The organism is Reichenbachiella sp., from assembly GCF_039941815.1.
Classification (GTDB): domain Bacteria; phylum Bacteroidota; class Bacteroidia; order Cytophagales; family Cyclobacteriaceae; genus Reichenbachiella.
Window position 1 is genome coordinate 230,687 of record NZ_JBDVDW010000061.1, and the last position, 57,671, is coordinate 288,357.

The window sequence follows — 57,671 nt, forward strand, 5'->3', positions numbered from 1 at the left end:
AGGTGATTTTGCAAGTATTACTTTAAACCAAGGCCAAATCCAACAGGCGTTAAGCGAAATGACTCGCGCAGTAAAATTTCAGGACAACGCTTCCAAATCATTGTTGAAAAATGCTCGCCCTACGCTGGAAGAAATTAGCTTAAAAGCACTCTACGTTGTGGGTGACTCATTACTTGAATTTAATGAAAATCAACCCAATGAATCTTCTTCTTACTTGGCGGATATTGCTGTCAAGCTTTTTAGCGACCTCGACCAGTTGATATCGGATAATTGGAAATTTTATGACACAATGGGCTTAGCCTACTATCACTTAGGAGACAAAGAAAACGCCATGGGATCATTCCAAAAGGCCAGAGAAGCATTTGCCAAATTAGAAGAGCAGCCTGTCAGTCAGCTGCACTTACGCAACTATATTTTAAGTGGCAATTACTTCTTTAAGGAAAAAAACAATATGAAGGTGGCTTACCAAATATCTAATGAAGGAAGCTCATACACTTCTGCTTTGATCAATCAACTTGACGACAGTCAAATGAGTGATATATTGAAGCTTAATAAAATTGAAAATCGATTTCGTCAATACATGACACGTATAGAAGAGGCCGAATAACAAGGCACGTCCTACCTCCGGATAGCAATAGTAGTATAGTTCAGCACTTGATTATTATGATGTTTAGAGATCATAATAATCGACCATGACCGTCCTTACCGCTATTTTTTCACTTAAATCCGGAATGACATGTTCACAACTATCAAACTCTACACATTTTTAGCACTAATGCTCTGTTCAATCACAGCTTTCTGTCAGGCAACTAATTACAGCCAGGGGCTAAACGCATATCAAGACAAGCGATACAACGACGCTATAGAATTTTTGACCGATGCGGTCAATAATGACAAATATGAAATCTCAGGGAAAGAACTATCGACAGCTTACACCTACCTGGCCGTTTTACAGGTCGCTCAACTAAGAGAAAATCTTGACAGATATAGTATCGAACAAATTCGAGAAAATTCAGGAAAGTTCAAGACTGCCATTGCCATGATGCGAAAAGGTATTGAATTTGAAAATAAAAAGCTCGGTTTGAAAACAGCCCAACGAATACTAATATTTGCTTCCATGAAGTCTGCCTCTATCTTATTGGACAGTATTGTCAAAATCGACCCCCAAACTGACGGTGAGCACTTAGTAGAAATGGTGCAATTCATGACTCAAGAGTTTGCCGATCTAGAGAAGATTTCCAGCAACAATTGGGAGCTACTTGATATGTTTGGCAAAGCATACTATTATATGGGTGACAAAGAAAAAGCGCTGAGTAAGTTCAAGACATCAAGGGAGATTTTTTCTACTTTAAAGATAAAACCTTTGAGTAAGTTGCATTTGGAGAACTACGAATTGAGCTGCAGGTATCTTTATGAACAAAAAAATAATCCTGAATCGCTTTCATTGATGCTCACAGAGGGCATAATTTACGCAAGAAAACTGGTCGCTGATCAAAATGATGAACAAATGAGTGAATTTTTGGCACTATCCAGAAGGGAAAACCGGCTTAATCAGCTCAAAGCCAAACTATCCAATGGAAAGTAAACCGAAATGTACTTTTTCCGTTTTTCATGATAACCTTTGAAAAATAAAAATACAATCGTCTCAACTAATAATGAAAATTGCAAATAAAATAGGCCTAATCGCCTCCCTACTAACTCTATCCCTGCCTTCCCTGACTTTAGCACAGGACAATCACTTCGAAAACGGAATGGCTGCTTATGAAAAGAAGGACTACGAGACGGCGTTGGTTAGTTTTTCTGCTGCTCTCGAGGATAAGTATCTCATGAAAGGTAGAGATGTCCCTCGTGCCTACAATTTCAGGGCAAAATCTGTCGCCGAATATTTCGACCTTATGCTGAAAGATAACAATTCAGATTTTATCTCCGAAAATCCAAATATTCTGGTCAACGCATTTGAAGATCTGGACCAGGCGATCCGATTTGATGACGGCAGGTGCAACGCAATCATAGCAGACACTAAAAGTCAGCTGCTGGACGTTACATTTCAATTTGGCAAAACCATCGCTGATTCGCTTCGAGTAGACCGCGGATCTAATGACCCAAGAACGGATAGCTTAATTGTACTTGTCATTGACGAGCTACAAATACTCAAAAAACTCAGTGGGGAGTCCTATGAAATCAATGACCTATTGGGCTTGCTACAGTACAAAGAGGGCAACATTGAAGAAGCCATCAATTCATTTACCGAATCGGAACGCATCTATCAGGCTACACCTCCCCTCACTGCTGATTACAATCACGTATACAACTATTATTATAGTGCCTTGATTAATTATTTGGAATTGCATGAATTTGACAATGCACTGGAAGATGTAAAAAAGGCTAGAAAATTTATCTCTCAGTATTTTGATGGGAATGAAGAGGCAAAGGCTTTTGATGCTAAATTAGAGGCCTTAGAATTTCAGGTGAAGCTGTTGAAAAATTGATTGTTTTAAATCAATTCCTTTTCCTTTTCATCTGCGGTTTTAAACTTGACAACAAAGCTGGTTCCCTTACCTAGCTCGCTCTCGCAGCTGATTTCGGCATCCATGGCATCAATGAACTTCTTGACAATGGATAGGCCGAGTCCAGTAGATTGCTCGTTGTCTGTAGGTTTGGCGCTGAGCTTCTGAAACTTGGTGAATAGACGTTTTTGATCTTCTTCACTTATCCCAGGTCCTTCGTCTCTGATGATCATGGTTTCATTACCTTCTTCCTGAAAAATACTGAGGAAGATATTCTTACCTGATTCAGAAAATTTGATTGCATTAGATAGAAGGTTTTCTATGACCTGTAAAAGGTAATTATAGTCTGCAAAAATGAAATGCTCCTTAGTGGTCAGATTACTATGAATATTAATAGACTTTTTGCTGGCAAGCAACTCGAAATTACCGGCAACAAAATTCATGGTCTCGCCCAAATCGACTTTTTTCAGGTTTAGGTTTACCTTCATATCTTCAACCACACTGACATCCAATACACGATCAATCATGTCTCTCATACGCTCCATAGTATCATCTACCAGGTGGAAATAGTGACTTTGCTCTGGAGACAAGTCTGCATTTTCCATTTTTACCAGCGCCATCAACCCTTTAATATTGTTCAGAGGACTACGTAGATCATGAGCTACCACTCCCATCAAGGTATTCTTTTCTTCATTAAGTGCGGTTAATTTTTTGTTGTGATTTTGCACCAGATAATAGGATCTACCAAGTGTAGCTGCTAATAGGGTCGTCAGCACTAAAACGACCAATATACTATTCTGATTGGCTTCTTTCTGCCTTAACTCCTCGTTCAGCTTCATTTCATCTGCCATTTTCTTGTATTCAAGTGACTCGATTTCTCTTTTGAAATCATATTCAGCAGTCATTCTGGCTATCCTTTCGGTAGATTCTGCATCAAACAGTGAATCTTTCAAATTGCTATAAAGCAACTGATACTTAAGTGCGTTCTTAAAATCTCTGATCCTGTTATAGTATTTGAATAATTCTTTGGCTGTTTCTTTTTTCTCTAAGCTGTAATTGCCTTTATCAGCAATTTCAAGCGATCTAATCAAGTATTTTTTTGCTAAACTATTCCTCCCTTGCCTCGCAGCCAGTAGTGCCATATTTCTATAAATACTAGTCTGGTTACCACGCATTTCGCATTTATCTGACCATCTGAGTGCCTCAGAAAGATAATAGTTGGCGGAGTCAAATGCCCCTTGCCAAGTCATGATTTCACCGAGTCCTTCACAAGAATAGGCGAGATCACAATTTTCCTTTTCGGACTGCTGAAGTGAATGTGCCCTTCTCAGGGATTGGAGTGCCTTGAGTGTGTCTCCCTCTTCGATATGTAGAATAGACAGATTGTTTAAAAGTAAGGCTTCATCCTGCAGATTGCCACTAATTTTGACCGTCTCCAAACCTCTTGCGTAATACTCTCTGGCTTCATCCATCTTACCAAGCTCGTTGTAAATCGTACCGAGATTATTGGCTAAAATTAGTTTACCTTCCTGATCATCGATTTGATCTACAATGCCATAGGCCTTCAAATAATAGGTAAGTGCCTGAGCATATAGGCCTATTTCATCATATGCGACAGCAAGGCTATTCAAGCTAATCCATGCACTATCTATCGAAGAATATTTGTCAAAATAATTGTTAGCAATTTCCAGATGGTTGATAGCTGCTGGGTTATTGCCTCGATTACTCTCTAAGTCTCCGAGATAAAGATTGTAAAGGGCCACTCCTGATAAATCGTCTATAGCCTTAGAAATGCGTATTGCATTGTTGTATTGCACAGCGGACGAATCAAATTGACGCTGATTCTCATACCAAAAAGCCAAGTATGAAAAGCTTTTTGCCAATGCCTTCTGAAGATCAAGTGATTCAAATAATTCTATAGATTTGTCAAGGTTATAACGGGATGAATCATATTTTTCTAAATATGCCTGCCATCGTCCCATTAGTTGATGTGCACATGCTTTTTTTAGTTCGTCATCAAGTTGTACTGCGATTTTATGGGAATTCGAGGCATATTCAAGTCCTTTTGCAGCATCGCTTTCCTCAATTATTGACAGCCTTATCCATATAGAATATCTATCCTCGGCGACATCAGTAGTCTCAAGAATAGACAGTAGGCTATCTGTCTCAGGCTGTCCATAAGCCTGGGCGCTATTCAGCATCCACATCAATGCGAGTACACAAATTAACCTTATCCCGTTTATCATTTACACAAATTGTTTTGGCAAGCGAAAAGTTCTTTTTACTACTTGTCTTTCTTCTTGCCTCTACTTTTTGTCCAATCCATCACTTCCTCATCAAAATCTTCAGCGACGTTTCGATCTAGCCCACCTATTTTTGTAGGGTCTACATTCGTTATTTCATTGTCATCCAGATTTTCCAATGGATTTTCGAGTTTTTCTACTTTTTTGCTCATAATATTTGATTTGTTCAAAAAACGCTCATTTTATGTAGTAAGTATCTTATATACCAAGATACTCCTTTTTCATATTTTCAATGATGGGAAGTAAAATAACAAATTTAGTCCCTTTATTGGGTTCGCTTACCAGACTAACTTCTCCTTCTAATTTTTCAACAGCTGATTTCAAAATAAACATGCCCAGACCAGAACCTTGTACGTCATCATTCGCACGGTAAAACATTTCGAACACCTTGCTATGATATTTTTCATCGATTCCAATGCCATTATCTTCTACAATCACACACATGTAGTCCTCGGCCGTTTGCTTAATATGTACTTTGACAAAAGGGTCATCGATGTCTTGGCGAGAATACTTGATACTATTCTCAATCAAATTCTGAATAATGGTATTCATCAAACTGCGATCCGACAAGATTTTCATATCCCTATCCAGTTCAATCTCAAAATTTATCTTATCAAATCCAGGCAAATAGCTAAATGACTCAATACAGTCTCTAACCATCTCATCGAAGTCAATGATGGTCTTTGACATCTGCCAATCTTTCACTTTGGATAACTCCAGCAGGTCGATTATGGTTTGATTTATTCTGGTAATTCTGTGATGATAAAGATCGAAATATTGAAGTGCATTCGGATCAGAGATTTCAGATTTAACCACATCATATAATCCCATCAGAGAAGAAATAGGTCCGCGAAGGTCATGAGAAACTCTAGATGAAAATTTATCTAGTTCTTCGTTCTTTTTTTCAATGATCAAGTTATTCTCTCTTTGGTTTCTGGCTTCTGACTCAAGAGATTCCATTTTCCACATCGATTCGAGGCTCTTGATTTTACTGGTTGTCTCAGAGTTGATCACACGCTCTTTATAGTCGTGATATTTGATATGATATACCAATGCCTGAGATTCTTCACCTTCGAGCATTGCCATGTTGAATAATTGATAGTAGGCTTTAAATATGATTTGATGATTATCAATGGCCTCAGCTACTTTGATGGCAAGGTTAAAATATTTCTTAGCCTCCTTCCGCTCATTTTTTTCCAGGCATATTTGGCCAAGTTTGGTCAAACTCATGCCACATCCCATCTTCTCGCCTACTTCCTGATGCACTTTAAGGCTCTTTTCGAAGTATTTCTTGGATTCATCTAGCTCCTTGAGATGTAAATGTATTTTACCTTTTCCATACCAAGCAAAAGCAAGCCCTCTTTTGTCGCCAGTCTCCTTTTTGAGGCTGATACTTGTATTTATGGATTCAAGAGCGTTTTTATAGTCCCCTCTTTTTAAGTACAACCCTGAAAGCGGATTACAAGCATTTGATTCTCCGTTCTTGTCATTGTTTAGGTGGCTTAATTCCCGACATTTTTCATAAGTCTCTAGCGCCTTATCAAGTTCATTAAATGCTTCATAGATGAAACCAATTGCCTTGAGTGATTTAGACTGCCCTACAAAGTCTTTTATTTCTTCCTGGATACGCAAGCACTCATATAAGCGCTCAAGTCCTTCATGATATTTTGTGGATTTGTATTCGGTACTCCCGATAGTATACAAAGCCTCTGCGACACCTTTTTTGTTACCTTGCGCCCTAAAAGCAGTCAAGGCCTGTTCTGAATATTCGATAGCCGATTCGTGATCTCCCATGATCATGTAGAATAGGCCCAATTGAGATGAGCATTTGGCAAGCCCCTCTTCATATCCAAGTGCCTCACATTTTGCCTGTGCTTGCATTGTTAAATCGAGAGCATCTTTCACACTGCTTACACGCGAATCCATCGCATATTGCAGCATAGAATCTATGCTTTGAATCTGAGCCTCATTGATGAGGGACGGCTCTTTTTGAATTTTGGGTTGCATTATTTTAGTTTTTCGAAGGCAGTCTTCGCCAAGTTCTAATAAAATAATACAGACGGAGTCTAAATATACGCGTTTATCCCCATCCTTTCAAGTAGAATTCAAATTATATATTGAAATACTTCAAATCAATACTCCAATTATTCAATTCAATTTGAATTAAACCGTTGTATGCAACAAGATAATGCAATTTTCGGGAATAAATTATCGTCTTCGGCGACCGCCGCCTCCACCAGAGCCACCGCCTGGTCTCGAGCCTTTTGAATTTCTGCGTTTTCTATCCTGGTATCCACGCTGTTTTGTATACGCCGTTTTAGGAGGAGAATCATCCTTATTAACTCTGATCTCTCTTCCCTCGAACTCGTAGCCTTTAAACTTGCTAATCACCTTGGTCGAGGCTTCCTTCTCGACTTCGATATAAGTTCTTTTCTGCTGGATTTCAATCTTTCCGATCTGAGATTTATTGGCTCCTGAGATATCGCAAATCATGTGAAGCATTTCGGCATTAGAAATATCATCGATCTTACCAAGATTGATATAAAGTCGGTCATGTTTGCTTGATGATCCGGATCCACTTCTACCTTCCCTTGATGACTTGCTATTTTCAGTTTGATTAAGGTCTCCTGAGTTTGAAATGCTTACTTTTGAAAGTTCCAGTGCCAATAGTTTATCGACTAAATCTTCCTTGGATAAATCAGCAAACATGCTTTGTGCTTGTTCTTGAAGATCCTGAGGTAAGTCCGTTTTGATTTCGTAGTCTGCAATTAGCTTAAGCGAATTGTCCATGCGAGAGGATCTAACTTCATCTGCAGTTGGAATTAATTCTTTCTCAAACTTAATTTTAAGTCGTTTTTCAATTTCCCCAACTCTACGCACCTCTCCTTTGCTCACCAGTGCAATCGATATTCCTTTTTTACCCGCTCTGGCTGTTCTACCACTTCTATGAGTATAGAATTCCAGTTCGTCTGGGAGTCGATGATGGATTACATGCGTGACGTCATTGACGTCTATTCCTCTGGCAGCTACGTCTGTGGCAACCAACATAGTCAAGGTTCGATCTTTGAATTTCTTCATCACCGAATCTCTCTGTTTCTGAGTAAGATCACCGTGCAAAGCTTCTGCTCGGTACCCTGCACGTCCAATATCATCTGCCAAGTTTTGTGTATCGATCTTGGTTCTGCAAAACACAATACCATAAAAACTCGGATTTACATCAAGTACTCTTTTAATGGCTTCCAGTTTATCACTAACTCGAACTACCAGGTATTGATGAGAAATATTTTTATTCACTTCTACACCACTTTTCACTGACACCTCTTTCGGGTTATTCATGTAAGTGTTGACGATGTTTTTGATGGCCGAGGGCATGGTGGCCGAAAACAACCAAGTGGTCTTGTCTTCCGGAGATTTTTCAAGAATTTTGTTTAATTCTTCCTTGAAGCCCATATTAAGCATTTCATCGGCTTCGTCAAGTACCACATAGTCCAACTCACTCATGCTGATCACTTTTCGCTGGATCAGGTCTACCAGTCTCCCAGGAGTAGCCACCACTATTTGTGGTTTGGCCTTAAGTGCTTTTATTTGATTGATTATTGCAGCTCCACCGAAAACGACTTCTACTTTCAGTTTAGGCTTGTTTTTAGCGAAGCTCTTCAATCCTTCAGCGATCTGCTGAGCTAGTTCTCTGGTAGGTGCTAAAACAATCGCCTGGCACTTGCTTGAATTCTCGTCTACAACTTGTAGCAATGGCAGACCAAAGGCTGCAGTTTTTCCAGTTCCTGTTTGAGCCAATCCAATAAAATCCTGCATGGTGTCAAGTAGTATTGGAATGGCCTCTTGCTGAATCTGAGTGGGAGTAACAATGCCTAAATCGCTAAGAGCATCGACCAAACGTGGTTCAAGCCCGAGTTCTGAAAAAGTATTCAATCTTAAAATGGTATGATAAGCTGCAAAGTTAGGCAATTAATAGCCCCACCCTATTAATTGCCTATAAGATTCTTTTTGAGAATTTAAATTAACCCAGAATAGTCTCTTTACGGTAAGCTACTCCACGTGCCGCCAAGTAATGTAGAATATAATCAAAACAGCCTTCGTGGTTGCTCACATGTTCTGGTGGAAAGACACCATTGGCTTTGAACATGCCTTCTAAAATGAGATTTGCAGTGCCTGTGGCTGTATATCCAGTAGTGCGTGCCATAGATGAGGTCTGTGTGGTCTCATCATAGGCGTCGTGAAGGTGGTAAATGATTGTTTCCTTATCTCCAGAGTCATTTTTACCTGAGACTGTGATGCGCATCACAGTGATCTCCTCCTCTGTTTCACCTAACTTCCACTCATTGAATAGCACTTTGCAGGTGAAATCAAGCGGGCTTATAGCCGCACCGTTTATCTCAAGTTTTTCTGTTTCAAAAAAGCCACTTGATTTTAGAACCTGAATGTATTCAACATGTCCTGGATATCTTAAGGTCTTTTCTATCATATTTGGAATATGACCCATGGTAAATAATAACGAACGAAGCCCATCGGAATTAAATGATTCCAAGGTTCCTACTCCTTCAAATTCTTCTTGAGCGACATCAGATAATGCTGGCTTAATTAGGATATGTCCATTTTCAACATATCGCGCGGGCCTGGTATACTCTTCTATCACATCAATAGGTGAAAAAGGTGCTTTATAAGCGAATGGCCATTTCTTTACTTTTGGGAGACCTCCTACTAAACATTCGAATTGCTCGATTTCCATGCTTTCGTTATGATATCCAAGCACCAGATTGCTCATACCGGGCGCTACGCCACAATCTACGATGGCTGTCACCTTCATGGCTTGGGCTAGCTCTCTGAGATCCAGCGCATCTTCCGGGAAAAAAGAGATGTCAACTACATCTTTTCTGGATTCTATTATCCACTTCAAAGTTTGATAACCTAAAAAACCTGGGACAGCGCACACCACTAAATCAAAAGGACTTAGTATGTTTTTTAGTTCTGATTCGATGGTAACATCGAGCTGAACAACTTCAATTTTGGGGACTTTTATTTTAAGATTGTCTAGTGCTGTTTTGCTAAAATCCGCAACGGTGACTTGATGTTTTTTGGCAAGATCGATGGCCATGGCACTTCCGACCATGCCACCACCGAGAACGATAATTTTTTTCATTTTAGAATGATTTTGTTGATAAAAGAGTTGACATGTACCTATTCTATTTGGAACACGTAATTGATCAATTGCTTTAGTATTGATCTACAGATTCTCCGAGTAAGTGAGTATCGAGTAAATCGATAAACATTAGATATGAATAGCTACAATCCTGGTATGAGGACCCAGGGCATTTGATTCGAAGACGGTATGGATATGTGAATTCTCAAGCTATTTATCTTTCAGCTAAACTAATTATAATTCTGCAAACTGTAGCCAGTCATTGTGGACCTGCCCAAGCTCTGAGATTTGGCAACTCACGCACCTTTAGCGCCTTAAATTGTGATTGAATTGTATGAAACAAAAAAAGCCATGCTAATTGCATGGCCGCTACCTTTAATAAAAATGAGATATAATTTAAGCTTGCTTTACGTCAACCGCATTTAAACCTTTTTTACCTTCTTTTAAATCAAAAGTCACCGCATCGCCTTCTTTCACTTGATCTATAAGACCAGATATGTGAACGAAATACTCTTTTGAATCTTCATCATCTACTACGAACCCATAACCTTTAGACTCGTTGAAGAACTTTACTTTACCTTGTTTCATTGTACTATATTAGAATAAAATTATAATGTAAAGTATGTAGGTTAGATGATAATACAAAAGAATGACAAAATATTTTATATACATTTCCAGTAACTAAACAATGACTCTTATCATGAAAACAATAACTGCAATCACGCTTATACTAGGTGTCAGTACTGCTTCATTGGGACAAACCCTTTCTAATGAAGATCAAATATCAGCAGCTGTACAGGCAGGACCCGAAGAACAAAGGGACAATGCTACAGTGCTTGGCTACGACTCATCTGGCGCACTGGTCGAGCTAAGAAAAGGTACGAATGAATTAATTTGTCTGGCGGACAATCCTGAGAAAGCCGGATTTAGTGCTGCATGCTATCACGTAAGTCTTGCCCCATTTATGGCTAGAGGTCGCGCATTGAAGGCTGAAGGCAAATCTCGAAAAGAGATCTCGGAGATCAGAGAAGCCGAGGCCAAGTCGGGGGCTTTAAAAATGCCTGATCGACCTGCTACCCTGCATGTATTGTATGGCAAGGAAGCCAAATACAACTCGACAACAGGATTGGTTGAAAATGCCAATCTAAGGTATGTTGTCTATACCCCTTGGGCCACTCAGGAGACGAGTGGGTTACCATTGAAACCGATGGTCCCGGGAGGTCCCTGGTTAATGTTTCCTGGTACACATGCCGCGCATATCATGATCACACCTCCAGCGAAATAATTCGTTAATTCAGTTTAATGCACTCCATTTAGAAAGACCTCGATGGCATCTATCACTTGTCGAGGTTCTTCTATGGTGGAAGAATGACCAGCTTTTTTGATGACCGCCAAATGTGCCTGAGGGATTTTTAGTTTAATATTTTTAGCTTTTTCTAACGTGGTCGCTACATCCTCTTCACCTGCTATCACCAATGTTGGTACTGTGATATTGACCAGTTCATTACTCACTCCATTTCGGGCGATTACTCCAGTCACGGCCTTAGTAATGGTTTTTTCATTGTTTAGAATTTCTCCACGCCAATATTCGACTTCATCCTGACGATTAGGATCTGTCAGAAACGTTTGACCAAACATGATGGGCATTACGCGATTTACCACAGATTTTACGCCAAAGAGGCTTACTACAGTCTTTAGAATATTATACTTGAGTTTGTTAGGCTCGACCTCAGCTGAGGTTTCTATCAAAATGAGAGATTTCAAAAATTCACGATGTCGAGCGGCAAGCCTCATGGCAACAAACCCTCCCATTGACAATCCTACCATATGACATGGGCCAAGGTTCAATTCTTTGATTAGGGATTTGGCATCTTCTGTGAGCATATCCATATCGTACCCGTTTTCGGTCACCTCACTTCTACCCTGACCCCGATGATCATAAATCACACATCGATATCTTGCTTTGAAATAATCTACCTGAGCCTTAAACATTTTTCCACTCATGAGAAGTCCATGACTAAATAATATAGTTTCTGGCCCGACACCATGGATTTCGTAATATATTTCCGCACCGTTGACGTTTATAGCTGGCATAGTTAGTAAGTATGATATGTATTGACCTCCTGTCCAATAAATTAAAACAGAATTCAAAGTTATGCAAAATTCTCATTGAGCTGTGGGCAAAGATGCAACCAATTATCCATTCAATTCTCCATCTAAACTGTGAATCGACATATTAAGATGATATGTAAAACAGGATACATTTTTCTAGCTAATTTTAACTCTAAAAAGAAAGATCTTCAATGAAAAGAGCAGCCATCATTTTGTTCACCACTTTTTCTTCATTCGTCATCCTCGATTCTTCCAAGGTAGCTAATCATGACACGAACTACAGTCGTCTGGATAGCCTTAGGGGAATGATCACACCAGAGAGAGCTTGGTGGGACTTGACTTACTATCATCTTGCCATCACAGTGGACCCTAATACTAAATCTCTAATGGGTACCAACAGAGTCGATTACAAAGTACTCAGCGAAAATCAAGTAATTCAGATCGACTTGCAGGCGCCTTTAGTAATGGAAAGCGCTGAGCAAAATGGAGTTGATTTAGAACTAAAAAAAGAGGGGCCGGCGCATTTCATAACTCTAAAAGAAAAACAAGAGATAGGAAATGTTAACAGTTTGATTATCAAATATTCAGGTCAACCTGTAGTGGCAGAAAATGCACCTTGGGATGGAGGTATTACCTGGACCAAAGATAATAATGGCAATGACTTTGTTGCCTCCTCATGTCAGGGATTGGGTGCCAGTGTCTGGTGGCCATGCAAGGATCATATGTATGATGAAGTCGATAGCATGCTGATGAGCATTACTGTGCCTAAGCACCTTATGGATGTCTCCAACGGTCGGCTACGTGGAGTGGATAAAAATAAGAATGGAACTAACACCTATCACTGGTTTGTCAATAATCCTATCAACAACTATGGCGTAAACATCAATGTGGGTGACTATGTTCATTTCAATGAAATCTATGACGGCGAAAAGGGACCACTGACTATGGACTATTATGTACTTCGTGACAATTTGAAAAAAGCTAAACAACAGTTCAAAGATGGCCCAAGGACAATGGAGGCTCTGGAGCATTGGTTTGGCCCATATCCATTCTATGAGGACGGCTACAAATTGGTAGAAGCCCCGTATCTGGGTATGGAGCATCAGAGTTCTGTAACGTACGGCAATGGGTACCAAAATGGATACAGAGGAACGGACTTATCTGGTACAGGATGGGGCTTGAAATGGGACTATATTATCATTCATGAAACCGGGCACGAGTGGTTCGCCAACAACATAACCTATAAGGACATGGCGGATATGTGGGTGCATGAAGGTTTTACATCCTACTCTGAGGGGCTATTTACCGAGTACTTCTATGGCAAAGAGGCCGGTGCTGAATATATCAGAGGTCTGAGGGCTGGAATCAGCAATACCGAACCCATCATAGCGGATTACGGCGTGAATGCTCACGGCTCAGGGGACATGTATCCTAAGGGAGCAAATCTGCTACACACCCTCCGACAAGTGGTGAATGATGATCAAAAATGGAGAGAAATCTTACGTGGTCTCAACGAGACCTTTTACCATCAGACCGTGACTACTCAGCAAATCGAAGGATACATCAGCCAAAATTGTGGTCGTGACTTACAATATGTATTTGATCAGTATCTCCGAGGAAGCAGTCTTCCGGTACTTGAATATGTCTTGAAGGAAAATAATGTACTATATCGGTGGTCTGGCGTGGTCGAGGGTTTCAATCTGCCTATACGAGCATATGTAAATAGCACTGAAGTTTGGATCGAACCTACTACTTCCTGGCAGGGCACCAGCTTTGCCAGCCCCGACTCTTTCAAAGTGGACCCCAACTTCTATGTGACGGTATTGGATGTGATGGGCAGTTAAGATTTAAACTTATCCCAGATCATGCCTCCTTTGAGTTTTAACTTTTGAAATGTGGTCATTTGAGATAATTGTTCAAACATTTTCTCTTTGATTTTGTCAATCGCCTTTAGCGGTCTGATCATCACTTTGAACGCGATGATTTTGCCAGTGTTATTCCATGTGATCATGTCAATACCATCGATGAGTATACCATCCACTTCGGCATTAAACTCCAGCACGGCTTCGTGCCCTTGCACTATCTCTTTGACGTACCTAAAATCATTGGCTTCGCTGAACATTTTATAAGCAGCGGTTAAATACATCACGGTCAATCGTTTCCCTTCTTGCGGTTTAAAAACTATTGGTGAATAAAAAATACAGTGTTCATCTATGAGGTCTTCAATACGGCTGGCATCCAAGTCAGAAACCATCTGATGCCATTTTTCTAAAGGCGAACTGTTCATTGGACTAAGGTAAACGGTTTTTGGGTTAGTCAAAATTACCATTCATGTAAAACTAATAACGGGTGGTAATCATCATCGTAAGAGATGTTAATCAAAAAACTCAAAACTCATGCTAAGCGAATACATAAAAGTAACTTTAAGAAGCCTCGCCAAGAACAAACTGATTTCGTCTATCAATGTTCTGGGATTGGCCATCAGCTTATCGGCCTTTATATTCATTACGTTATATATCAAAAAAGAATTAAGCTATGATACCGGCCACAAAGATTCTGACAGAATCTATAGGGTAGCGGAGGTCATAAAAAGTGACAATTTCACAGAAAACTCTTCTAGTTGCCCTCCCAACACGGGCAAGTTTCTCCTGAAGGATTTTCCAGATGATATTGATTATATGGTGCGGTTTTTTGATTTTCAAAATCCCATTGTCACTATCCAATTGGAAAACCAAGAGCTGTACAATGAAAAGCACGTCTACTTCACAGATTCATCTGTTTTTGACATGCTGGATTTTACTTTGATCCAAGGCAATAAAGAAACAGCTTTATCAGCACCTAGAATGACAGTCATTTCAGAAGAATTGGCTAAAAAGTACTGGGGTGATGAAAATCCACTTGGCAAGAAAATCACCAGAGTAGGTTTCCAGAATGAATTTGAGATCACTGGCGTGTACAGGCAAAACTCTGTTTCGCACATTAAAACCAAAATGCTGCACTCTATGGCTACAGTAGATGCCTTTCCTTTTTTGCAGCGCAACTGGGTCTGGAATCCGGCATGGACTTACATCAAGTTGGCAGAAAATGTAACCGCGGAGCAATTTGAAGCCAAGCTTCCTGACTTCGTCCAAAAATACTACGATCCGAGATCTAAGGATCAAACCTCGCATTATTTGATTCCAATCGAGGACGTACATCTCAAATCACATTTAGAATTTGAAATGGCACCCAACAGCGACATCAAGTATGTCTATATCTTTGCTTCTTGTGCGCTGTTCTTGCTGATCATCGCCATGGTCAATTTTGTCAACCTGTCTACTTCGTATTCTTTGCTAAGGGGAAAAGAAATTGGTGTTAGAAAAGTTACCGGAGCTACTAAAAGTCAACTGATTATTCAGTTTCTGGCGGAGTCCATCATCATTGCTTTTATTGCTTACTTTATTGCCCTCGGGATTTCCTTCCTATCCATCTCCTATCTGGAACCTACTCTGGAGATTGGCATCAAAGAGTTGTTTAACCTCCCGATGTTGGCAAGTCTAACTGGAATAGTCTTTATGATCGGATTTTTGTCCGGGGTCTACCCTGCTTTCTTTATTTCTTCTTTTGATCCTTTGGTAGTATTTAAGGGAAAGATGATCTCACAGGGAAGTGGAAAAGTACTGAGAAAAGTACTGGTGATTGCTCAATTTACGATTGCCATCGTCTTGATTATTTTCACTTATGTGACTTATAATCAGCTTTCGCTGCTCAACAATAAAAATTACGGATTCGACGCGGATAAGATCATGGTACTCGATGTGGCCAACGCAAGGATAGGTCAATCCTATGATGCGTTTCGTACACAGCTGATGAGCAACTCGGCCGTAGAAAACGTGACGGTAATGAGTGATATCCTGGCGGTGAACAACAATAATCATGAGTTTAATCATGAGGGCATGACAGCAGGCGAATGGAACTACTATCCTGCATTAATCGTCGATGAGGAATTTGTGCAATCACTTGGAATGAAAATAATCGCTGGTCGGGATTATTCTGTAAAATATGCTCGAGAGGATTCGCTTTCAATGATTGTAAACAAAACTATGGCTAAGACCCTCGGGTATTCTAATCCAGAAGACGCAATTGGCCAAAGAATGGTGACCAGAAATGGGAATGAGAAAATCATAGGTGTGGTAGAGGATTTCAATTATAAATCCTTGCATTCCCCTATTGGGCCATTTGCACTGGATGTCCGAAGGAATAGACAAAGCAACACGGGCAACTTCTTTACTCGTCATGTGGCCATTCGCCTAAATAATTTGGATCAGGCGACGCTCGTCCATTTGGAAGAGGTCTGGAAGAAACATGTCAACAATGTCCCCTTTACCTATAAAATGTTGGATGTTGAGCTGAAAAAGCTTTATCAGGAGGAAAACAATATGGGTTCTATCTTGGGCACTTTTGCTATTTTGACAGTGATCATTGCCTGCCTTGGGTTATTCGCTTTGGCCTCATTTATCGCTCAACAAAAAATGAAAGAAATCGGAATTCGTAAGGTGCTTGGTGCTACTTTCTTGAGACTATTCTTTGTAGGATATAAGGAGCAGTTCTTTCTGATTGTCATTGCTTTCGCCTCAGCCATTCCGATCAGTTACTATTTTGTAGAAGGGTGGCTAGATGATTTTGCTTATCGGATCAACATAGGGTTCCTGCCCTATCTCATAGCAGGACTGTTGGCTATAGTCATCTCATCACTGACGGTCCTGAGCAATTTTTATAAAGTGATAATATCCAATCCATCTGAAGTACTTAGAGATGAATAGGTAAAAAAATCAGTAAAATCTTGGTGATGGCGAAGTTCATTTGATCATTTACAAATCTCCCTAATGATCGGATGGCTTCGCTTTTTTGATATCCTGTGCTGTATGATAATTGCTAATGAGCTCAAAATTGAGTATATTATTAGTAAATCAAACCTTATAAGATATGGTCAAAAACTACAAAGGAGTACAAATAGAAAAGGAAACGACGGTAGCTCTTCAACCAGTATCTGTTGGAGACTACATGTCTACTCAACTAATCACTTTTCATCCCAATCAATGTATGATGGAAGTGGTGGATCAATTACTCAAGCATCGTATATCCGGTGCACCTGTGATCAACGATCAGAAGGAACTCTGCGGCGTAATATCAGAAGGCGATTGCCTAAAAGAGGTAGTAAAAGGTAAATATCACAATCATCCGATTATGGATGGAAAAGTGAGCGAACACATGGCCAAAAATGTAATCACAATACATCCAGGCATGAATATATTCGAGGCAGCAAATATGTTTTTGGATAAAAAGATTCGTCGATTTCCAGTATTGGATGAATCTGGAAAGCTAGTAGGTCAGATCAGCCAGAAAGACATCATGAGGGCGGTCAAAAACATAAAAAGCGAGAACTGGCACTAATCCAACTCTCGCTTTGCGAAACCTGCCTTGATAAAGTTACAACTCTGATCTACCTATAAATATCTTATCTATCAGATTTTCGTCTGTGAAATACCCTTCTTCGTTGTCTGTAGAATGCACTACCCATTGGCCTTCATATTGATAGGCATCGAAAAGAATTGTCTGCCCATCATTCATATCAATAGCTGCAGACATCACTGGTGAAGCAAGTTCTGAAGCTTGATCCATAAACGATTTACCTGAGATATAATTCAGCCCGTTTAAGTATTTTACTACAGACGCTGAGTCCAATGGCGATCCATTGGATTGCCATTGTGCCCCTACTCTTTCTATTCGGAATGAAGAATCGGCTGGGTAATTGAAGGTAATATTTGATATAGAATCTTTTTTGATCCTAGCCAATACCTGATCTCTATAGGCAGATGGGTCTGATGAAACTGAGAATCCCATAAAATCCTTGGCTACATACACTTCATCATCTTCGAATAGCCTTACGAAAGTATGATAAGCCCTCTGTCCTTCCATTCCAAAACGGCCAATAATGAGGTCTAAAGTGGTCGATGCCCCTTCGAAGACTCTCACTCGAGTACCAGTAGAATCTACCTGATAGTCTTTCCACTTGTCTTTGGATCTCGTCGCCATTCTGGCTGGCTTGATACTCAAAAGCGCATAAAGCGCATTATCCACCGCGCTACTGCTGGCGACTACTCTCTTGCCATCGTTAAGTGCAAGCTCCCATTCCCCTCCTATTTTTTCCAGCTCTACTTTACTTCCTGTATTTGACTCAACCAGGATCTTTGACACTTTAGCTGTATCAATTTCAACCAGCTCGGACTTAAGTGTTTTGCTCCTTTTTCTACTTCCGGTAAAATCTATGACAAAGTACAGTGCACTTAGAATTGCCAGTATGCCGATTAGTTTGATGTTAGATATACGTTTCATGTCTTATCTGATTAATAATTTCCTTCCATCCACTGCTGCTTTCTGCTCATGTGCTGTTGTCGTCTGACAAATGCATAGAGAAAAACCAAAAGAATAGGAATGACTACGTTTCCATATTTCAGCATCTCACGCGTAGCGTCTTCCAAAGTCTCAAGTGGACGGTTTGTAATGCCTTTTGTTCTTAGATCAATCAGCCCTGTATCGTCTGACAACCAGTCTATAGTATTGGAGGCGAAATTCACATTGTCCTCGCTGATTTGCTGTGGTGGATTCCCATTGATGATAAATTGTCCGTTGGCTATGACGATAAGCTTTGACGACATATTTCCTACCAAAGTACCTTCAACGGCAGCAGCTAGTGTCTGCGGGCCAGATTGGTAGTCACTTGGCCCCCACTGTTTTTGTATATCAATACCAGAAGGTGTAGGTGCCAGTCCAGATCGTTCTGAAGAGGTCATTAGGGGCGTGAAGATTAAGGTACTATCAACTGGCTGAAAGTTGAGCGCACTGACAAACGGTAAAGCAATTGATTCTAACCCATTGGTGGTCGGGTGCTCAGGAAAGCTATTGACTACCGGGAAGTAAGGGAATTTAACCTGCGATCGATAAGAAAAGACTCCGTTATTTTGCTGTATCCACACGGGATTGCATTGATCATCTACCACGAATTGACTACCCATAGCTATTCGTTTGCCAGCAAGCCAATTTTCCAATCCTATGTCATTGCCTTTGCTCAATCTGCCTGTTTGCAAATCTCCATTCATATTTGAATAGGCAAGGAAGACCGCACCTCCTTTGCCCATGAAAGCATCTATTCTGGATAACTCAAGTGAAGATATGGTATCACCAGGGTTGATGATGGCCAGCGTCTTGACATTGGAAGGCACTTCCGTTTTTTCCAACAGATTGAGAGTTTCTACTTCATAGAGTACTGATAACTGTTGTGCTAGCTGAGCAACTTCCTGAATGGTAGGCTCGCCATGCCCCTGTAGTAGCGCTATTTTCGGCTTTTCCACAACTGAGAGCTTTTTAATTGATGTGGTTAGTCCGTATTCCATGTCTACTCCGGGTTGGACCACAGGAATTATTTCCTTGCGATCTCCCATCATTATTACTGCTCCCATGTATGCCTTGAGCTGCTGTACCTGATCTTTTTCAGACACATTAATTATGATCGGTTGAATCCCATTCTGCTGAGCCTGTGTTTCCAATTCCTCGCTTTCATTGGGGCTGATGAATTCATATACTATATTTCCCTCGCTCCTGTTTTCATATTCTAGTAGTAGGTCTTCAAAATCCTGTCTGTTGCTGATGAGTTGAGTAGGAAGGTCCTCCGAGAAGTAGGCTTTTACCGTGATCACATCTTCAAGATTGGTTAGAATATCATTGGTAGCCTTGCTCAGCGTGTAACGTTGGTCTTCTGTGAAGTCCAATCGAAAATAGAGCTTCGAAGAAATCATGTTTAGCACTACAAGTATGAGTGCAAACACCATTAATCTGATTATTACAGTATTTTTCTTCATGTTTATTGTTCTTTAAGCGTTGTCGTAAAGTTTTCTTCTGATTTATGATTGCCAGTTTCTCTTGGACAACATGGCTTGAGCAAAGGTCAGACCTACACCAATCACGGAGAAAAAATAGATCAAATCACGGCTGTCGATCACTCCTCGTGAAAGCGAATCGAAATGGGTACGCATACTTAAGTAATTCAGCACGTTGCCTACACCTCCCCTAAGGCTAAATCCCATAATATCGAATAGTAGCTGAAAAAATATTCCAATAAGCAGAGCAATCAGAAAAGCAACAATTTGATTGTTGGTAATCGAACTGGCAAAAAGACCCAGGCTTATATATCCCGCGGACAGCAATAAAAGTCCCATATATCCTCCGACAATTGCGCCATGATCAACCGATCCCAACTGGCTCACAGTGATATAATAAGGAAGTGTACACGCAAGGGCTATCAAGACCAAAAGCAAGCAAGCCATAAATTTGCCAGCTACAATTTCCCAGTCCGAAATCGCTTTTGTGTTGAGTAATTCTATTGTCCCGGATCGATTCTCTTCTGCCAACATTTTCATAGTCAAGGCAGGAATAAAGAAAAACAGAGTCCAAAAGCTTATTTGAAAAAACACCTGCAAGTTTGCCTGTCCTATCAAAAACAAATTATTGTCAGTAAGCCAGGTAAAAAAGCCGGTAAAACCCAAAAACATAATAATGATTACGTATGCGATTAACGAATCAAAAAATGAGGCTAGTTCTCTTCTGGTAATTATCCAAATCTTGTTCATCTCTTTAAATTTTAGTTCGTTAAATCTCTAAATACATCTTCTAACTGTGTTTCTATGCCTGACATCTCCATGAGATACCACTTCTTTTTCACACACAAGTCAAATATCGCTTTACGCGATTCCTGATCAGGCTTGCTCTGAACGGTAAAGAAGCCTTCTTTATCCTCCACAGGATTTACAGTTTCTACAGAATCTAAAGCCAACAGTTCGTTTTTAACTTCAGTATCAGGAGCCTCAATTTGTACGGTCAGCAGTTCCTGGCCTTGCGATTGCTTTCTGAGGGTTTCTGAGGAACCGTCCGCAACAATTCTACCTCTATTGATAATTAATATCCTATCACAGGTCGCCTCTACTTCTGAGAGTATGTGTGAACTCAGAATTACAGTTTTTTCTTTCCCCAGCTTCTTGATGAGTTTGCGGATCTCAATAATCTGATTTGGATCTAGTCCAGTGGTGGGTTCGTCCAGAATGAGTACTTCAGGATCATGAATCATGGCCTGAGCCAAACCGACACGTTGTCTGTATCCTTTTGAAAGCTCGTTGATCTTCTTATGCTTCTCAAGATCCAGCCCACACATCTCTATCATTTCAGCGATGCGCGAGGATATTTTAGATTTCTCCACTCCCTGAATTTCAGCTACAAATCGTAGGTACTCTACGATCGGCATATCGGTATAGAGTGGATTGTTTTCAGGCAAGTAGCCAATTTTCTTTTTTACTTCTTCAGGATGATTGAGTATGGAAAGGTCATCCAGCCTCACGTCACCAGCACTAGGAGACATAAAACAAGTAATCATTTTCATAGTAGTACTTTTACCTGCGCCATTAGGTCCCAGAAAGCCCACCACTTCACCCGTTTTTACTTCAAACGAGATGTTGTTTACCGCCTTTTGTTCTCCGTACTTCTTGGTCAGATTTTCAATTACGATCGACATATAGAAAAACAGATTAAATTTCAATAAGATTTTATGCTGAGCTGCAATTATAGACTGCCGTCAGTTATTTGTCAAGATTCTGAATACTACTTCTTGTTAAATTTTGTTAAGGATTTTGCATCTTTTCAAACCAGCTTTTTGCCGTGGCATGCACGACTCCTGTCTCCTCATGACTTAGTGAGTGATACCAGCATTTTTCGCTTACTTCAAAATAGGATTTGGAGACAAAGGAGTCTTCATGTTTTCCTTCCTGCTTGAAAGAGATATCAATTTTTCTGAGCTGATGGTTTTCCAGATATTCACCCTCCAGACTATCTAATAGCCACTGGTAGTATTTGATATTGTTGACATGATCGTTGATATCAATGTCAAACCATGAGACGCTAATATTTCGACTTCGATCCGTGCGCTTATCCTCGTATTTATACTTCTCCATAATTGGGCTAACATTGTCTCTATCTACAACAAAATCAGCGTCTTTGATGTAATCCGGTATGGTAATAAGTTTTCTGGTCGTGACATCCATCACAACCCAGTTGGAGGTAGCCTCGACAAGGAGCTGATTATCTTCTCCCCATACCCTGAAATCCCTCTTGGTAAAGTATTTATCCATTCCGGCTGGCCAGGTTTCTATCCTTATCTTCTCTTTGTGATTGGGCAGACGGTAAATTTCGGTACGCATTCGATTCATCACCCAGGTGATACCATTCTCCATCAAATCAATGGTTGAAAACCCAAGTGCAATGGCATTTGACCAGGCGGCCTCTTGCATATGATCAAGCAGGTTCGGTAGTTTGATGGTTTTATGTTTTGTACAGTCTTTTGAAGATACTTGCACAGAGTGAAAATAGATAGACTGATCCATTGGCATTCGTTACAGTTGATTATTTGGATAAGGCAAGAACTTAGGCAATTACATTTTCCCAGCTATATCAGGAGAATATTAATATGCGCTCCGGACGTAAATTTAGGGAAGTATTCTGAAAGGATTGGACACAAAAAAACCACGCTGGTGTGAGCGTGGTTCTCTTAGTGTAAGCTAGATGCTCATTATTTCTCTTCTTTGTCTTCCTTTTTAGGAGCGGCCTTTTTAGCTGCAGGCTTCTTGGCTGCTGGCTTTTTTGTTGCTGTTTTTTTTGCCTCAGGCTTTGTGTCTTTGGCGTCAGCATCCTTCTTAGGAGCGGCTTTTTTCTTAGGAGCAGCTTTCTCAACAGGTGCTTCCACTACGGCAGCCTCTGGTGCTTCTGCTTTTTCTTCTTTCTTAGCAGTTTTAGCTCCCTTTGCAGCATTAGATTTGAATTCTTCTTTCAACTGCTCTATATCTACTTGCTTAATGGTAGGTGACGCATTCAATCTCTGAATACGGGCAACTTTGCCCTTTGCTACCACTTTATTTCTTCTTCCTTTTCTTTTTAATCTGGTTACAGCCATTGTTCTGCTATTAATTTTCGAGGTGCAAATCTAGAACAACGATTCATTAATTCAAAGTTGGATTATGAGTAATTTTAAGAGATTTCATAAAATATAATTCTCAACCAATCTTATATTTTACCTATCAAGGTTGATCGTGATTTAATCGCGGTTTAGCCGATTGTTTATATTTCATTGGGGAATCACTCGGGTCTAATATTTTTTCATAAATATAGGTTTCAAGGATTACTCTCTCTTTTGAGCGAACTATTACCGCTCCATTCAAAAAACCTTCAGTCTATTCTCTTACATATCCCTGATCATTCTTCCGTACATATGTCCCAACACCGTGCCTTTTGCCCTTCTTCCAGTCACCTGTGTATCCAAGTTCTGAGCGAAATTTCATTAAATAGTTATCTGGATTTTTCAATGTGATCACCCATTACAACCATAGTTCACTCTATGCGCTGGCCGTATTTCAGCTCGGAGAGGCAGTCAAACAGGTTCGTCAGACAGACCATCTTTTTACATCACTTGTCGGAATTGGCCAAGGTCAATTTATTAGCACTCATCCAGCTTCTAGGCAGTAGACTTGATCTAAGGCTTAAATCGCCTTTTGAATATAAAATATAAATCATTTTTAAATCATGATTTTTGTCATGTTACAAATTGCTCGATCTCACTAATACTGAAAGTCTTTGTTTTCAACTTTGTCTTCAATTTAACTCAGGACTACAACCATATTTATAATGAGGAATCTAATAGCAATTTTAGGAGTAGTACTTTTTACTATTTCAAATGTGAACGCACAGTTCACCTTGTCTGGAGAATACAGACCCAGAGCTGAGTATCGACATGGATTCCAGGCACTACCCAATCCAAATCAGGTGGCTGCCACTTTTATTGATCAGCGGGTCAGATTAAACTTTGATTATAAGAGCGACGCTTACGATATCAAATTCGTGATTCAGGATGTAAGAGTCTGGGGTAGCCAATCGCAGCTGATCATAGCTGACGGTAGTACGACCACTATCCACGAGGCATGGGGAAAAATAAAACTTAACGAATGGCTTGGTTTGAAATTAGGCCGGCAAGAAATTAATCTTGACGATCAGCGTATTTTTGGGAGCGTACAATGGGCTCAGCAGGCACGTAGCCACGATGCCGCTATTGTGCAGATGATTAAGGATTACACTAAGATACATCTGGGCTTGGCATACAATCAAGATGGTGCTTCGCTTGCAGGCAATTATTATTCTGTTGCAAAAAGCTACAAAAGCTTTCAATATCTATGGCTGAATCAATCCTTTGGCGATATGAATGCCAGCCTACTGTTTTTGAATTTGGGTAATCAAGGAGGTAGCCTAGCTACTAATGATGAAAAAACTTATTTTCAACAGACACTCGGAGGTCGAGTCACTTATAAGAAGGATGCACTATCGGCGAATGCAACTATATATGGTCAGTTTGGTGATATGACAGATGGCACTACTACGGTAAAGGGTTTATTATATAGTATAGATGCTGGATATACACTGGCCTCAAAACATACAGCTCTCGTTGGTTTTGAGCATATATCGGGTAATGATCAGGTGGATCCAGAATTAAACAAAAACCTCGCTTTTAATCCTTATTTCGGTACTAATCATAAATTCAACGGCCTGATGGACTATTTCTATGTAGGGAATCATATAGGGAGTGTCGGTTTAAATGATTTTAACTTTGGCTATAAAGGAAAATTAACTGATAAATTCAATGTAGGATTTAAAGCTCACTTATTTTCCACAGTTGGAGAGGTAATCGATCCCACAGATGTGACTGGCAATACCGGTATGAAAAAATCACTTGGCACTGAAATCGATTTTACGGCTGGCTACAAACTTTCTTCTGAAGTTTCCTTTGGCTTTGGATATTCGCAAATGTTTGCTACAGAGACTTTGGTTCAACTAAGAGGTACTGGTGATACGGGCGAAAATGCTAATTGGTCCTGGCTTATGGTAACCTTCAAACCAACATTTTTTACTATCAATAAAGAAAAAGAATAATGCCTATCAAAAGCTATTTAGTTTTTCCTCACGCAGGAGAAAAATCAAAACTCACCGAAAAGCTGAGTGAGCTGAAATGGTGTGAAGTAATGCCGGCAGAAAACAAGGAGCTCCTCGTCTTGGTAACGGATACCACTGACGAAGCAGATGAGGAAAATTGTCTGAAAAAAATTAATGCATTGACCGAACTTGAGCACTACACTTTGGTGTCAGGCTTTGAATAAACCATGTTAGATACAAACCTACTGCTATGAACAGAAGAGAATTTATTAAAAAAATGGCCGCTGCCTCTGCAATGGCTGCCGCAGCTTCTATTTTCCCGGGAATAGTTTTTGCGGAAGAGCAGGAAAAAGGAATTCCCGATGGCGAAATCAACTGGAAGAAATCTCCTTGCCGATTTTGTGGTGTAGGCTGTGGATTGAAAATTGGCCTTCAGGATGGCAAGGCAGTAGCGGTAAAAGGTGACCCTGATTCGTCGGTCAATAAAGGGCTTTGCTGTGTAAAAGGATACCACTCGGTCATGGCTTTATACGCCAGGGACAGGTTGACCAAGCCACTCATTCGCAAGAATGGAAAGCTAGTCGAAACTTCCATGGATGAAGCGCTCGATTTGGTGGCTTCAAAAATGAAAGAGACCATTAGCAAGCATGGCAAAGATGCCGTATCAATGTATGGATCGGGCCAATGGACGATCCCTGATGGATATGTGGCTTCAAAATTCATGAAAGGTGCGATCGGTACCAACAATTTGGAGGCGAACGCCCGCCTGTGCATGGCCAGCGCTGTCACAGGATTCCTGACCTCATTTGGCATGGACGAACCCATGGGCTGCTACGAAGACATAGATCACGCCGATGTGTTTGTACTGTGGGGCAACAATATGGCTGAAATGCACCCTGTGCTATTTTCCCGCTTATTAGACAATCGCTTAAATAGAAGCAATGTTAAGATTATTGATCTAGCCACCAGAACTACTAGAACAAGTACGGCTTCGGACAGGTCTATTCTTTTCAAGCCTCAGACTGACCTTGCCATAGCCAACGCCATTTGCTATGAGATAATTAATAATGGATGGGTTGATCAAGAGTTTGTAAGTAAGCATTGCTCCTTTAAAAAAGGAAAAACAAATATCGGATACGGTCTTGAGGAAAAATTCAACTTCAAAGATGAGGCCACCGGTATTGATATGGCTGAGTACAAAGAATTTCTAAAAGATTATAAGCCGGAAGACATAGAGGAACTCACTGGTGTTTCGGCGAAGGATATAAAATTTCTTGCCTCACTCTATGGAAACCCAAATACAAAGGTGACCTCATTTTGGTGCATGGGAATGAATCAACATACGAGAGGGACCTGGATCAATAATCTTGTTTATAACATTCACCTTTTGGTAGGTAAAATATCTACGCCAGGGAATAGCCCTTTTTCGCTTACTGGTCAGCCAAGTGCCTGTGGTACAGTGAGGGAAGTAGGCACGCTTACCCATAAGCTACCCCATGGTGTGGTAATGAACGAAAAAGACCGCAAGATGGCTGCTGAAATTTGGAAGGTTCCGATAGAAAACATTCAGCCAAAACCAACTTTGCATACAGTAGAAATGTTTAGAGCCCTAGATCGTGGTGAAGTGCGTTTTATGTGGATTCAAGTCACCAATCCAATGGTGACCATGCCGAAACTTAATCGATATCGTGAGGGCGCCTTAAAAGAAGATAGATTCATTGTAGTATCTGACGTCTACCCTACTCCCACTACGGACATTGCAGATGTGATCTTGCCGTCAGCCATGTGGATAGAGCGCGAAGGAATGTACGGAAACTCTGAACGGAGAACGCAACACTTTGACCAGCTCATAGATGCGCCAGGCGAGGCGATGAGTGATACGTGGCAAATCATTGAGGTCGCACGTAGAATGGGATACGAAAAGTTATTTCCATGGAGCTATGAGGAGCATATTCCAAAAATATGGGAGGAATATTCTCTATTCCATAAAGGAGAAAAACACGGAATGGCTCCGTATGAGGTATTGAAAAGTCAGCCAGGTGCACAATGGCCATTCGTAAATGGGAAGAGCACAAAATGGAGATTCCATGCTAAGTATGATCCGGCTTGTAAGGGAGAGTCATATGATTTTTATGGCAAACCTGATGGCAAGGCTTGGATTTGGTCTCGGCCTTATGAACCCGCACCCGAAGAGCAGGACGGCGAGTACCCATTCCTGTTGAATACCGGCAGGGTCATCGAACATTGGCATACTGGCTCAATGACAAGAAGAATTCCTGTATTGCATCAGGCAGTACCCAAGGCATACGTTGAGTTAAATCCGGATGACGCCAAAGCAATGGGGATCAAAAACGGTAATACGGTCAGATTGATCTCCAGAAGGGGGCAAATTGAATTGCCAGCATCGGTAAACGAGCGTGGAAAACCAGTGCGAGGACACGTCTTTGTGCCATTCTTTGATGAAGGAAAACTAATCAATGAGTTGACCCTGGATGCCTTTTGTCCAATTTCAAAGCAGCCAGATTATAAGAAATGTGCGATTAAAGTAGAGAAAGCATAAATCAGAAAATATGAAAAATCGATTTGTAATTATTTCTCTTTGTATAGCACTGATGATTTCTGCTATTGTCATCATTGACATATCTCTGGAGTCGGGACGTGAAGAGGCTAATTTGCATTTTGAGCCAGAAGAATATAGCCCTTCTCTGCCTACAGAAAGCGGTGTATTCAGAAGATCAGAATTTGCTCTGGACTATGAAAATATGCCTGGTAATGAAAGTAGAGCTCGTAAACTAGCAGACTATTATATGAATCGTGCCTACCTAGGTGCACCGCCCACTATACCTCATGCACTATTAAGTGAAACAGGTATCGGTGGAAATTCTTGTCTACAATGTCATGAGAATGGCGGCTACGTTGACCAGTTCAAAGCCTATGCTCCTGTCACACCTCACCCAGAAATGATGAATTGTAGGCAATGCCATGTGGCACCGAAGACCAAGAGTCTGTTCAAGAGAATCAATTGGGAGAAAATTTCTCACCCCTCGATCAAGGGAAGTGCTTTGGAAGGCAGTCCTCCGGTAATTCCGCACACGCTTCAGATGCGAGAAAACTGTCTGGCATGCCATGCCGGACCAGCGGCACCAAAAGAAATTAAAGTTACCCATGCCTTAAGAATTAATTGTCGTCAATGCCATGTGCCAGTACAGGAATTCAGCACTATGCGATTAAAGTGGGACAGCACGGATCAATTCTTCAGAAAACCTAAATGATATGATGTACACAAAGATTATGTCCACGATTTGGATATCCGTTATCATTACTTGTTGTTCATCCTGTGGACATAAGGAGGATGGGCAGCATGAGGGTCATCAGACTATTAATCATAAGTTAAATGCTAAGAGCGTCGATAGCATTCAATACGAGGTGACTACAGAAGACTACTTCAAGGGTCTGGAAAAAGTACTAGCCGAGGTGCCTGATCAGGAATTTTATATTCCAAAGCGAACGAATTTAATTACTTCATTTCCATGTAATAATTGCCATTCAAAAGCATTAGATGAGCTCAAAATAACAGATGCAGAAAAAGTAAAAAACGCCCATTGGAATATCAAAATGACACATGCCAATGCCAATGTCATGGAATGCACCACCTGTCATAGTGAAAAGAATGTAACTCACCTAAAATCAATAACTGGCAAAGCAATAAGTCTGAATCACAGTTATAAGCTTTGTGCGCAGTGTCACTCCTCTCAATATAAAGATTGGCAAGGAGGAGCTCATGGAAAACGACTTGGTGGATGGGCCCCACCGAAGGTGATCAACTCTTGTGTAAATTGTCATAACCCTCACAGTCCCGCATTTGAATCAAAGTGGCCTGCCCGATTAAATACAGTTAAACTAAAGGAACAATCCAAAGATTAGAATATTATGGACAACACATCAAATGAAAATACATCTTGTGGATCAGGTAATTGTGGCTGTGGTTCAAAACCAGATGGCATTGATCAAAAACTCAATAAGCACACTGACCGAAGAAATATGTTGAAATCTTTGACCGCTGGTTTGCTTGCAGGTGCTGGATTGGTAAATAGTTCGTGTAGTGTGACGGCCTCTGATTCCACAAAAGAAAAGAAAGAACTAGAATGGGAGGAATATTTTAAAGGCAACTATCAGCTCATGACAGATGATGAGAAAGAAGGCACCGTCAAGCGATTGGAAAGGTTGTACGAATTAAATAATGCCAAACACACCTCCATATCTGCTCAGGGCCCACAGGAAGACGTCCTCTATGGATACGCCTTTAATATTTCAAAATGTCAGGGCTATATGGATTGCGTGAATGCCTGTGTCCAGGAAAATAATCAGGATCGAGGTTCGCAAATGCAATACATCCGAATACATGAGCATGAAAATGGGCAAATGAATTTCGATTTGGCCGAAGATGATTACTTCCATGAAGTGCCAGCTGAAGGGCATTTTTATATGGGGACTCAATGTTTTCATTGTGAAAACCCACCATGCGTTGACGTCTGCCCTGTGAAGGCCACCTGGAAGGAGAAAGACGGGATAGTTGTGATAGATTATGACTGGTGCATCGGATGTAGATATTGCATGGCTGCCTGTCCGTACGATGGGCGAAGGTTTAACTGGTCAACCCCTGAAGTACCAGAGGAAGAAGTAAATGACAATCAACATTATCTGGGTAATAGATTAAGAAAAAAAGGGGTGATGGAGAAATGCACCTTTTGTATTCAGCGATCTCGAGAAGGAAAAAACCCGGCATGTGTAGAAGCTTGCCCTACCGGCGCTCGAATCTTCGGCAATCTTCTTGACCCCAAAAGTGAAATTCGATGGGTCTTGGCCAACAAAAAAGTATTCAGACTCAAAGAGGATTTGGGCACTGAACCTAAGTTTTGGTATTTCATGGACTAATTAATTGTAATCGGCAGAACTTATGACACAGATAAAAATATTTTTCAGTTTGATGAAAGACGGCCTTGCTTCGGCCACTACAGGCAATACCAAATACCATATTTGGATGGGAGCACTGACGTTGTTCATGCTATTGGGTGCGTATTGCTATTCCATTCAGATAACAGAGGGATTGATTGTAACCGGAATGTCAGACAGAGTGAGTTGGGGCCTCTACATTTCAAATTTCACGTTTTTAGTTGGGGTGGCCGCAGCGGCGGTTATGCTGGTAATACCCACTTACGTGCTGAAAGACATAGATTTTTCCAGGGCAGTATTGATTGGTGAGGGTATGGCAGTAGCCGCCTTAATCATGTGTTTGGCTTTTGTGACTGTAGATTTGGGTGGCCCTGCTAATGCATGGCATCTAATCCCCGGAATTGGTACATTCAATTTTCCCAGCTCCATGCTATCTTGGGATGTAATCGTTCTCAATGGGTACCTTTTCCTGAACATTACCATACCGCTATATATCCTTATGAAGAAGTACCAGGGTAAAGAACCGCATAAGAGTTTTTATCTACCTGGCGTATTATTGTCCGTATTTTGGGCAGTAGGTATACACATGGTCACGGCCTTCTTATATGCTGGCTTACCTGCCCGTTCGTTCTGGAATAATGCATTGCTGGGCCCCAGATTTTTAGCATCAGCCTTTGCGGCCGGCCCTGCACTCATTATACTCGCATTGCAGGTAATCAAAAACAACTCTTCCTATTCCATTGCGAATACTACCATCCGGAAAATATCTCTGGTGGTGACGGTAGCTGCCCAGGTCAACTTAATTATGCTGATCAGTGAGCTTTTCAAAGAATTCTACGCCCCTACTCATCATAGTATAAGTGCAGTATATCTCTATTTCGGACTTGATGGGAAAAATGCGCTTATGCCTTGGATCTACACGTCCATTTCAATGAATGTGATCGCCACAACTATTCTTACGATTCACTTACTGCGAAAGGATTTAAAATGGCTAAATATTGCGTGCATTTTGATTTTCGTAGCTGTCTGGATTGAAAAAGGTATGGGATTGATCATTCCCGGATTTATTCCCGGTCCGTGGGGAGATATAGTCGAGTATGCCCCTACGTGGATCGAAATAGGAGTCACATTAGGTATTTGGGCCATGGGCTTTTTTATATTCAGTATTCTGGTCAAAGCGTTTATACCGATCGAACAAGGTACATTGAGATACAGAAAAGGATAAGCCACTCAATCTGTTGAGTAGAATGGCAGCGAGCTGTTGCCTCTAACTCATTGGTACCCATTCCACGTAGGAGCCTGTCTATGGTATCGGCAGTAGTAGTTAGGAAGCAAAAGCTACCGATTTTACTGATGGAATTAATGCAACTGGATCAGAACGAGACAGAGACGATCTTTACCACGTACGGCCACTGAGATTAATTATTTCAGCACCAGAGCAAATAAATCTATGACTAAGGGCGAAGCAAATCATCAAGTCTAAGAGGCCATAAGGCAGATCCGCATTGATGCATAGGTGTGCACTAATAATAGTTTATTGAGCCATCACGGTCGTCATGAGTCGTACAAATGGGATAACTCGTTTATTATGAATAGCTGGGACCACCTGACCTCTCTCCAGACATGGGTAATATAAGCACTAGGGTATGGTTCAGTAGCAGCGGAATGGGTGTACCTTTCTCCGCATATATTGATAAACACTAATCATGACGCAATCCATTCTAATACTTCTCGGACTCGTGCTTGCAGGAGCAGCTTTGATCCTTTATATCATTCCCGTCAATTTATGGATAACAGCGACATTTTCGAATGTTTATGTCAATCTGATAGATCTTGTCCTGATGAGATTTCGTCGGGTACCACCAGCCTTGATTGTAAATGTGCTGATTCTAGCTGCCAAAGCAGGCATCAAGGATGTGACTACGCAACAACTGGAAACTCACCATCTGGCCAATGGAAATCTTCTAGCTGTGATCAAGGCGCTGATTGTGGCAGACAAGGCCAACTTGGAGATGTCTTTTAAACAAGCTGCCGCGATCGATTTGGCTGGAAGAAATGTCTTGGAAGCGGTACATATCTCTGTGACGCCTTACATGATAATAGTGCCTGCTATCACCGGAGTATCCCGGGATGGTATACAGCTCATCGCCGAGTGTCGTGTGACAGTGCGTACCAATCTAAAACAGTTAGTAGGTGGTGCTGGTGAAGAGACCATCAAAGCAAGAGTGGGTCAGGGTATTATTTCACGAATAGGTTCTGCACAAACTTTCAAACAGGTATTGGAAAACCCAGAGATCATTTCCAAATTGGTATTGTCTAAAGGCCTCGATGCTGGTACAGCATTCGAGATTCTCTCGATTGATATTGCAGATATCAATATCGGAATAAATATTGGCGCAAAACTGCAAATTGATCAAGCCATGGCTGACTTGAATGTCGCTAAGGCCAAGGCCGAAGAGCGTCGCGCACAAGCAGTCGCTTTGGAGCAAGAAATGCTCGCTCAGATCCAGGAAGCCAGAGCCCAGGTGATAGAAGCAGAGACGCTCATCCCAGCAGCACTATCCTATTCGTTTAGAGCCGGAAATCTCATGCAAGGGTATATGAAGAATAGTAAATAGCCATTTGGATATCAATGTCTGGCTAGTCAAAAAATTAATATGCAACTTTTATTCGCTAAAGGCAGTCGACTGCTGCCTAAGAACTCAACTGCTACGGAATGAAATCCGTAGGTTGAATGGTGTCCTACTAAAGTTTGATGAAATTAATACTGTCTGAAAACAACGGTTTTCTTTTCACTTCGTGAAAATTCACCCCTCTTCTGAGGCCAATAAATAACACTAACCTTAATTGGACAAGTACGCTGCTCTTTGATATCAGGTGTCTACTACGTCAGTATATCCAGCCTTTACGCTAATCAAGTGCTAAAGCTGGTTATATAATAATAATCAAACCAAATAACCAAAAGTTAGTATTAGAAATCAATGTAAAACTATTTTACAGACCCTGTCTTTCTTAATACCATTACCTTTCTTTCTTGAGTCTTGATGTTTTTAATGAATTGGTAGAACTTATCAAAATTCTCTAAGCTATAGGTAGCCTTATGAAATTGAAATTCTCTTTTCACTTCCAGTGTATCCGTACCTATCCGCTTAAATTGCAATTTATAATCTCCGATCTCAGAATGCAATTCAACTGATTTGGGTTCTTCATCCATGCGGTATCCGTCCGGAAAAGTCATTGCAATATTTTCAAGGAAATTGAACGACTTTTTTATTTCTCCAAATTTTTTATACCTATCATAGGTTACATAGGATTCAATTGGCTCCATTACATTTTGAGGAACTAACAAGCGACTTGTTATGGGTTTGCATAAGCCTCTAATACTCAAAGTTACATTTGCTTTATAAGTCAGGTTGTTAGATGACACCTTTTGAAATTCTAAATCCAAAACTGAAAAATCTTTGTAAGAAAAAAATTCGTGACTTCTTTCAAGAATTTGTCCTTCAGATAAATGAGCTAAATTTCTGTATTCTTTATAAAAACTACCTGTTCCCATAACCGTATAGTTTAAATCTATTTCACCACTAGATTCAATCTTGGCGTTTCCTTGGATAATTTTCTTATTTATTTCAATTCCATATTTGGGTGAATGAATAATTTCACTCTTATCCTTCTCTATCCATAATACATCTCGGTCATCTGTAAAACTACCTAAATAGTCGAAAGCTTGATTTTGGCTCGTACATTCTAGAAATATAGTATCCCTCTTCATAGGTACTCCAAGAATTACATGATTAAACTGGTTACTCGGAAATTCGCTGACTAGATCAGGGACGTCAGACCCCGCTTTAACCAAAACAAAATTTGATTTAATGTGTACATAGTTCAACATGGATTTCATGTAGTTAGTAAGTGCTTTGCAATCTCCATAACCATTATCATCAACAAACTTTGCTTCCAGTGTCTGAAATCCTCCTATTCCCAATTGAATAGATACATATCTCGTTCTATTCTGCATATATTCATATATCCATTCAATAAGCTCTCGTTCACTAGTAGAGGATATGGAATAAGAATCTAATTTTTCTTTAGTTGCTTCAGAGAGCTCATTTCTCCCCAAGTTCAAACTATTGAACCAGTTTCCAAATGAAGCCCAGGAATCGAAAAGACCAGGTTTGTCGTCATATGAAAACTTTGCTGGGCTGATCAAAACCTTTGGCGCATTTTTATAAAACACTTTATAACTGATATCGTTACCTATAGCATCTAAATTATCGACAAACCAAGTCTTAATTATTTTTCCGTTTCTGAATTCAATATTTGGATCTGTCTTTACGTCCCCTTCAATAAAAGTGTTCACTTCAAAACCTTCTGGAGTTTCAATACTTAGTGAAGAAGTTCTTACTGCGAGTCCAAAGAAATACTGGGGAATCCAAGGTTGAAAACCAATAAAACCATCATATACATTGGTCACTTCTATTTCTGCCGTATATGGATATATTTTATATTCAGGCCTCAAAACAAACTTCCGGCTGTCATCAACTTCATAAGATTCGCTAAATCCTAGATCATAAGCATCTGATGACGTATACTTTTTAACTACTTCTCCATTAGCATTCCTAATTAGCATTTTGAATGATGCTATTTTTTTAAATTTATCCTGATAGTCATAATAAGTCGCAAATTCAGCACCTTTTGCGTTGTGGACTTCTAGAATAATTTTATTAGTAACCCGCACATGGTAATTAGCACTGAAGTCATAATAAACATGCTGTCTTGAAATGGTTGCATTTTGACCCTCTACTGATAGAGACAGTAAGAATTGAAAGAGTATTATTGCCGAAGATTTTTTCATTGCTTAGGTCGATTTAATGAAAAGAATAGGCTGTCCAATTTTCTTCAATACTTCAGTATAGAAATTTTTTAGCATATGATACTCCTCCTCATTGTACAATGCTCTTTTTAATTGTATACTATAGTTAATCTGAATACTTCCATTACTTTCTGAGCATACAAAGCTAAAATAGCCTGATTGATCTGGCAATGACATCTTAATAGATTCAGGTAATTCTCGAACTTTAATGGTTTCAGGAATATCAATAATCACGGTATGTTTAATACTCGGGATAGTACTAAAAAATACTGGGTATTTTCTGTTTACCGATTTGAACGAATTTTCATTAATCTCCTTTATCAGATATGGGTCCATAATGAACTCTGACCCAAGATCCACTAGGAAATCTTCTAGTTCAATTTTGAGCTGTTCTGTAGAGTTAAGCTTTATAGAGTCGTCTTTTATAATATTATACTCATTAATAAAAAGGTTGTTATTCCCATTTTCAAATTGGCTGAGATATTCTTGAGTTGAGTAGTTTTTGCTATTCTCTTCTTTCCAAGACAAATAAGCATATTTGTTTCTCATTATACTTACTTCTGCTATCCACTCTTCGTTTTCATTTGTGCTGATTTTAGTAAATTTCCTTATTGTATTCTTATTCTTACCAATTAAATCAATCCATCTACCGCCATGGTGTTCTACCAGCCACGCTGGTCCATTCAAACATTTAACAGGCAGTATGCCTGGTTGTAAATTCTGCTGACTTGCATCAAGCAACATTCCTTTGCCATCAATTTCAATATATGCGATTACATAATTTAGCTTATTCATTGATGGTGAGTGTGGCAATAACATTCCGTTGTCAATTGTGCTAAGTACCACGGGCCATACGTCAATTCCGGCTCGGCCTAACATCGCTATTAAGGTGAGGTTTATCTCACTTATACTTCCGCTTTTATCATCTTCAAAATTATCTCTTATTGTGCCTAAAGAATAAATGGTATGAATATCGTTCCACTTGATATTACTTTTCACATAGTTATAAACCTTATTTATTATCTCTATATTACTTGCAGATGCTTCTTTAATTTCCTTCGCTTTTTTATTAATAAATGTTGTCTCTCGAATTTTTCTACCGAAAAACTCATGTTCATACAGGTTTTTTCCGATTTGCTCCCATGAGGTGGCATATTCCTTGAAATATGGACGAGAATATCTACTACCAGGATATCGTACTTCGAGTAAATTCAGTTCAATTTTTGAAATGTAATTACTGTAATGACTAATTTTTTCTTCCTTTATAAATGCCGGTATATCCCTACTAATCCAATGATCCTGACCAACTAATTTGAATTCCTCAAACCCATAAAATTGCTTATTATATCTCAAGTAGTCATTCGGATCTATTTTTAACTCGCTATAAATCACAGGTATTAGGTACTGAAACCTCCATTCATAGGGCATCCCATAAAAAGAATATCTTAGATCAATTATACTTCCAACTTTTACGTTTGGCATGAATACCTTATAAACGTATAGGTCATCAATAATCTGTTGTTTATGTACTTTGGATTCTGCTAGCTTTTCTTCTTCAATTGACCCATTTTCAAAATTATAAACGACCCCTTTGAAAGATCCTTTAGAAGGAGTTTGCAGTGTCCAATTCCCGAAATGCAACCCTTCCTTTTTGAGAATCTTGATTCTTACATGCCGTGTGAACTTAAACTCGTCTCCATTAAAATAACCATAGTCAGATAAGATGACCGCACTCGCACTGGAGTCCTTATCATAATAATCCATCTGTATTTCTTTCATGGACACCTTACCAAATTTAGCTCTTGATTGTGAATAAACGAGAGTGCTTATAAGGATGAGAATAACTGATGTAATCAATCTATAAATTGACATATTAATGTAGTTTTTACTGAAGTTTCTAGACGTCAAGATTTAGTTCTATTTTATCGAAAGCACCTCCGGCTCAAGATGAATAGGTTAATGCTATGGCAAATACCAAGCATACTGCTATGACGGTTACCATAATTTACAACCTCTAAAAAGGCCACAAAATGAACTGCTGAAAGTTTTGGGATTAGTTGGTGCCACGAAGATGAGAAATTTTATTCATTATTGAAAAAAATTAGTTAAACGAATTAAATAACACCAAATCCGATTGGCAGACACAAGGTATTCCTTGACATCGGCGTACAAAAAAACCGAACCACTCTGGTGCATACCAGTGTAATTCGGTCTTGATCACAAGAAATTAAGAATCTCTAAACCGTTTCGCCTGATTTATTTTCTGCATTCATAATTTCAGTTTGTCTCTTGATAGAATTGTTGTGAATCATCTCATACAGGTTTTTCACAAACTCTTCTTTCAGCAATAGCTTCTTCCCTTTCTCCACTCGATTGTTCATAATTTCCTCGTATCTGTTGACTTGAAGAATGGTAATATTATGATCCTTCTTGTGCATGGCAATCTCCTCAGCTACTTGCATTCTTGAGGCCATGACTTCTAGCAGCTCATTGTCGATCTTATCGATCTTGGTTCTGAGATCTTTTAGTCGGAGCTCAAAATCTACATCCGTTGTTTCTGGATCTCTGATGATCAGACGATCCAGCATGCTCGCCAATGTTTTAGGTGTGATCTGCTGCTTGGCATCACTCAAAGCGTTGTCAGGGTCTATATGAGACTCTATCATTACTCCGTTCATCTGCAGATCGTAAGCCTTCTGTGATACTGGCTCGATCAGCGCCCTGTTACCCGCAATATGACTTGGATCACAAATCATCGGTAGCGCTGGTATCATTCTTTTTAGTTCGATCGGAATCTCCCACTGTGGATCATTTCTATATTGCGATCCGCTCATCGGTGAGAATCCACGATGGATTGCACCTAGTTTGGTGATTCCTGCTTGATTGATTCTTTCCAGCGCTCCTATCCACAATTGCAAGTCGGGGTTGATTGGGTTTTTTACCAAAACAGGGACATCATAGCCTCTAAGCGCATCAGCCACTTCCTGCACAGAGAATGGATTCACTGTAGTCCTGGCACCTACCCACAGGATATCTACTCCAAATTTGAGTGCCAGCTCAACATGTTCGGCGTTGGCAACTTCCACGGCTGTCAATAGACCGGTTTCTTCTTTGGCTTTTTGTAGCCATTTCAAACCGACCACGCCTACACCCTCGAAGGTACCTGGCCTGGTTCGGGGCTTCCAGATACCGGCGCGCAGAACCTGAATGTTCGTATTAGCCTTTAGCTGACGTGCTGTGGCCAAGAGCTGCTCTTCGCTTTCGGCACTACAAGGGCCAGAAATTACCAATGGCTGATCGAGTCCTTCGATCCAGTTTTCTATTGGTGATAATATTAGATTTAAATCCATCTCTATATAAAATTAAATAATTTGATTCTCTTTTTCGGTTTGATTCGATTTGTCATTGATTCCATCAAGTACCCTACGGATGTCATTTGCACTCTGCATACATTCAATCATGGCTTCTTCTTCGCCACCATCAATCATGCCTTTGAAAGCTTGTAGGTTTTCGATGTACGCACTCAGCGAATCGGAAATATGTTTTTTGTTTTGCTTGAAAATAGGGCCCCACATGTTTGGTGAACTTTTAGCCAGCCTTACAGTAGATTCAAATCCACTGCCCGCCATGTTGAAAATACTCGCCTCATCTTTCTCTATTTCCAGAACGGTCTGTCCCAGCACAAATGAGCTGATGTGTGACAGATGGGATACATAGGCGATATGCAAATCATGTGATTTACTATCCATTTCTACCACATGCATATCCATAGCTTCCAGGCAGGCTTTCGCCAATAGGTAAGACGATGTTTGACTCTCCTGAGCGTCACAGATGATTCCGGTTTTCCCGTCAAACAGCGAATCGAATGCTGCCTCCGGACCAGAATTTTCCGTACCTGCTATGGGATGAGCAGCCACAAAGTTTTTGCGATTGTCATGACCCAATATCGTTTCGCAGATTCCTGCTTTAGTAGAACCCAGGTCAATGACGGTCGTACGCTCATCTATTCTGCTAAGCACACTAGGGAGCAATTTCCTGATGGCATCCACGGGTATTGCAAGGATCACAAGGTCAGCTATCGCCAACGCCCGTGGCAACACCAAACAATCGTCTACAAGTCCCAGAGCCTTGGCTTTTTCGGCGTTTTCATCATTGACGTCTACCCCAATCACCTGATCGGCAAATCCGCTTTTCTTTAGCTTGAGAGCCACGGACCCTCCAATCAATCCAAGTCCAATAATTGATACTATCATACTTTCACCATTTCTAGCCGTTCGATGGCTCTATTGAACATTTCTTTATTTGAGCACAGTGAAATTCGGATATATCCTTCTCCATTGGATCCGAAGACCGTACCTGGAGTCACAAACACAAATCGCTCTTGTAAAATTTCCTCTATAAATTCTTCGCTTTTTCTTCCTTGTGGAATTTTGGCCCACATAAACATACCGGACTGGCTGGCGTCATAGGCACACCCAAGAATATCGAGTATTTTTTCTGCAAGCTTTCGTCTTTCGGTATACTCCTCATTGACCTCTGCAAACCACGAATCAGGAAGGCTAAGTGCCTCCACAGAAGCCTCTTGCACCGGCTTGAACATCCCGGAGTCTACGTTGGACTTAACCCGAAGAATCGCATTCACATATTCTTCACGGCCGCAAACCATTCCAACGCGCCAGCCTGCCATGTTGAAGGCTTTGCTCATGGAGTTGAGCTCAAGGCAGTTTTCTTTTGCCTTAGGGATCGATAATAAACTGGTCGGTTTTTCATTTAAAATGAAACTGTAGGGGTTGTCATTGACCACTAGTATGTTGTGATCGATGGCGAATTGAGCCAACCCTTCAAAAAGTGCTGTTGATGCCTTCTGGCCTGTAGGCATATTTGGATAGTTGACCCACATCATTTTGGCGGAAGCCAAGTCCTGAGTATCTATTTTTTCCAGGTCTGGAAACCAATTGTTTTCTTCTTTGAGATCGAAAGAGACCACTTGGGCACCCATCATTTCTGCAGCAGTCTTGTAGGCTGGATAACCCGGATTAGGAATCAGCACAGTATCGCCTGGATTCAAAAATGCCATTGAAATGTACATCACTCCTTCTTTGGAGCCCAAGAGCGGCAATATCTCCGTATGGCTATCCAGCTCCACTTCGAAATGTTTGTTGTAGAATTTGGCTATCGCCTCTCTCAACTCTGGTATCGATCTATAGGACTGGTAGGCATGCGTATCGGGTTTTCTTGCACTGGCTATAAGCTTATCTGTTACTTGCTTGGCCGGGGGTAAATCGGGGCTACCGATACCCAAATTGAGCACGTCACAACCTTGCGCATTCATGACTCGAATTTCGTCTAGTTTTTTAGAGAAGTAGTATTCCTTTACTTCAGCTATTCTGTTGGCTACCTTTATCATACGCTTGGTATATTTCCTTTTAAGTACTCTCCGTGCACCTTTACCAGCTCCGCCTTGTTGTTCAGCGCTTGCAGTGCATCTTTATAATTGTCATAATCTGCCCACACTACATCTATGTTAAAAGCATATTGGTAGGGTTTGCCCAATATGGGCATAGACTGAATCTTAGTCAGGTTGATTCCGTGAAGTTTGAAAATCAATAGTACTTCGGCCAAGGCACCAGGATCATGTTTAGTAATGACTCTCAAGGAAGCCTTTTGCGGAATCTGATCGTGCCCGTTCATACGGCTCGTCATGATTAGAAATCTGGTATAGTTTTTCTTATTAGTCTCGATGTTGCTATCCAAAATATCCATATCGAAAATCTCCGCAGCCTTTTTACTAGCTATGGCTCCAGCATTCTTCATCCCTTCATCCCGAATAAACCGTACGCTGTCCGCCGTATCATCATACTCAGTCAGTTTTATTTTAGGATAGTTGGCCAGGAAATCCGCACACTGCAGCAAGGCCATGGGATGGGAATAAATTTGATCTAAGTCAGCAGCTTTTTTGCCCTTATGGGCAATTAGATTCATTTCTATACGGGTATAAATTTCGCCAGTGATCTTCAGATCATATTCATTGATCAAGGCATAGTTTGGTAGGATGGTACCTGCTATGGTATTCTCGATAGCCATTACGCCATAGTCCATCTGCTTAGCATTGATAGATTTGGCCAATGATCGAAAATCATGAAAGGGTCGGATCTCAATTGGTCGATCAGCAAAGTACGAACTGGCTGCCTCATTGTGAAAAGATCCTTCTACGCCTTGTATGCCTATTTCCATTATATATTGTAATTCGATTTTGATTAAAAAAAAAGCCCCGAATAATTTCGGGGCTTTTGCTATATTTCTTCAAAACATTTAAAGAACTATTCTCTCGACCCCTTTGCTATCGCATAGAAATAAAAGTAATAATAGTTCCAGAAAAATGTTCTTGTGTTGTTCATCTTGTTATTTAACGATTCAAATGTGAGCAGCATAATTTTAATATCAAAACTTATCTCAGAAAAAAATAACAGATTTTCAATAATTCAAGAAAACACTATCATATTTTGCAATTTTTATATCGTTTTCTAACGAGTTGCTCTAATTTGCAACCATTATAGTCAATTGATCATTAGCATGATGTGATAATTTGGATCGTCCATTCGACTACTGAGTGCCTTCTAATTTTCACTGCCACTGATCTATTCACAATACACTATTTAACCAGAGTACATTATATGTCACCAGTAAAAACACTTATCCTTTTTGTATTTTTGGCCTTAGCCTGGCAATCTTCAAATGCCCAAGGCATTCTTAAAAGAGATGCACTGACCAGTATGGACCGTGGCGTAGAGGCAATGGAGTCCGGCTATCATGAAGCCGCCGATCAGTTCTTCAGAGACGCATTGAGCAAAATGACCAAACTTCCTAGCAATCTGGCGTATTACTTCGGACGAAACTCCTATCACTTAGGTAAATACAAGCAGGCCATCAACTGGCTCAACAAGTATATGGAACTCAAAGGAACCACCGGACAATACCACGACGAGGTCAAAGAATACCTCACGCTGTCCAATGAGGCCTTTAGAAAGCAACGAGAAGAAGAAATCGACAGAACGCAAAAGCAGCTCACCACTCAGGGATACTTTGACTGCCAGTCTGACTATATGCATTGTCCGCTGTGCAATGGTACCGGAGTGCTGATTACCCCAGGAAAGTTTGGAGCAGTCTATCAAACCTGTCCCTACTCGGGCTTATCTGGCAAACTGACTTGCGACGAATACAACCAATATCTACGTGGTGAGTTGGAGAAAAAAGTGGATTAACCCACAATATACTAAATACAATTTTTGACAGTTAGTATCATTTAGCAATACGCACTGACATGAATCAAATATCCATATCCTTAGCGGTTCTCCTTACTTTGGCTGGTCAACTCGTAGCCCAGACAGAAAGAGTCACGATGACTGATCTCAATTCTGATTTCGTAGAGTATGCGCCCTCCATCAGTGCTGACGGTACCAAAATGGTATTTCAGTCCAATAGAAATGGTGATTACCAATTGTTCGAATCTTTCAAAAACGAAAGTGGAAAATGGTCGAAGCCTACCCTACTCCGAGGTGAAATCAACAACTATGGAGACAGCACAGATCTGATCGGTGGACCGAGTCTATCCTACGATGGCAACTTCATCTTTTTCTTTGCCTCGTACAATGGTGGATTAGGACTAGAAGACATATACTACTCTGAGCGTGAGGGTGAATTGTGGGGTGAGCCCCAAAATATAGGGGCGCCGATCAATAGCAAACAGTATGAAGGTTTTCCGAGCATTTCTTCGGATGGCAACTCGCTCTACTTCATGAGACTCAATAGAAATCTTGAGGGCAATACCAGCTGCTACACGCTCATGGTCTCTCACAAGAATGCCGATGGTAAATGGGAGAAACCCTATGCCCTACCAGAAAAAATAAATCAGGGCTGTGAGAAATTTCCCCGAATCATGCCGGACAACGAAACCTTTGTGTTCTCGTCGATTAGAGAAAATACACTAGAGGGCAGCTTCGACCTTTTTCAAGTAAGACATCTGGGCAACAACCAATGGACTGACCCACTCTGGCTCAACTATGCCAATACCCCTAATCACGATTATTTTGCCACAGTATCGTCTGTGGCGGAAAACATTTTTCTAAACACCAAAGGCGTCGGTGATTACAACTTCTATTCATACTATATCCCCGAGCATCTTCGACCCAAGAAGGTAATCAACATCACTGGTGTAGTCTCCAATCTAAATGGTCAGCCTTTGGCAGGAGTATTAAAAGTCTACAATCAGACCAAGGACAAGCTGATCGCCAATCTGACGAGCAATCATACCGATGGCTCTTTTACCCTGGTGCTGGCTGAGGGTGAATATCAGCTGGAGGTCTCGCATGATGGATATTATCTCAAGGAAGAACAATTGACCGTCGTCATGCCAAAGTCCTATGGCTCCATCCACAAAGACATCAAGCTCAGCCCTTATGCGGGTAAGGCGATCATTCGAACTACTAATGTCAGAACACAGGAAAAGATCTCACCGGATCAAATCACCGTGCTGGAAATCACAGACAGCAGCGCAGTGATGACTGAGAAAAACTCGTTTGATATCCGCTACAACAAACGCTATCAGGTGACTGTGAGCAAAGCAGGATTCAACGATCAACTTGCGGTAATAGATGTAAACGATATCTCGCTCGATACACACTGGATCGACGTCAATCTAGTGCCTAAAAAACCTGAAGTGACATTCATACCAAAGGATCTGGACAGCCAGCAAAGCATTGGCATCAGCCTGATGATCAAAGAGCTGGGGTCAAAAAAAGTGATATTTAGAACAAAGACGCCTGGCGATACTACCCTGACGCTGGATTTTGGCAAGAAGTATTCTGTCTATGCCATCTCTCCAAATTACTTATTCCTAAAAGAGACACTGGATCTGAGCAAGGTGAACGGCTATGAGCAAATCGATCATGACATTTCGCTACAATTCATCAAACCGGGAGTTAAATTGACACTAGATGAGGTGCTTTTTGCATCCAACTCCAGTGAGTTGGATGAGTCTTCTTACGACGAGTTGGCAGCTGTGTACCGACTGCTAAAATACAATCGCAGCCTGGTGGTAGAAATCGCAGCCCATACAGATCATGTGGGATCACATGCTGCCAATCTGGCCTTGTCAAAATCCAGAGCGCAAGCGGTGGTTGACTTCCTGGTGTCTAAAGGGGCTGACGGATCGAGAATGGCTGCCAAAGGCTATGGCGAAGAAGAACCAGTCAGCTCCAATCACCACGCCGAAGGTCGAGCCCAAAATCGCCGTGTGGAGTTTAGAGTGCTGCAGGTGAAATAGTTAGATGTAGCTGGTTTATCTGTGCTAAAGCATTGCTTTCAGATTTTATTTAGAGATCCTGGCCCGCAACCAGACTTAAGCTTAGCACTACTAAGAATAGTCAAAATTTTTCTCACGTAAATGCTGGAACTAGTCTGATAAAGGAATTGTGAGCTGTTTCTTTCAAACCATATCAAGTCTGAAACATCCGATTCTGAAACAACTTACCTCCGCTAACCAAAGAAGAACTACATTGCTCAAATGTGGAGCCCAGACACCACTTGGAAACGGGGCGTGATCAGAAAAGCCAGATGAGAACGAATAATTTGAATAAGCAACTATGAAAAAAGGAATGACCAAAGTGAGTGTCTTGTACCCGAATGGAGAAGACAAAACATTTGACATGGATTACTACTGTAATACCCATATACCCATGGTCAAAGAACTATTAGGCGAAAGTATGAAAGGTGCCACTGTCGAAAAAGGACTTGGCGGTGCTACACCAGGCTCTACTGCCCCTTATGCTGGTATGGGAAATATGTATTTCGATTCTAGAAGACTTTGGAAGAGTCTTCGGACCTAATGCGGAGAAGATCATGGGTGACCTACCCAATTTCACGAATATAGAGCCAGTCATTCAGATTAGTGAAGTGATGTAGCGCCCAGCTATGATCTCTTAGTTGGAGTGGCTGTCATTGTTGAGGATACGCATAGCCAACGCTAGCGTATCACCAGTCAATTGGTCCTTTATTTTTTCGCATGATTCACACAAGGGCTCTCTTTTGATAGACGGTTGGCCCACAAGATATTGGTCACACTGCACTATTGTGACAGCCATTGGGTTTTGCTGATCATAGCTATAGGCTGCATAGAATGCTTTTTTGTATTGATTGTATTCATGTCGATTGATGGAAAGTGCCTGCATAGATTGAAAAAAATGCGACAAAGCAGGCTCGTCACCAGAGAAGTGTTTGCAGTCATTTGGATCCAAACTATCCATGGTAGAATTCGCGTACAACGCCCAAAGGCTCAATAATTCATCCCGTTTGGACTCCTCAGCTTTGTAAAACAGATCAGATCTAAATCTCGTCGAGATGATCATAACCCGGCCAGAAGTGACTGTTCGGATCAATGCTTTGAAGTCGGATATACATCCCTGCTCAAGGTAGAAACTCTGAGCACTCTTACCATATAAGGAGATCAGTTGGATCATGCATGCGAAGTCTATATAAAAAGGCAAAGAGCTTCAACAGAGGCTCCTTGCGCTTTATCACTTGAATATTCTGAGTCAATATCGGAACACTGACTCATAACCTAAAATTCTAATCAAGAAAGATCGAATCGATCCAGATTCACCACCTTGTCCCATGCGGCCACAAAGTCCTGCACGAACTTTTCATTGGCATCCGCACAAGCATATACTTCCGCCAGCGCTCTGAGTTCAGAATTGGAACCAAAAATCATATCTGCCCGTGTACCAGTCCATACTACGGCGCCTGTCTTACGGTCTCGTCCCTCGAATTCGTCCTGCTCCGCAGTGGTTCCCTTCCAGGTGATTCCCATGTCCAGTAAGTTGACAAAGAAATCGTTGGTCAAAGTACCAGCCTGGTTGGTAAATACTCCGTGAGAAGACTGATCCCAATTCGTCTCTAGTACCCGGAGGCCACCAATCAATACTGTCATTTCAGGTGCTGATAGTGTCAGCAACTGAGCTCTATCTACTAGCAATTCCTCCACAGAAGCAGCGAATTTGCTTTGCGCATAGTTTCTAAATCCATCAGCTGCAGGTTTGAGCGCGTGAAATGAATCCACATCGGTTTCCTCCTGCGAGGCATCACCTCTACCTGGTGTGAAGGGCACAGTCACAGCATGACCAGCTTTTTTAGCTGCCTGCTCTACTGCGGCACAGCCACCCAGTACGATCAAGTCAGCCATAGAAACCTGCTTATTAAATTCTTTCTGAATACCCTCGAGTGTGGCTAGCACCTTCGCCAGTTGAGTTGGATTGTTGACTTCCCAGTCCTTCTGAGGTGCCAATCGAATACGACCGCCATTAGCACCACCACGCTTGTCCGACCCTCGAAAGGTGGACGCAGAGGCCCATGCCGTCGATACCAAAGCTGATACAGAAAGTCCCGAGTCTAATATTTTAGTTTTTAATGTCGCGACATCCTGATCGGAAATAAGCGCATGAGTAACCTCCGGAATAGGATCTTGCCAAATCATGACTTCAGACGGCACCTCTGATCCTACATACAAAGTCCGGGGCCCCATATCTCGATGCGTGAGTTTAAACCATGCACGAGCAAAAGCATCGGCAAACTCCTTCGGATTCTCGTTGAATCTTCTGGAAATCGACTCGTAGATAGGGTCCATTTTTAGTGCCATATCCGCAGTAGTCATCATCAGAGGTTGAGTCTTGGACGCATCACCAGCAGCAGGCGCCATTCTGGCTTTGGATGCAGCAGTAGGTGTCCACTGATGCGCTCCTGCCGGGCTTTTGGTCAGTTCCCACTCATAATCAAACAAGACTTTGAAGTAGTCATCATCCCATTGAGTAGGATTTGGCGTCCATGCTCCTTCTATGCCACTGGTGATCGTATCATCTCCATGGCCGCTGCCATAGCTGTTTTTCCAGCCAAGCCCTTGCTCCTCAATCGTAGCTCCTGCTGGCTCTCTACCGACATATTTGTCAGGATCGGCTGCACCATGCGCTTTACCAAAAGTATGTCCTCCGGCTACGAGTGCGACAGTCTCCTCATCGTTCATGGCCATTCGGCCAAATGTCTCCCTGATATCAATGGCAGATTTTAGTGGATCGGGATTGCCATTGGGTCCTTCCGGATTGACATAAATGAGTCCCATCTGTACGGCACCCAGTGGATTCTCTAATTCGCGATCACCTGTATATCTCTTATCTCCTAGCCATTCTGACTCTGCACCCCAATATATATCTTCCTCAGGCTGCCATATATCTTCACGCCCTCCGGCAAATCCGAAAGTATCAAAACCCATAGATTCTAAAGCACAGTTGCCCGCCAGGATCATGAGATCCGCCCATGATATCTTCCTACCATACTTCTGCTTGACAGGCCAAAGCAGCAATCGTGCTTTGTCAAGATTGCCATTGTCCGGCCAACTATTGAGTGGTGCAAAACGCTGAGACCCTGATCCACCACCGCCTCTGCCATCAGAGATACGATAGGTCCCAGCACTATGCCAGGCCATCCGAATAAATAAAGGTCCGTAGTGACCGTAATCTGCAGGCCACCAGTCCTGTGAATCCGTCATTAGCTCATACAGATCCTTTTTCACAGCTTTCAGGTCAAGTTTTTGAAATTCTTTCGCATAGTTGAATTCTTCGTTCATTGGATTCGACACCGAGGTATGTTGTCGTAGAATATTCAACTTCAATTGATTGGGCCACCAATCATGATTCGTGGTACCGCTGCCAGCACTTTGTTTTAATTCTCCTCCGTGAAACGGGCACTTGCCTGCTCCACCATTATTGTTGTCTCCCATCTTGTTAGGTGTTTTTGTTTATACAATTGAATTTTAGATAAAGCTGAGTAAATATTTATTATTAATCAAATCAATAATTATTATAATTGTATAACTTATAATTATATGACTTTACAACAATTAGAGTATATCGTCGCACTAGACGAACACCGCCATTATGTAAGAGCATCCGAACACTGCTTTGTCTCGCAGCCCAACCTCACCATGCAGGTAAAAAAGCTGGAAGATGAAATAGGAGTTAGAATTTTTGATCGCGACAAAAAACCCCTCCAACCGACCGAAATTGGAAAAGAAGTGATTTTGCGAGCCAGACAGATCCTACGAGAGTCCAAGCAGCTCAAAGAGTTTGTAAATCACGAAAAAGAAACAATGGAAGGAGAATTTACCTTGGGTATTATCCCAACGTTGGCTCCCTACTTGCTCCCTCTGTTCCTTCCCATATTCATGAAGGAAAACCCGAAAGTGCACTTGAAAATACGTGAGTTACAAACCAGCCAGATCATTTCACAACTAGAAAATGGAATCATAGACATTGGACTATTGGTCACCCCGTTGAATGAAACGGCGATCCGGGAAATACCAGTCTTTTATGAACCATTCCTGCTTTATCTGCCGGCCAATCACCGATTTCTGAGTGAAAAATTTATGCTGGCCGACGAGTTGGACCCGAGTGAGGTGCTGGTGCTTGACGAAGGGCACTGCTTCAGAGAACAGGCCTTGGCCATATGCAAAGATGCCAAGCATGGTTCATCCATTGGTTTTGAATATCAAAGCGGCTCCATCGAAGCCCTAAAAAGCCTCGTGAAAAACGGGGTGGGTTATACTCTGGTGCCAGAACTATCGGTGATCAATGAGTCCGACTCGGTACACATTAGAAGGTTTTCCCAACCAGAACCTGTCCGCGAGGTGAGCCTGGTCGTACACAACAGCTACATCAATGCCTCAGTGGTAAATCGGCTAAAAGAAACGATTCAAAAGGTAATTCCAAATCAATTTTTGGAAAAACAATCAGTAGTTGAGTTTAAAAGAGATTAATTTTTGCAGCCTACGACCAAAATACGTCAAGCCAACAGGCCCCTATCTATTGGCTCCTATCAATAGCTCTCAATTCCGCCAGTTTTTGTTTCAAATCCCAGGAAGTAGAATCCTGACCCAGCTTATCGAATAACCAATCGGCGCCATCGGAGATAGGGATATTAGGATAGAACTCATCTCGAGCGTAATGCACAAACTTTAATGCTTTGAAACCATCAAACCACTGATAAAATCGCTTTTGGAAAGTCTCAGCTGTGTTAGATTGGCTTTTGAACTCTGCCACTCGGGCTTCGAATTCATCCCATGGGACGAACGCTTGAACTGCTGCCGTCAGGTTATTCCAAACTGAAGACACATTTGTAGCTAAATACAAAAGCTCTACTTGCTCAAATAGCCCCTTTAGGTCTTCGAACACCTTCGGGTCATAACTGAGCAGCTCAGACTTGTCTTCGTCCAGCCAGATACCAATCGCCCTGCCTGTACCGAAGGGTACACGATCGGACCGCCTCGGAGAAGGGATGATTTTAGTAGAATGAAGTGATTTAAAATTTCCCAAGGGAATAATTTTGTGTAGAAAGTAAAAGTCCTCTCCTGCCTTGCGGCGATTCATACCGCCTTGCTTTTGATAGGCTGATGAGCGTACGGCCATGCTCGAGCCAATGGTCTGATAAGCATAAGGAAATCCAGCATACTTCAACCCGTCTACATAGTAGCGAAGATGGAGTTCGTAGCTGAGTATACCAGCGTAAACCTCTGAAACCATGTCGCCCTCGAGTGGATGTTCGAAATGAATCGAGCAACCGGGCATCGCTGGATTATCTCTGAAAATCTTTTCTACTTCTACCAACAAATTAGAATCACAAGTACTGTCCGCATCGAAACACAGCAAGACCCCATCCTTCTGTGACGACTCAAAAATCCTCACGGCTTCGTCCATCCCAATCTTTCGGGCCAGACCCACGCCAGCATGTTTTTTTGGCAGCTCATTGTCCAGGATGAAATGATATTGATACTTTCTTGGCGCTTCCAGCAACCACTGCCTGGCAGCCGCCAGTGTCTGGACATTACGATTTTTGATCTCCCTCGCACTTGCTTCAGAGGCATTCAACACAACTATTATAAATATCTGACTATCAGGATATTGACAGGACTCAATGGCAGTAAGTGATGAAATCAAATCCGGCTCATTATGGCATGGAATGACCACGCAGATATCAGGCTGTCCATAATCCGATGGTTTCAGGAATTTGGTTGGATATGCATATCGCCGGAGATAGAGGTTTGACACGACTGATCCTTAGGGAGCAAAACGTTTGATTACCCACTTTCCATCGACCAGATCGTAGATGATGCGATCGTGCAGACGACTGGGACGACCTTGCCAAAACTCGATTTGAACCGGAGTGAGTAAGTAACCACCCCAAAATTCTGGTCTTGGGATTTCAATCTGTCCTTCAAATTTTTGTTTGATCTCCTCTACTCTCTCTTCCAGAAATTCACGGTTGGGAATCTCCTGGCTTTGTGGTGAAGCCCAAGCCCCAATTCTACTTCCAAGCGGTCGCTCCTTGAAGTACTCATCGGAGATGATCGGATCGACCTTGCTGATCGAACCTTTGATCCGCACCTGTCGCTCTTGAGATCGCCAGTGAAAAGTCATAGACGCATACGGATGTTTTTCTAGCTGCTGAGCCTTGTGGCTGCTGTAATTGGTGTAGAAGGTAAAACCATCTTCAGCGTAGAATTTCAGCAGTACAATCCTGCCTTCAGGGATTTGGTCCTCGCCTAGCGTGGATAGTGTGAGTACGTTTGCTTCATCGCCGTCTGACTTCATGGCATCTTTAAACCACTTTTCAAACTGCATCATAGGATCCGCATGCACACTCTCCACTGTCAGAGCGTCCTTTCCGTAATCCTTTCTCATTCCAGGTAAAAATTCTTTAGCCATCCGTAATGTTAATATTTATCGTATGTGTTACAAATATCATTGAAATCATTAATTATGCATATATAATTCAAGTATTCAATCTAGAATAAAATCTTAATTTACTATCTTAAAAATATGCAGTTACGAGTTCCTCTATGCTACGACAGTTCACCCGAATGGGTTGACACCGTCATGAATGATTTCGATGCCTTCCTTCAAGACCACGCTGACTGCGAACGAAAAGCCTCGTCGATGGCGATGAGCTTTGTAGCCAAATTTCCGGATAGACTAGAAATCATACCTGAGCTGATCGATACGGCGGTAGAGGAGCTGGAGCATTTCAGATCGGTCTATGCTATCATGCAGGATCGAGGCATCAAACTCAATCACGAGATCAGAGAAGACAAGTATGTAAAACAGCTCATTCAAAGTTGCCGAAGCGGACGAGAAGAACGTTTTATGGACCGGCTGCTGCTGGCTTCTATCGTAGAAAATCGTGGAGCCGAACGCTTCCGACTGATTTATGAAAACCTATCCAAAGGGAGTCTAAAGGAGTTTTACCAGGAATTGTGGGCATCAGAGGCTAAGCATGGAGAAGTATTTGTAAAGATGGCATTGATCTATTTTGAAGAAAATAGTGTTTATAACCGACTAAAAGAAATGAATGAGATAGAGGGCAAAATCATGGAAGACATGCCGCTATCTCCAAGATTACATTAATTACAAAAAAGCCAATGGATTACTTTCATTCAAAACAGAAATTCGACCCTAAAAGAGGTGATGTCCTCATCTCAGAACCCTACTTGCCAGATCCCAATTTTGAACGGACGGTGGTATTGATCTGCGAACATGATGAAAATGGGACGTTTGGTTATGTATTGAATAAACCATCCAGCGCCCTCTTTGACGAGGTCATCGAACAGGTATCCAACTTCAAGGAAAAGCTGTTTATAGGAGGTCCTGTGCAGCAGGACACACTCCATTTTATACACCGTGCTCCTGATTTGATGGAGTCAGGAAATCATGTTGGTGGTGGCATCTATTGGGGTGGTGATTATGATAAGTTGTTATCCTTGATAGATATTGGAAAAATTGACCCTAGGGACTTTAGATTCTTTTTGGGTTATTCGGGATGGGCCGCTGGTCAGCTCGATGAAGAGTTGGCAGCTAAGTCCTGGATCGTTTGCAAGGGCCTCACTGCTGATCGGGTGTTCGACGTAGCAGAAGATCTACTATGGAAAGATGTACTCGAAAGCCTGGGTGGAAAATTCAAAATGTTCGCGAACTATCCAGCCGATCCCAATATGAACTAATGCGACAAAAAATGCATAAATTGCATAGAAGAGAAAAAGTTTTATGATTAACGAGAATGAGATGACTGGATCAACTGATGACAAATCAAAGAATCCGGGGGCTGTTCAGGAAAACCCTGAATTAACTAATGAGAATGAAAACACAATTGATTCCACCTCCGGATCTGACGAAAATGAAGTAACACCCGAGACTGCCCCTACTGCAGCAGCCGAGAGCGACAATCCTGAGGAGGAGATCTCCCAGGAAGAGGCGCCAGCTGCGGAAGTAAGCGAGGAGACAGACGCTCCAAAAGAGAGCGCAGCAAGTACGGAGGAATCATCAGGAGAAGCTGAAGTAGCCGAAACTGAAGAGACAGCGTCCCCAGATGCGGCTGAAGTCAGTGAAGTGGAAGCATCGACCACAGCACCTATCTCAAATCCGATTGACAAAGACGCCGGATCACCTGCCCAGGAAGTACCCGTCGAAGCAGCTAAGAGCGAAGAAGCATCTGGAAGCCCATCAGAAGCAGCCGTAGCGAATAAGGAAGACAAACAAGAAGATAAGAAGGAAAAGGAAGAGGAGCCTGATGAAGAAATCGACTATTCAACCTATACCAAAGAGGCGCTGACCTCTGCCCTGGCCGAAATATCAAATGATGAAAATGGCTATAAAAAAGGCAAAAAGATCAGCGACATCAAGAAGAGCTATGATCTCATCTTTCAAAAGGAAAGAGCCGAGGCCTTAGAGAAATTTGTGGCCGACGGAGGAGCTAAGGATGACTTCCAATACATGCTTGATGAATTTTCTATAAAATTTGAAGCTTACCACAAGATCTTACGCGAGAAAAGATCTAAGAATGCCAAAGAGCTTGAAAAGCAGAAAGAACGCAATCTTGAGTTGAAGAATGAGCTACTTGAGCGATTGAGGATATTCGTAGATGATGACGAGAATACAGCCAGTATTAATGCGCTGAAAAAAATGCAGGAGGAATGGAAATCCATCGGTCCTGTACATCATCAGCACAACCGTACGCTGTGGGCCAACTACAATGCGCTCATGGATCGCTACTATGATCATAGAAGCATTTATTTTGAGCTGAAAGAGCTGGATAGAAAAAAGAACCTCGAGGCCAAACAAGAACTTTGCAAGCAGGCTGAATCTCTGGACGCCTTAGAAAACCTAAATGAAGCCATCAAGAGATTGAATGAGCTGCATGACGAATACAAACACATTGGCCCTGTGCCAAAAGAAGCCCAGGAAGAAACCTGGCAACGTTTCAAGGCAGCCTCTGATGTGGTATACGCCAAGAGAAAAGACTATATCTCCCACCTGAAGGAGGAGCTTGGAGAGAACTATGATAAGAAAATCATCCTTGCGGACAAAATTGCAGAATATGCATCTTTCAAGTCTGACAGCATCGGTGAATGGAATACTAAAACCAAGGAACTTCTCGCTATTCAGAAAGAATGGGAATCCGTGGGTGCCATGCCAAAGGATCAGGCCAAAGCTGTCAACAAACGCTTTTGGGGAGACTTTAAAAGCTTCTTCCACAACAAGTCAGCATTCTTCAAAACGCTTGACTCTCAGCGTGGTGAGAACTTAAAACTAAAACAAGCGCTGGTCGATAAAGCGATAGAACTGCAAACCAGCGACGACTGGAACGAAACTACCAACGCTTACAAAGAGTTGCAGCGTGAGTGGAAGGAGATTGGGCCTGTCCCAGGCAAGGAACGCGAAAAGATCTATAAGAAATTCAAAGCTGCTTGTGATGCGTTTTTCGATCGCAAGCGAGGCCATTCCAAGGAATTGGAATCTTCATTCGATGGCAACCTTACCAAAAAGGAAGAAATCTGTACTTCACTGGAAGCTCTTATCGGTGCGGAGGATTTGCATCCCCAGCAGGTATATGAATTGCAAGATGCTTTTAATGCAATAGGCTTTGTGCCAAAAAAGGCTATCAAATCCATACAGAATAGATATCAGGAGGCGCTGCAAAACATCATAGCGAAAGCCAAAGACTTTGATGAAGAAGAACTGACAGAGCTGAAGTCGCTGGTCAGAATCAATAAAATGAAGTCTGGGCCGCATGGTGATCACAAGCTTCAACGCAAAGAACATTCGATCAAAAGAAAGATTCAGAACCTGGAGAAAGACGTATCGACCTGGAAAAATAACCTCGGCTTTTTCGCGAGTTCCAAAACAGCTACTGATATGCTAAAGGATTTCGAAGAAAAGATCAGAAAGGCAGAAGAGGAACTGATAGAGCTGAAAGAGGAATTGAAGCTGATCACCTATGCCGAACATTGATAATCAATGGCTTAGAAAAAACTTGCAAATTAATTTATTGAGTTGCTTGCAGGTGAAAAATTCTGCTTTACTTTTGCACACGCAAATGACCAGAAGGGTCAGCGAATAATAAGAAATTATTGCCTCCATAGCTCAGTTGCGGTTCGACGATTCGACCAGAGTAACTGACAAAGTAAAGCCTCGATAGTGAGGTAGGTTTTGAAAGTATTAGCCTCCATAGCTCAGTTGGCCAGAGCAACTGACTTGTAATCAGTAGGTCGTTGGTTCGAATCCGACTGGGGGCTCTTGTAAAGGTCTTGATTTTCATCAAGACCTTTTTTTATGTCTCTGCTTTGATAAATAATGCTTATTATACAGACCATGACCATCGCCTAACCTATATGAACATCAGTACTCGTACAGTCGATGCACAGGCCAACAATAGTCGATCTGTTACAAACTCTCTATCAATAAGATCGAACAGCACCGAACCCACATCTACTTAGCTACGCTGAGCCAGAAGGTATTCAGTCCTTGGGTTTGCAAAATTTGGCTAATAATAGTCGACAGGTCAATCAATTAATGGCTTATGAAAATATGGCCTCTCGCAGGCCTGATATGTCACAAGCCACTCCCCCATTGAGAACATACAACAATAGTGAAAATGCTGTTGTGCAACGGGTCGGTGATCCTCCATACAAGCGAGAAATTAGACTACAAACTCAATATGTTAAGATTGCTCTCAGGCATGATGTAAATGCAAGTGTTGGCGCAGATGGTATAGACGGATACAAAATATGGAGTATATCCGCTACTGGAAGGCCGCCAGTATTTCAGGACGGAGAACAAATGAAAAATCAAGGGCAGCATAAAGTGGCATGGAGAGCCATTTGGGCAGTTCTAGATCTATTGCTAGATCAGAGTTTGGCTAATGCAACTACGATTTTGAATCAAATAATTCAAAATAGTGCGGTACCAATAGTACAGGAAGATGTAGTTATTACTCCTGTCGGTGTAGAAGCCAATGGACATCCCACAAAATCACCACAGGTTGCTGACGAATTACTCACTCTTGCACACATATATTTATGCTCAAAACAACGCGACAATCCAAGTTGGGAATCTGATGACCCTGATCAGCTCAAAGGCAAGGGAGAGGTTGCATTGAAAAACCCTCTTAGTATTTGGCAAGATGAAGATTCAAGTGATGCAGAAATCATGAGCTTGTTTAGCCCAGGACCAATGGAAGTAAAAATGTCCAGACTTCTAGATACAACTGATAGGTCTGATGACGAGAAAGATGAAGCAAGAGATAGGGCAGCTACTGAGCTATTGACACACAATCCAGCCGCATTTGCAAAGTACAAGAATGTGATTCTTCAGTGGCTCGCGACAAAATAAGTGGAATTAATTCCTACATAATAGAGTATATCTTAGGACTTTCTGATTATCAGTCAGGTTTTTTTCTTTGTAACCATTTAATTATCAAAGCTTTATAATTTTAAAGTCTAATATAGGCCTAGAAATGAATATCTGATAGTTACGTTTCACATTTTCCAATAACACTCGCATATATCAAAATTTAGACTTAATATAATTTATAAAATAACAAGGATTAATTACACATATTTCCATATTTAGGCAAATAATTGTACAATTGTACATTTACCTATACTTGTGCAAAACATTAAACCCATGAAGTCATTAGATTTAAATAATTGGTTACGATATTATCTAACAGGCGCAGCACTAATTGGCGTAACATTTATTCGAATAATATCGCAGAAGAATTGTGAACCAATTTTGACATTTCCAACATTGGAATTAACCGAAAAAATATTTGCACTAATAAGTGTTCCATTAATAATCGGTAGTCTAATTTATATTATTAATAGAGCAATATTCTTTCCTATTATCTATCGAATATTATTAGTAATTGTCTTATTATTTATTAAAAGAAGTGCGTTAAGTAGGGATATGATTATTCCATATGTACCCTCAAGTTTTGAAATTAATAAGGACAAAAAAAGATGGAGAAAAGGAGATATCCATCTGTCAGAATGGGGTGCTCAAATACACTTTCTATATAGCTTTTCAGTGGGGCTACTATTCTTAATATGGACTAATAAAATAATGTTGATGCAAGAATCAACATACATTAGTTACGCATTTTGGATAATCTTTGCTTCTGCTATTATACATCATTTAAGATATTTGATATTTACGGAAAAGGAATAAGATTTTTGCATAACAGCTCACCTGAATAAATGAGTTTCTATCACTTACGAAACTTTCGTGGCACTTGAGTTTTTTTTTTAAAAAAAAAAAGTTAAAATTAAACAACGGGATATTACTCATTTATAGAGGAAAAAAAGTATACATATTTGGAGGAGAATCGTTAATCCACCCGATATCCTTCAAATTCCTGCTTTTTGAGTCCCGTGGTACCTACTACAGATTTAAGCTTTCTGATAAGTAGATCTACTCCATTAATTCTGACTTTTCTGAAGACATCGAAGGAGAGTAATTTTTGAACGTCGAAATTAAATTTCCCCTTAATCAGCCTAGTACTGACCTGCTATGACAACTAATGATAATCAAATTTATGAATTAATGATGACTGAGCAATTAGGTATTGGCACATGTATATCATCTAAGTGATTTACCTGGGAGTTATTTCCTTCTCCAATTTCTAGATTTTTGGCCAGATGAGGTTTTATATTTCTTCCTCGCTCGAATCGCTTGTTTATTCTGATTCAACTGTCTTTTGACCTGTGTTATTACCCCATAACTTAGGAACACTTCAAAAAGGCCACCTATACCTAGCCCTACAAGAGAAGATAGAAAAATAATTAATATGTTTTCCCATTTTATTAAGTCCTCAATTACGTATGTGAATTTGTAATAACGTACTTCTCCAAAAACTCCCTTTCCATCAATATAGAATTTGTCTCTCTGAATCGCGCCCACCTCATTTTTGTCAAACAGACTATCGTATGACAAATTTAGATGGCCTCTATCAAATACAAATTTACTTGGGTAATAAAAATCTAATCTGTGATTGAAATCTGGAAGTGATAGAAAAAGATTGATTTCTCGTTTTGAAAATGAAGCATAACTTGACTCATCTTTTAAAAAAAAACCAGCGTCAGAAAACTCTCCTATCATATCAAAAAATATAGACAACCCTTCCCTCTTATCTTTAATTGTTACAGCCAAAGAATCAAGGTCATTAACTGGAATCAACTTTCGGGGGATAGCCGCTGGGAGGCTATTAGCAAATATTGTAAAATCAATTCTACAACTATCAGATTGATCAGGCATTTTTAATATGCTACCCACTCTAAT

General features: G+C 41.1%; 50 protein-coding genes and 1 tRNA gene (2 of these 51 running past the window's edge). 25 read left to right on the plus strand and 26 right to left on the minus strand.

Annotated elements, in window-relative coordinates:
- The 3 genes from ABJF11_RS15030 to ABJF11_RS15040 form a co-directional block, all read left to right on the plus strand.
- A protein-coding gene (locus ABJF11_RS15030; protein WP_348120758.1) for a hypothetical protein crosses the window boundary here: on the plus strand, window positions 1-607 show its 3' portion. 251 nt of this gene lie to the left of the window's left edge; only the last 607 of its 858 coding nucleotides appear in the window; the start codon falls outside the window, past its left edge; it ends in the stop codon at window positions 605-607.
- A gap of 129 nt (window positions 608-736) precedes the next feature.
- The gene (locus ABJF11_RS15035; protein WP_348120759.1) at window positions 737-1,585 is read left to right on the plus strand and encodes a hypothetical protein; all 849 of its coding nucleotides are present in this window, start codon (window positions 737-739) and stop codon (window positions 1,583-1,585) included.
- A 70-nt stretch (window positions 1,586-1,655) separates the two neighbouring features.
- A complete protein-coding gene (locus tag ABJF11_RS15040; protein WP_348120761.1) occupies window positions 1,656-2,489 on the plus strand; it encodes a hypothetical protein in 834 nt (277 codons plus the stop codon).
- A 5-nt stretch (window positions 2,490-2,494) separates the two neighbouring features.
- Here ABJF11_RS15040 and ABJF11_RS15045 read toward each other — a convergent pair whose 3' ends face one another.
- From ABJF11_RS15045 to ABJF11_RS15070, 6 genes are all read right to left on the minus strand, one after another.
- On the minus strand, window positions 2,495-4,753 hold the full coding sequence (locus ABJF11_RS15045) for a tetratricopeptide repeat-containing sensor histidine kinase (protein WP_348120763.1): 2,259 nt from the start codon (window positions 4,751-4,753) through the stop codon (window positions 2,495-2,497).
- Window positions 4,754-4,791: 38 nt separating this feature from the next.
- Complete coding sequence (locus ABJF11_RS15050; RefSeq protein WP_348120765.1) at window positions 4,792-4,962, minus strand: hypothetical protein; 171 nt, start codon at window positions 4,960-4,962, stop codon at window positions 4,792-4,794.
- Window positions 4,963-5,008: 46 nt separating this feature from the next.
- A complete protein-coding gene (locus ABJF11_RS15055; protein WP_348120767.1) occupies window positions 5,009-6,817 on the minus strand; it encodes a tetratricopeptide repeat-containing sensor histidine kinase in 1,809 nt (602 codons plus the stop codon).
- 201 nt (window positions 6,818-7,018) lie between these two features.
- A complete protein-coding gene (locus ABJF11_RS15060) occupies window positions 7,019-8,740 on the minus strand; it encodes a DEAD/DEAH box helicase (RefSeq protein WP_348120769.1) in 1,722 nt (573 codons plus the stop codon).
- Between the two features lie 88 nt (window positions 8,741-8,828).
- A complete protein-coding gene (locus tag ABJF11_RS15065) occupies window positions 8,829-9,968 on the minus strand; it encodes a saccharopine dehydrogenase C-terminal domain-containing protein (protein ID WP_348120770.1) in 1,140 nt (379 codons plus the stop codon).
- 396 nt (window positions 9,969-10,364) lie between these two features.
- Window positions 10,365-10,556, minus strand: coding sequence for a cold shock domain-containing protein (locus ABJF11_RS15070; protein WP_348120771.1), 192 nt, complete (start codon window positions 10,554-10,556; stop codon window positions 10,365-10,367).
- 112 nt (window positions 10,557-10,668) lie between these two features.
- Here ABJF11_RS15070 and ABJF11_RS15075 point away from each other — a divergent pair, with 112 nt between their 5' ends.
- On the plus strand, window positions 10,669-11,253 hold the full coding sequence (locus ABJF11_RS15075) for a hypothetical protein (RefSeq protein WP_348120772.1): 585 nt from the start codon (window positions 10,669-10,671) through the stop codon (window positions 11,251-11,253).
- Between the two features lie 14 nt (window positions 11,254-11,267).
- Here the strand turns inward: ABJF11_RS15075 and ABJF11_RS15080 are convergent, their stop codons facing one another.
- Window positions 11,268-12,062: an alpha/beta hydrolase gene (locus ABJF11_RS15080; RefSeq protein ID WP_348120773.1), complete on the minus strand. Its 795-nt coding sequence runs from the start codon at window positions 12,060-12,062 to the stop codon at window positions 11,268-11,270.
- A gap of 209 nt (window positions 12,063-12,271) precedes the next feature.
- Between ABJF11_RS15080 and ABJF11_RS15085 the strand changes: the two genes are divergently transcribed.
- Window positions 12,272-13,924, plus strand: coding sequence for a M1 family metallopeptidase (locus ABJF11_RS15085; RefSeq protein ID WP_348120776.1), 1,653 nt, complete (start codon window positions 12,272-12,274; stop codon window positions 13,922-13,924).
- Here the strand turns inward: ABJF11_RS15085 and ABJF11_RS15090 are convergent.
- On the minus strand, window positions 13,921-14,367 hold the full coding sequence (locus ABJF11_RS15090) for a nuclear transport factor 2 family protein (RefSeq protein WP_348120777.1): 447 nt from the start codon (window positions 14,365-14,367) through the stop codon (window positions 13,921-13,923). The genes ABJF11_RS15085 and ABJF11_RS15090 overlap by 4 nt on opposite strands.
- A 109-nt stretch (window positions 14,368-14,476) precedes the next feature.
- Here ABJF11_RS15090 and ABJF11_RS15095 point away from each other — a divergent pair, with 109 nt between their 5' ends.
- On the plus strand, window positions 14,477-16,882 hold the full coding sequence (locus ABJF11_RS15095) for an ABC transporter permease (protein ID WP_348120778.1): 2,406 nt from the start codon (window positions 14,477-14,479) through the stop codon (window positions 16,880-16,882).
- Between the two features lie 163 nt (window positions 16,883-17,045).
- Entirely contained in the window at window positions 17,046-17,513 is a 468-nt protein-coding gene (locus tag ABJF11_RS15100) for a CBS domain-containing protein (protein WP_348120779.1), read from the plus strand.
- A gap of 36 nt (window positions 17,514-17,549) precedes the next feature.
- Here ABJF11_RS15100 and ABJF11_RS15105 read toward each other — a convergent pair whose 3' ends face one another.
- The 7 genes from ABJF11_RS15105 to ABJF11_RS15135 all read right to left on the minus strand — a co-directional run bounded on the left by ABJF11_RS15105 (window position 17,550) and on the right by ABJF11_RS15135 (window position 23,497).
- Window positions 17,550-18,455: a DUF4340 domain-containing protein gene (locus tag ABJF11_RS15105; protein ID WP_348120781.1), complete on the minus strand. Its 906-nt coding sequence runs from the start codon at window positions 18,453-18,455 to the stop codon at window positions 17,550-17,552.
- Window positions 18,456-18,466: 11 nt separating this feature from the next.
- A complete protein-coding gene (locus tag ABJF11_RS15110; protein WP_348120783.1) occupies window positions 18,467-19,978 on the minus strand; it encodes a Gldg family protein in 1,512 nt (503 codons plus the stop codon).
- Window positions 19,979-20,020: 42 nt separating this feature from the next.
- On the minus strand, window positions 20,021-20,746 hold the full coding sequence (locus ABJF11_RS15115) for an ABC transporter permease (protein WP_348120785.1): 726 nt from the start codon (window positions 20,744-20,746) through the stop codon (window positions 20,021-20,023).
- Between the two features lie 11 nt (window positions 20,747-20,757).
- Window positions 20,758-21,681 (minus strand): ATP-binding cassette domain-containing protein, encoded by a 924-nt coding sequence (locus ABJF11_RS15120; protein ID WP_348120786.1) that lies wholly within the window; start codon window positions 21,679-21,681, stop codon window positions 20,758-20,760.
- Between the two features lie 106 nt (window positions 21,682-21,787).
- Window positions 21,788-22,546, minus strand: coding sequence for an acyl-ACP thioesterase domain-containing protein (locus tag ABJF11_RS15125; RefSeq protein WP_348120788.1), 759 nt, complete (start codon window positions 22,544-22,546; stop codon window positions 21,788-21,790).
- A 185-nt stretch (window positions 22,547-22,731) separates the two neighbouring features.
- On the minus strand, window positions 22,732-23,112 hold the full coding sequence (locus ABJF11_RS15130; RefSeq protein ID WP_348120790.1) for a hypothetical protein: 381 nt from the start codon (window positions 23,110-23,112) through the stop codon (window positions 22,732-22,734).
- A 277-nt stretch (window positions 23,113-23,389) separates the two neighbouring features.
- A complete protein-coding gene (locus ABJF11_RS15135) occupies window positions 23,390-23,497 on the minus strand; it encodes a hypothetical protein (RefSeq protein WP_348120792.1) in 108 nt (35 codons plus the stop codon).
- Window positions 23,498-23,840: 343 nt separating this feature from the next.
- On the opposite strand from ABJF11_RS15135, the gene ABJF11_RS15140 reads away from it, so the two are divergent.
- The 8 genes from ABJF11_RS15140 (at window position 23,841) to floA (ending at window position 32,707) form a co-directional block, all read left to right on the plus strand.
- Window positions 23,841-25,136: an alginate export family protein gene (locus ABJF11_RS15140; RefSeq protein WP_348120794.1), complete on the plus strand. Its 1,296-nt coding sequence runs from the start codon at window positions 23,841-23,843 to the stop codon at window positions 25,134-25,136.
- Window positions 25,136-25,360: a hypothetical protein gene (locus tag ABJF11_RS15145; protein WP_348120795.1), complete on the plus strand. Its 225-nt coding sequence runs from the start codon at window positions 25,136-25,138 to the stop codon at window positions 25,358-25,360. Before ABJF11_RS15140 ends, ABJF11_RS15145 begins: the two co-directional genes overlap by 1 nt.
- 26 nt (window positions 25,361-25,386) lie before the next feature.
- Window positions 25,387-27,696 carry a molybdopterin-dependent oxidoreductase gene (locus ABJF11_RS15150; RefSeq protein WP_348120797.1) on the plus strand — a complete coding sequence of 770 codons (2,310 nt, stop codon included), beginning with the start codon at window positions 25,387-25,389 and terminating at the stop codon, window positions 27,694-27,696.
- A 10-nt stretch (window positions 27,697-27,706) separates the two neighbouring features.
- Window positions 27,707-28,408: a cytochrome c3 family protein gene (locus tag ABJF11_RS15155; protein ID WP_348120798.1), complete on the plus strand. Its 702-nt coding sequence runs from the start codon at window positions 27,707-27,709 to the stop codon at window positions 28,406-28,408.
- 1 nt (window position 28,409) lies between these two features.
- Window positions 28,410-29,060, plus strand: a complete 651-nt coding sequence (locus tag ABJF11_RS15160; RefSeq protein WP_348120799.1) for a hypothetical protein — start codon at window positions 28,410-28,412, stop codon at window positions 29,058-29,060.
- A 6-nt stretch (window positions 29,061-29,066) separates the two neighbouring features.
- Window positions 29,067-30,071, plus strand: coding sequence for a sulfate reduction electron transfer complex DsrMKJOP subunit DsrO (dsrO, locus tag ABJF11_RS15165; RefSeq protein WP_348120801.1), 1,005 nt, complete (start codon window positions 29,067-29,069; stop codon window positions 30,069-30,071).
- Between the two features lie 52 nt (window positions 30,072-30,123).
- Entirely contained in the window at window positions 30,124-31,314 is a 1,191-nt protein-coding gene (gene dsrP, locus ABJF11_RS15170; protein WP_348120804.1) for a sulfate reduction electron transfer complex DsrMKJOP subunit DsrP, read from the plus strand.
- Window positions 31,315-31,795: 481 nt separating this feature from the next.
- Entirely contained in the window at window positions 31,796-32,707 is a 912-nt protein-coding gene (gene floA / locus ABJF11_RS15175) for a flotillin-like protein FloA (protein WP_348120806.1), read from the plus strand.
- Between the two features lie 371 nt (window positions 32,708-33,078).
- Here floA and ABJF11_RS15180 read toward each other — a convergent pair whose 3' ends face one another.
- The 6 genes from ABJF11_RS15180 to ABJF11_RS15205 all read right to left on the minus strand — a co-directional run bounded on the left by ABJF11_RS15180 (window position 33,079) and on the right by ABJF11_RS15205 (window position 41,196).
- The gene (locus ABJF11_RS15180) at window positions 33,079-34,944 is read right to left on the minus strand and encodes a DUF3857 domain-containing protein (protein ID WP_348120807.1); all 1,866 of its coding nucleotides are present in this window, start codon (window positions 34,942-34,944) and stop codon (window positions 33,079-33,081) included.
- Window positions 34,945-34,947: 3 nt separating this feature from the next.
- Window positions 34,948-36,741 (minus strand): DUF3858 domain-containing protein, encoded by a 1,794-nt coding sequence (locus tag ABJF11_RS15185; RefSeq protein ID WP_348120809.1) that lies wholly within the window; start codon window positions 36,739-36,741, stop codon window positions 34,948-34,950.
- Window positions 36,742-37,199: 458 nt separating this feature from the next.
- Complete coding sequence (locus ABJF11_RS15190; protein WP_348120810.1) at window positions 37,200-38,312, minus strand: chorismate mutase; 1,113 nt, start codon at window positions 38,310-38,312, stop codon at window positions 37,200-37,202.
- Between the two features lie 12 nt (window positions 38,313-38,324).
- Entirely contained in the window at window positions 38,325-39,215 is an 891-nt protein-coding gene (locus tag ABJF11_RS15195) for a prephenate dehydrogenase (RefSeq protein WP_348120812.1), read from the minus strand.
- On the minus strand, window positions 39,212-40,369 hold the full coding sequence (locus ABJF11_RS15200) for an aminotransferase class I/II-fold pyridoxal phosphate-dependent enzyme (RefSeq protein ID WP_348120813.1): 1,158 nt from the start codon (window positions 40,367-40,369) through the stop codon (window positions 39,212-39,214). Before ABJF11_RS15200 ends, ABJF11_RS15195 begins: the two co-directional genes overlap by 4 nt.
- Complete coding sequence (locus tag ABJF11_RS15205; RefSeq protein ID WP_348120814.1) at window positions 40,366-41,196, minus strand: prephenate dehydratase; 831 nt, start codon at window positions 41,194-41,196, stop codon at window positions 40,366-40,368. Before ABJF11_RS15205 ends, ABJF11_RS15200 begins: the two co-directional genes overlap by 4 nt.
- Before the next feature lie 440 nt (window positions 41,197-41,636).
- Here ABJF11_RS15205 and ABJF11_RS15210 point away from each other — a divergent pair, with 440 nt between their 5' ends.
- The 3 genes from ABJF11_RS15210 to ABJF11_RS15220 all read left to right on the plus strand — a co-directional run bounded on the left by ABJF11_RS15210 (window position 41,637) and on the right by ABJF11_RS15220 (window position 44,846).
- Window positions 41,637-42,224: a hypothetical protein gene (locus tag ABJF11_RS15210; protein WP_348120816.1), complete on the plus strand. Its 588-nt coding sequence runs from the start codon at window positions 41,637-41,639 to the stop codon at window positions 42,222-42,224.
- A 59-nt stretch (window positions 42,225-42,283) separates the two neighbouring features.
- Window positions 42,284-44,284, plus strand: a complete 2,001-nt coding sequence (locus tag ABJF11_RS15215) for an OmpA family protein (RefSeq protein WP_348120818.1) — start codon at window positions 42,284-42,286, stop codon at window positions 44,282-44,284.
- 319 nt (window positions 44,285-44,603) lie between these two features.
- On the plus strand, window positions 44,604-44,846 hold the full coding sequence (locus ABJF11_RS15220; RefSeq protein WP_348120819.1) for an EthD family reductase: 243 nt from the start codon (window positions 44,604-44,606) through the stop codon (window positions 44,844-44,846).
- 93 nt (window positions 44,847-44,939) lie between these two features.
- On the opposite strand, the gene ABJF11_RS15225 is transcribed toward ABJF11_RS15220, so the two are convergent.
- Entirely contained in the window at window positions 44,940-45,476 is a 537-nt protein-coding gene (locus tag ABJF11_RS15225) for a hypothetical protein (protein WP_348120820.1), read from the minus strand.
- 113 nt (window positions 45,477-45,589) lie between these two features.
- Window positions 45,590-47,785, minus strand: coding sequence for a catalase/peroxidase HPI (katG, locus tag ABJF11_RS15230; protein WP_348120823.1), 2,196 nt, complete (start codon window positions 47,783-47,785; stop codon window positions 45,590-45,592).
- Window positions 47,786-47,890: 105 nt separating this feature from the next.
- On the opposite strand from katG, the gene ABJF11_RS15235 reads away from it, so the two are divergent.
- On the plus strand, window positions 47,891-48,820 hold the full coding sequence (locus ABJF11_RS15235; RefSeq protein WP_348120824.1) for a LysR substrate-binding domain-containing protein: 930 nt from the start codon (window positions 47,891-47,893) through the stop codon (window positions 48,818-48,820).
- A gap of 46 nt (window positions 48,821-48,866) precedes the next feature.
- Here ABJF11_RS15235 and ABJF11_RS15240 read toward each other — a convergent pair whose 3' ends face one another.
- Window positions 48,867-50,108 carry a glycosyltransferase family 2 protein gene (locus ABJF11_RS15240; RefSeq protein WP_348120825.1) on the minus strand — a complete coding sequence of 414 codons (1,242 nt, stop codon included), beginning with the start codon at window positions 50,106-50,108 and terminating at the stop codon, window positions 48,867-48,869.
- Window positions 50,109-50,117: 9 nt separating this feature from the next.
- Window positions 50,118-50,765: a pyridoxamine 5'-phosphate oxidase gene (gene pdxH / locus ABJF11_RS15245; protein WP_348120826.1), complete on the minus strand. Its 648-nt coding sequence runs from the start codon at window positions 50,763-50,765 to the stop codon at window positions 50,118-50,120.
- Window positions 50,766-50,879: 114 nt separating this feature from the next.
- Here pdxH and ABJF11_RS15250 point away from each other — a divergent pair, with 114 nt between their 5' ends.
- From ABJF11_RS15250 to ABJF11_RS15275, 6 genes are all read left to right on the plus strand, one after another.
- Complete coding sequence (locus tag ABJF11_RS15250) at window positions 50,880-51,464, plus strand: tRNA-(ms[2]io[6]A)-hydroxylase (RefSeq protein ID WP_348120828.1); 585 nt, start codon at window positions 50,880-50,882, stop codon at window positions 51,462-51,464.
- 14 nt (window positions 51,465-51,478) lie between these two features.
- Window positions 51,479-52,057 (plus strand): YqgE/AlgH family protein, encoded by a 579-nt coding sequence (locus ABJF11_RS15255; protein WP_348120829.1) that lies wholly within the window; start codon window positions 51,479-51,481, stop codon window positions 52,055-52,057.
- Window positions 52,058-52,100: 43 nt separating this feature from the next.
- Window positions 52,101-54,344: a DUF349 domain-containing protein gene (locus ABJF11_RS15260; RefSeq protein WP_348120831.1), complete on the plus strand. Its 2,244-nt coding sequence runs from the start codon at window positions 52,101-52,103 to the stop codon at window positions 54,342-54,344.
- 210 nt (window positions 54,345-54,554) lie between these two features.
- Window positions 54,555-54,628, plus strand: a tRNA-Thr gene (locus ABJF11_RS15265).
- A gap of 244 nt (window positions 54,629-54,872) precedes the next feature.
- Window positions 54,873-55,724, plus strand: coding sequence for a hypothetical protein (locus ABJF11_RS15270; protein WP_348120832.1), 852 nt, complete (start codon window positions 54,873-54,875; stop codon window positions 55,722-55,724).
- 294 nt (window positions 55,725-56,018) lie between these two features.
- The gene (locus ABJF11_RS15275) at window positions 56,019-56,561 is read left to right on the plus strand and encodes a hypothetical protein (RefSeq protein WP_348120833.1); all 543 of its coding nucleotides are present in this window, start codon (window positions 56,019-56,021) and stop codon (window positions 56,559-56,561) included.
- A gap of 435 nt (window positions 56,562-56,996) precedes the next feature.
- Here ABJF11_RS15275 and ABJF11_RS15280 read toward each other — a convergent pair whose 3' ends face one another.
- Window positions 56,997-57,671: the 3' portion of a hypothetical protein gene (locus tag ABJF11_RS15280; RefSeq protein WP_348120834.1), read on the minus strand. Its footprint extends 264 nt past the window's final position; the window shows 675 of its 939 coding nt (coding positions 265-939); the start codon falls outside the window, past its right edge; it ends in the stop codon at window positions 56,997-56,999.

Coding starts and splice junctions, on each gene's coding strand:
- ABJF11_RS15035 (WP_348120759.1), top strand. CDS start 737: ATGTTCACAACTATCAAACTCTACACATTTTTAGCACTAATGCTCTGT.
- ABJF11_RS15040 (WP_348120761.1), top strand. CDS start 1,656: ATGAAAATTGCAAATAAAATAGGCCTAATCGCCTCCCTACTAACTCTA.
- ABJF11_RS15045 (WP_348120763.1), bottom strand. CDS start 4,753: ATGATAAACGGGATAAGGTTAATTTGTGTACTCGCATTGATGTGGATG.
- ABJF11_RS15050 (WP_348120765.1), bottom strand. CDS start 4,962: ATGAGCAAAAAAGTAGAAAAACTCGAAAATCCATTGGAAAATCTGGAT.
- ABJF11_RS15055 (WP_348120767.1), bottom strand. CDS start 6,817: ATGCAACCCAAAATTCAAAAAGAGCCGTCCCTCATCAATGAGGCTCAG.
- ABJF11_RS15065 (WP_348120770.1), bottom strand. CDS start 9,968: ATGAAAAAAATTATCGTTCTCGGTGGTGGCATGGTCGGAAGTGCCATG.
- ABJF11_RS15070 (WP_348120771.1), bottom strand. CDS start 10,556: ATGAAACAAGGTAAAGTAAAGTTCTTCAACGAGTCTAAAGGTTATGGG.
- ABJF11_RS15075 (WP_348120772.1), top strand. CDS start 10,669: ATGAAAACAATAACTGCAATCACGCTTATACTAGGTGTCAGTACTGCT.
- ABJF11_RS15080 (WP_348120773.1), bottom strand. CDS start 12,062: ATGCCAGCTATAAACGTCAACGGTGCGGAAATATATTACGAAATCCAT.
- ABJF11_RS15085 (WP_348120776.1), top strand. CDS start 12,272: ATGAAAAGAGCAGCCATCATTTTGTTCACCACTTTTTCTTCATTCGTC.
- ABJF11_RS15090 (WP_348120777.1), bottom strand. CDS start 14,367: ATGAACAGTTCGCCTTTAGAAAAATGGCATCAGATGGTTTCTGACTTG.
- ABJF11_RS15095 (WP_348120778.1), top strand. CDS start 14,477: ATGCTAAGCGAATACATAAAAGTAACTTTAAGAAGCCTCGCCAAGAAC.
- ABJF11_RS15100 (WP_348120779.1), top strand. CDS start 17,046: ATGGTCAAAAACTACAAAGGAGTACAAATAGAAAAGGAAACGACGGTA.
- ABJF11_RS15105 (WP_348120781.1), bottom strand. CDS start 18,455: ATGAAACGTATATCTAACATCAAACTAATCGGCATACTGGCAATTCTA.
- ABJF11_RS15110 (WP_348120783.1), bottom strand. CDS start 19,978: ATGAAGAAAAATACTGTAATAATCAGATTAATGGTGTTTGCACTCATA.
- ABJF11_RS15115 (WP_348120785.1), bottom strand. CDS start 20,746: ATGAACAAGATTTGGATAATTACCAGAAGAGAACTAGCCTCATTTTTT.
- ABJF11_RS15120 (WP_348120786.1), bottom strand. CDS start 21,681: ATGTCGATCGTAATTGAAAATCTGACCAAGAAGTACGGAGAACAAAAG.
- ABJF11_RS15125 (WP_348120788.1), bottom strand. CDS start 22,546: ATGGATCAGTCTATCTATTTTCACTCTGTGCAAGTATCTTCAAAAGAC.
- ABJF11_RS15130 (WP_348120790.1), bottom strand. CDS start 23,112: ATGGCTGTAACCAGATTAAAAAGAAAAGGAAGAAGAAATAAAGTGGTA.
- ABJF11_RS15135 (WP_348120792.1), bottom strand. CDS start 23,497: ATGAAATTTCGCTCAGAACTTGGATACACAGGTGACTGGAAGAAGGGC.
- ABJF11_RS15140 (WP_348120794.1), top strand. CDS start 23,841: ATGAGGAATCTAATAGCAATTTTAGGAGTAGTACTTTTTACTATTTCA.
- ABJF11_RS15145 (WP_348120795.1), top strand. CDS start 25,136: ATGCCTATCAAAAGCTATTTAGTTTTTCCTCACGCAGGAGAAAAATCA.
- ABJF11_RS15150 (WP_348120797.1), top strand. CDS start 25,387: ATGAACAGAAGAGAATTTATTAAAAAAATGGCCGCTGCCTCTGCAATG.
- ABJF11_RS15155 (WP_348120798.1), top strand. CDS start 27,707: ATGAAAAATCGATTTGTAATTATTTCTCTTTGTATAGCACTGATGATT.
- ABJF11_RS15160 (WP_348120799.1), top strand. CDS start 28,410: ATGATGTACACAAAGATTATGTCCACGATTTGGATATCCGTTATCATT.
- dsrO (WP_348120801.1), top strand. CDS start 29,067: ATGGACAACACATCAAATGAAAATACATCTTGTGGATCAGGTAATTGT.
- dsrP (WP_348120804.1), top strand. CDS start 30,124: ATGAAAGACGGCCTTGCTTCGGCCACTACAGGCAATACCAAATACCAT.
- floA (WP_348120806.1), top strand. CDS start 31,796: ATGACGCAATCCATTCTAATACTTCTCGGACTCGTGCTTGCAGGAGCA.
- ABJF11_RS15180 (WP_348120807.1), bottom strand. CDS start 34,944: ATGAAAAAATCTTCGGCAATAATACTCTTTCAATTCTTACTGTCTCTA.
- ABJF11_RS15185 (WP_348120809.1), bottom strand. CDS start 36,741: ATGAAAGAAATACAGATGGATTATTATGATAAGGACTCCAGTGCGAGT.
- ABJF11_RS15190 (WP_348120810.1), bottom strand. CDS start 38,312: ATGGATTTAAATCTAATATTATCACCAATAGAAAACTGGATCGAAGGA.
- ABJF11_RS15195 (WP_348120812.1), bottom strand. CDS start 39,215: ATGATAGTATCAATTATTGGACTTGGATTGATTGGAGGGTCCGTGGCT.
- ABJF11_RS15200 (WP_348120813.1), bottom strand. CDS start 40,369: ATGATAAAGGTAGCCAACAGAATAGCTGAAGTAAAGGAATACTACTTC.
- ABJF11_RS15205 (WP_348120814.1), bottom strand. CDS start 41,196: ATGGAAATAGGCATACAAGGCGTAGAAGGATCTTTTCACAATGAGGCA.
- ABJF11_RS15210 (WP_348120816.1), top strand. CDS start 41,637: ATGTCACCAGTAAAAACACTTATCCTTTTTGTATTTTTGGCCTTAGCC.
- ABJF11_RS15215 (WP_348120818.1), top strand. CDS start 42,284: ATGAATCAAATATCCATATCCTTAGCGGTTCTCCTTACTTTGGCTGGT.
- ABJF11_RS15220 (WP_348120819.1), top strand. CDS start 44,604: ATGAAAAAAGGAATGACCAAAGTGAGTGTCTTGTACCCGAATGGAGAA.
- ABJF11_RS15225 (WP_348120820.1), bottom strand. CDS start 45,476: ATGATCCAACTGATCTCCTTATATGGTAAGAGTGCTCAGAGTTTCTAC.
- katG (WP_348120823.1), bottom strand. CDS start 47,785: ATGGGAGACAACAATAATGGTGGAGCAGGCAAGTGCCCGTTTCACGGA.
- ABJF11_RS15235 (WP_348120824.1), top strand. CDS start 47,891: ATGACTTTACAACAATTAGAGTATATCGTCGCACTAGACGAACACCGC.
- pdxH (WP_348120826.1), bottom strand. CDS start 50,765: ATGGCTAAAGAATTTTTACCTGGAATGAGAAAGGATTACGGAAAGGAC.
- ABJF11_RS15250 (WP_348120828.1), top strand. CDS start 50,880: ATGCAGTTACGAGTTCCTCTATGCTACGACAGTTCACCCGAATGGGTT.
- ABJF11_RS15255 (WP_348120829.1), top strand. CDS start 51,479: ATGGATTACTTTCATTCAAAACAGAAATTCGACCCTAAAAGAGGTGAT.
- ABJF11_RS15260 (WP_348120831.1), top strand. CDS start 52,101: ATGATTAACGAGAATGAGATGACTGGATCAACTGATGACAAATCAAAG.
- ABJF11_RS15275 (WP_348120833.1), top strand. CDS start 56,019: ATGAAGTCATTAGATTTAAATAATTGGTTACGATATTATCTAACAGGC.